The following is a 49,697-nucleotide window of genomic DNA, read 5'->3' as shown; positions in this document are numbered from 1 at the left end:
GCGGTGCTGGTCGGGTTCTGCACCTTGCCCACGTTGTCCACATAGCTGCCGGGGGCCGCCGGAGTCGCAGGGGCGGTGATGTCAACGGTGATGACAATCGGACCGCTCGGCAGGCTCTCATTGCCTGCCAGGTCGGTCACCGTGTAGGTGATGTCGTGCGGACCTTCGGTCAGCGGCGTGTCCGGCGTCAGGGTGCCGGTCTTCGGTTCGTAGGTGGCAGGCACTTCCTTGCCGTCCACGTACAGCTTGGGCGTCGTGTCTGCAGGGATCGTGCCGATGTTGATGCCAGGCGTCGAATCGTCCGTGGCCGGGGCGGTGCTGGTCGGGTTCTGCACCTTGCCCACGTTGTCCACATAGCTGCCGGGGGCCGCCGGAGTCGCAGGGGCGGTGATGTCAACGGTGATGACAATCGGACCGCTCGGCTGGCTCTCCTTGCCCGCGGAGTCGGTCACCGTGTAGGTGACGTCGTGCGGACCTTCGGTCAGCGGCGTGTCCGGCGTCAGGGCGCCGGTCTTCGGGTCGTAGGTGGCAGGCGTCTCCTTGCCATCCACGTACAGCTTGGGCGTCGTGTCTGCAGGGATCGTGCCGATGTTGATGCCAGGGGTCGAATCGTCCGTGGTCGGCGCGGTGCTGTTCGGGCTCTGCACCTTGCCTACGTTGTCCGCAAAGCTGTTCGGGGCAGAAGGTGCCTTGGGCGCGGGAGAAGGCTCAGGCGGCTTGGTAGGCGCTACCGGCATAACTGGGGCCTCGTCCTCCTTGCTGTCCCTGTGATGCTTGTACGCAGCTGCTGCCGCACCCAATGCGGCGACGCCCAGTCCCGCCAACAGCAATCCCCCCATGTTCGATTCCGCGGCAGGTAGCGCGCTGGGAAAGAGCAGGAACGTGTCGTCGATGGCGTCCCAGGGGGCGGTGGCTGGCGTGATCGTCACCGTCGGCGGTGCCGCCGCTGCTTCACCAGCGTCAGGATCCACGGCTTGGTTGATGTCGAAATATGCCGGATTGCTCGGCGAAGTCTCGCCGTAGAACTTTTGCACATCCAGCACGGGCTCGCCGTCGACTTCCACACGCAGATCGGGGCCGACGCGTTTAACGACGAGCTTGGCCGGCGCCTTGCCGGTGGCTTTGTCGATCACTTCATAGCGCGTACCGGCCTGCGCGAGCACTTGCTGCTTGCCGCCCTCGATTGGGGTTTGAGTGGCGCCTTGGCTAGCTGTCTTCTGGATAAGGATGAGGGACATGGGTGAGACTTCTTGTGAACTTGACTTTGTTGATCGCGTATCGGACGCGACGAGGACAATGGAGGCTGTGGATCAGTGATCAGTGGGTGGAAGCGGCTTCGACGGAAAAACGCTCGATCACGACGCGGCGGTTAGGGGCCAGGCACGCAATGAGCGCCTCCTTGGGCTTGACTCCAGTGCAGGCCACGACGGGGTCGGCAGCGCCCTTGCCGATCGCGCTGATCTGATTGGCGTCAAGGCCTTGGCGCAAGAGATAAGTGCGCACTGCTTGTGCGCGGCGCAGCGCGAGAGACTGGTTGTGGGCGCTATTTCCCAGGCGATCGGTGTAGCCCTTGACGACGAGCGGGGTTGGTTGAACGACACGCCCGCGCGCCGCCGCAGCAATCGCGTCGAGTTGCTGCTGGGGCAGGCGCAGGACGTCACTGTCGAAGGCGAACAGTTCTTCGGCGCTCAGGGTGATGCGCTTGGCTCCGATCGGCTCCTTGGGCGCGGTGACCAGCGAGGCGAGAGGGGCGCGATCGGTCGCGCCCATCCAAAGGGCGCCTTCTTCGTTGAGCCAGACCGTTGCCGCAAAGGCTCCCGTACCGCTGCGCACGAGGTACTGCCGCAGCCCGTGCTCGCCGCGCGCCGCCGGTTCGCCTACGGCGTCCGTGACTTCCTTGTCGGTCAGACCGATGGTGAGACGTTCCAACGCGGCGACTTCGGTGACACGAACGCCGGCTGCGGGGGCCTCGATCCACGCGGCTCGCGAGGGGTTGCGCAACGCGTTCTCGGGCCAGAGCGGCAGATGCTTGTCGTAGCGCAAGGCCGAAGGCATCGGCAGGGCTGCGGCGGCCGGCGGGTTGGGCTGGGCGCCCACGGCGCCACAGCCTTGCAAGGCGATGACGAACGAGGCGAGCGCCAGCGCGGATAGAAATGAGCGCAGACGGACAAGATGGCGCATGAAAAACTCCCTTTACAAAGCAAAAACGGAAAACAAAAAAGAGGTGAGCGAGGTTGCGCGTAGCGTCAACGCTCGCCCATGGACTGGGTGATCGTTTTGGAGACTGGCTTGGTGAGATAGGACAGGACAGTGCGTTCCATGGCCTTGATCTCCACGCTGGCGGTCATGCCAGGACGGACTTGAATTTCCTGGTGGCCTTTTTGAGTCTTGAACTCGTGGCCCTTGATGCGCACCTGCACGCGGTAGAAGGGCTGCGGACCCTGGCGGGTGTCTTCGATCAGGGTGTCGGCGCTGATGTAGCTGACCTCGCCGGTCATGGAACCGAAGATGCTGTAGTCGTAGGCGTCGAGCTTGACAAGCGCAAGGTCCCCAACCCTGATGAAGGCGATGTCGGCAGGGCTGATCTTGGCTTCGGCAATCAGGTCGCTGTCGGTAGGCAGGACTTCAAGAACGATGTCACCAGGGCGCACGACACCGCCGAGGGTGGTGACGCGAATGTTCTTCACGATGCCGTCCAGCGGCGAGGTGAGTTCGGTGTGCTCCAGAACCTGGCTGCGATCGCGAAGCTGTTCGGTCTGCGTGTTCAAGTCCTCCTGCGCCTTGGTCATGTCGGCCTGCGCATCCTGGAAGTACTTGTTGCGCTTGTTGACGATTTGCGCCTCGGTTTCGGCGACCTGGCGCTGTAGACGCAGGATGTCGGCGCGGCTGACGTCCCCCGACTTTTCCAGGCTCTGGTACATGCGCAACTCGTCGCGCCCGAGCTTCAAGCTCCTTTGCAGCGAGGCGACGTCCTGATCGATGGCGGTCTTGCGCTTTTGGTACAGCTCGCTCTGGTTGGAGATGTATTCCTTGTATTGGAGCAATTCGGGCGCGAAGGCCAGTGGCTTGCCATAAACCTCGGCACGGAGCCGCGTGAGCGTGATGTTCAGCGCAGCAACCTTGGCGCTGCTGTCGTCGACGGCGGCTTGGGCGCGAGCTTTTTCGAGGGTGGCCAGCAGCTGTCCAGCCTTGACCACATCGCCTTCCTTGACGTGCAGGGCGGTGAGCACGCCGGCATCGGACGCCTGCACGACCTGGGTGCGCGCGCTGGCGATGATCTGGCCGGCAGCGCGTGTGACTTGGTTGATGTGCGAAACGGACGCCCAGACCAACAGAACGCCAAGACCCAGCATGCCCACGCGCAGAGCCCAACGCGTACCGCGTGCGGGGCGTGGCTGACCTTCCATGCCGTAGTAAGACTCTGCACTCATGATGCAACTCCATTGATTTGCTGGCGAACGATCACACGGGGTCCGGAACGCAAGGGGGCAATGGCGGCAGCGTTGATGCTTGCCACGCCATTGGCAGCGGTGGGCGGCTCGATCGTGGACGGCTGGGCGGCGGCCGGCTCCGCAGAGGACGGCCCCTCGGCGGCCGGGCTGGGGCGCTGCGCGAGCCGAGCCAGCACTTCGTCGCGGGGGCCATCAAGCACGATCTTGCTTCCGGACACGACGACAAGTCGGGAAACGAGCGTCAGCACCGAGGGCTTGTGGGTGACGACGATTAGGGTGCGGGCGCTTTCCAGCTCCTCGGCCAGGACGCCCAGGCAGCGCTGCTCCTGTCTTTCGTCCATGGAGGCGGTGGGCTCGTCGAGCAGCAGAATGTTGGGCTGCACCAGGAGCAGGCGGGTAAAGGCCACGAGCTGGCGCTGGCCACCGGACAAGCCTGTGCCACCCTCGCGAATGGGCAACTCCAGCCCTCGCGGATGACTTGAGACAAGCTGAATCAGGCCGGAGCGAACGAGCGCCCGATGGATGACATCGTCACCAGGATCGGGCAGGCCGATCAGCAGGTTTTCGCGCAGCGTGCCCTGGAACAGCCGGTGATCTTGCGCGAGGTAGCCGATCTGCTGGCTCAGCACTTGGCGGTTGATCTGGCCCATGTCCAGGCCATCGATGATCACGCGGCCCTTTTGCGGACGATACAGGCCGGCCAGGACCCGCAACAGGGTGGACTTGCCGGAACCGATGGTGCCAAGCACGGCAACGCGCTCGCCTTGTTGGATGCGAAGTTGCGAGACATGGATGCCCTGTCCGCTTTCCGGGTAGGCGAAGCTGACATCGGCGAGGTCGAACTGGCCGCGCAAATCGCTGGGTGCGAGCGGCGATGTGACGCCGTGATGGTCGGTCTCCAGCGCGTAGAGCTGGTCGAGGCCTTTCATCGCCGCCGTCGCATGCGCATGCTGCACCATGAGGCCGGGCAGGGCGAGCACAGGGCCCAGAACGCGGCCACCGAGGATGGAGCAGGCCATGACGGCGCCGCCGGTGATGTGTCCACCGATGGCCTCGATCGCGCCGATGGCAACGACGGCGCAGTAGCTGATCTGCTGCAGTGCGCTGCCCCAGTAGGCGAGGCCTTCGCTGGCGTGCTGCATTCGGAGGTCGTTGCGCAAAGTCTGCCCGGCGAGGTCGAGCCAGCGCGAAAGGAACTTCCAACCGCCTGCACCGGCCTTGATGGTTTCAGCGCCGTCGACGGCCTCTACGAGCAGACCGGTCCTGTGGTTGGCTGCTTGTGCACTTTGGGTGGCCATCTGCTCCAGTCGACGGCGGGCGATCAAACCCATGGCAATGGCGATCAGGGCTACGAGGAGCGGGACGCCAGCAATGAGAGGGGAACCGATGACGGCGATGATGACCAGGTAGATCACGGCCATGGGCACGTCGACCAGCGCGAACATCGTGCGCGCGGTGAGAAAGGACCTCACTTGCTCGTAGCCACGCAACTGCCCGGCCAGCGTACCGACGGAGCCGGGCATCTGGTCGATTCGCACCGACAACAGACGCTGGAAGATTTCGCGTGACAGGCCGCCATCCAGGCCGATCACGACACTCTCCATGATTCGCGAACGCGCGAACTTCAACGCGGTCTCGATGAAGATGACGAGCAGAACGCCGACTCCGAGCACGACCAGCGTGCTCTCGCCGCGGGTAGGGATGACGCGGTCGTACACCTGCATGGAAAACAGCGACCCCGCCAGCGCCAGCAGGTTCATGAAGATGGTGGCGAGCACCCCTTCGGCGAGCACCCCCCGGTAGCTGCCGATGATCTTGCGAATCATCGCCATCGGCTTGCCAGGACCATCGGCGGCGGTCGTCGCGACCGCTTTGCCCAGGCGCAGGCAGAGGTCACCGGCGCCAAGCCCGGCCAGAACCTGCACCCCGCCCTCCTGGACCAGCAACCACTGCCCCTGAGGCGTCCTCTCGGCAATGACCCCCCATCCCTTTTCCTTGACGAAGACAAGCAGCGGCGCATGCGCGAGATCCGGCTTGCGCAGCATCGTCGGCTGCTCCAGGTCCAGCGCCCGGCAGATGTCGGCCAGACCGGCCAGCTGTTGTGCCGAGTCGGACCCAATCTGCGCGACAGCGGCCTGCAAGCGAAGGGGGTCGGCGGCCTGACCGCGCAAACGCAAGGCGTGCGCAATGGCCCAAATGAAGTGAGAAACGTCGTTCACAGTGCCCCCTCGCGCTGCCAGGCTTGCTGACCAGCGCGCAACTGAATTCGCGCTACCAAGTTGACCGCGGATGTGCGCGCAGTCGCCAGAGCGTCTTCGTTTTGCTGCAGTTCGCGCACGGCACTGAGGACATCGAGCCAGGAACGCCGGCCTGCGATGAACAGTCGCTCGTAGGATGCCAGCACGGCACGCGCGGCGCCAATTGCGGGCAACAACATCTCTTCCTTTTCGCGGGAGCTTCGCAGTTCGCTCCAGTCGGCCTGAAAGGCGCCCAGCTCCTCGCGCCGCTGTTGCTCGATGGCAACCGTGGCACCCTCTGCGCGGGCCCTGGCGGCACGCGCTTGATCCATCGACGACAGGCCGGCGCCCGGCGTGTACTGCAGACCCAGAAACGCGCCGCTATCACCCCTGCTGCCGTCAATGGCAGTCGTATGCTGCAGCTTGACGTAGAGTTGCGGCCAGCGCTCGGCATCCTTGGCCTTTGCCTGGGCCTTGACCACCTGCGCTTCGGAGTTTGCCCTTCGCACTGCAGGATGTCGATCGACCCACTCGGCGAACTGCGCGTCGGACAGATCGGCCAATGCGCTCGCGGCCTGCAGCGTGCTCCCCTCCAGGCTTGCCGCCGCCTGCACAAGCGCAGCGGGCCCGACCGGCTCTCCAGCAAGCTCTTCGAGTCGGGACAGGAACAGGCGCTGCGAAGCCTGTGCAGAAGCAAGATCCGATTGAGCCTGACTTACCCGAGAGGACACCAGGTCCAACTCGGACACGGGCGAGACGCTGGCATCCACGCGACGACGCATCATCGAGCGGAATTCCGTCAGGCGGGCCAGCGCACGCGACGCGATTTCCATCTTTGCGGTCGCCGTCACGCCGCCCCACCAAGCATCCACGGTGCGCTCAGCCGCAAGGTAGCGAACCTCGCTCACGCGCGCCTGCCTGGCCGTTGCACCGGCTTGCGCACCTTCGATCTGCGCCGGGATGCTGCCCGAGATCATCCACAACGGCTGCGTCAGAGCCGTCGTGGTTCCGGCACTCGCCTTGGGGTCGCGGGAATGCAGCGACTGGGATTCCGCCTGGACCGAGAAGGTCGGAAAGCGCTGCCAGCGCGCAGCAGAAAGGTCTTCGTTGGCACCACGCGCCTCAGCGGCAGCAGCAAGAACGGCCGGATTGCGCGCGACGACGATCCCGACCAACGCGTCGAGGTCGATTGGATTGGCGCAAGCCGCCCGCGACACCAGTCCGAGCACACACGCACACAGCATCCGAACGACAGGAAGCGGCCGCCTCGGACCAAAAAAAGAAGAAAGAGCAATAGCCATGAAAAGACAACATAAAAAAGGTGGAAGGTCGGCACTCGGCTCGCTGTGACGAACCGAGGCCGAATAATTGCAAAAGCCACACGGCTTCATTGCACCTCCCAACTGGATGAAAGGGCTTGTAATCTATGTCGACCACCCATTGCCCCTAAGCCCATTCACCCAACCGACTTCAATTCGTTTGCATTGCTGCAGCGTTGAATTGGAATCGGCAGACGTATTGGACACTGCCAACGCGCCACTGAATGCAGGAAGAGGCCGAGTGAGACTAGGAAATTTCTGATAGGTGCTCGGAAAATTCAGAGAAATATTGCCACGTCAAATGATGTGCAAAAGTTACTTGCTGCTTGGACATATCTCTCTGAAATGCACCCACTGCAACACGTTGCGAACTCTGTAATTCACAATAGTTCACGTATTGCCCCTCACCGAACCGGAGGTCATTGAATTCTTGAATTAATTCCGGGCGCCTTTGACCGCGACAAAAACATTTGGAGCGTTGGGAAACCGTGCGAGTGCTGAATCCGCGAAGGATGGCAACGCGCAGGTGATGGGGGAGTCCCGAGGACAGAGCCTTGCCGTGTGGCGGTGATCCCTGCTGCGCCTGCGGGATCGACTCGAAGTAGCGCGAGGCGGACTTGCTGCGCCTGCGCAATGGATGGAGAAATTCCGGTCAGTGCCGCGGCAAGATGGCTTCGGCTCGCAGCCGACTCAAGCTCTGCGCGACGTCCTGCCACGGCGCTTCCTGCGGCGCGAAGCGTGCGCGCATGTATTGGGCAAGCTCGGCAATCTGGCGGTCGTCGAGCGCGTCGCGGAATGCGGGCATGAAGCCGATGTCGCGCGAGGCGGGTTCGCGCACTCCCTCCAGGATGGTGCGCAGCAGGTTGTCGGGCCGCGCACTCGTCAGGTTGCTGTTGAGGGCGAGCGGCGTGTTCGCGCCCAGCAGCGTGGGCCCGTTGCCGTCGTGGTGGCAGGCGGCGCAGGCGCCGTCGAACAAGCGTTGCGCCGCGCCGGGTTGCGGCTGGAGGCGTTGGGCGTTTTCGATGGCGCTACGTGCCTTCGCGTCCGCATCGGCCTGGGTTGCAGTCGGGTTGAACGAGGCGAGATAGGTCGACATGGCGCGGATGTCTTCGTCGGGCACGATGGCAAGTTCTCGGACGACCTCGGCCATCGGCCCGCCGGCGATGCCGTGCTGCGCGCTGTGCCCGTTGCGCAGGTAGCGATACAGCGCATCGGCGGTCCACGGTACGGCCGAGGTTGATCGCGCGGTGAGCGCGGGCGCCTCCCAGCCCTCGACCATGGCGCCGGAAAGGAAGGCCGTGCCGCCCTGCTCCGCACCCAGTGCGTTGCGTGGCGTGTGGCACGCGCCGCAATGGCCTAGACCGTTGACCAGGTAGGCCCCGCGGTTCCACGCGGCGCTCTGGGTCGGCACATTCCGGTATGCGCTTGCGTCGTGGAACATCGCGTTCCAGAAGCCCATGAGCGGACGCACGTTGAACGGAAAACGCAATTGGGAGAGCGGCGTTTCCGCGCGCACTGGCGGCTGCGACATGAAGTAGGCGTACAGCGCGGTGAGATCGTCGTCGCTGGTCCGGGCGAATGCCGTGTAGGGGAAGGCCGGATACAGGTGATGGCCGTCGCGCGAAATGCCTTCCCGCATCGCGCGCTGGAACGCGCTGAATGACCATTGGCCGATGCCGGTTTGCGCATCGGGCGTGAGGTTGGTGCTGTAGAGCGTGCCAAAGGGCGTCTGCATCGCGCGGCCTCCGGCGTTGACGGCGCCGCCGGGCGCGGTATGGCAGACGGCGCAATCCCCGATCGCGGCGAGCAAGCGTCCGCGCTCTATGGTCGCCTCGCTGTAGACCGGCGCGCTGAGCGACACCGGGGCGATGGTGGGGCGCCAGCCGAGCAGGCCGGCGATGGCGCCGAGCGAGCCGACGACCAGGGCCATTGCTCCGGCCCAGACGCCGCGGCGCTTCGGCCAGGGCGCGTCCGTCTTGACCACTCCCTGAACGCCGCCCTCCCCCTCGCTTCCCGGCGAAGCGGGCGGGAGCGGGTTCAACGCAGCGCGCACCAGTTCCGGCGTGAAGGGCGGCGACCTGAAGCGCACGCCTGTCGCATCGAAGATCGCATTGGCGATCGCAGCGGTGCCCGGCACCGACGAGGACTCGCCCGCGCCCAGCGGCGCCTCACCGGGTCGCGGCATCTGCAGCACCTCGATGACCGGCACTTCGCGAAAATTGAGGATCGGGTAACCGCCCCACTCCCGGCTCGTCACCGCGCCCGCAGGCAGCACGTCGGGCAGCAGCGCTGTCTGCGCTGTCTGCGCCAACGCTTTGGGCGCGAATTGAACGCGCTCCTTGAGCGCCCGGCTGGTGGTCTGCACCACGTTGCCGTGGATCTGGTGCTCGACGCCGGCCGGATTGACCGTGAGGCCCGCGTCATGGCCGACGACGACGCGGCGCACGTGCACTTCGCCGGTCTTCTTGTTGACTTCGACATCGGCCACCCACGCAGACCACGCCGCGCCGAAGCCTGGCCACTTGCTGTGCACATAGCGCGCATAAGCGAAGCCCTGGCCGAAGAGGATGTCGCCGCCAGGGCCCACCGCGCCATCGGCGTTCTCCTGCGGCCCGGTGCGCATGCGCCAGCCGGCCTTCTGCGCGGTGGCCCGCACCAGTTCGGCCGCGCGCGGATCGTGCAGATGCCGCAGGCGGAACGCAACCGGGTCGACGCCGGCCGCGGTGGCGAGTTCATCGACATAGGATTCGTGGGCAAACGAATTCGGCAAGGCCGACACGCCCCGCAACCACGACGCGCGCACGATAGGCGCCATGTCGTTGACCTTGACGCGCAGGTTCTCGAAAGAGTAAGGCGGCCGCGCAGTGCGGTCGCCCATCTCGAAAGCCTGCGCCACGGGCTCGACGGTGCGGGTGAGCAGCAGCGCCAGCGCGGGTGCGCCATTCGACGGATACGAAGTCTCGAAGTCGTAGGCAGCGACGCTGCCATCCGCCTGCAGCCCTCCCTTGACCTGCATCAGTTGCGCTGCGCCCTTGGGCTCCCATGCATGCTCCTGTTCGCGGGTGAGCTGCACGCGCACCGGGGCGCCGACGGCCCGCGCGAGCAGGGCTGCGTCGGCGGCCACGTCGTCGGCGCTGTTGCGGCCATAGCAACCGGCCGCCTCCATGCGAATCACGTCGATCGCGGTGTCGTCCACGCCCATCAGGCACGCGAGATCGTTGCGCAGGACATGCGGGTTCTGCGAGCCCGCCCAGACTCGCAGCCGGGTGCCGTCGCTGCCGGGAGAGTCGCCCAGCCATTCGGCCAGCGCGCAGGAAGGTCCGATGGACGCATGCATCTGGTAGGGCCACACGTAGGTGCGTGGCATGGCCTGCGCCGCGGATCGCAGCGCCGCGTCGACATCGCCTTCGTCGACGAGCAGCCGCTGCGTCGACGGGTTGGCGCGCAATGCACCCTCGACGTCGTCGAGCGCAGGCATGTCCGGACAGGGCTTCCATTGCACGCGCAGTTCGCGCAACGCCTGCTCGGCGTGCTCTTCGCGCTCTGCAACGATGCCGACGAAATCGCGGATGACGACCACAGCGCGGATGCCCGCGATGTGCGCAATGGATGATTCGTCGACCGATACCAGCGTGTTGCCGATGAAGTCGCCGTGGTCGGCGCCCGCGTAGGGCGGCCGCACCACGCGGCCATGCAGCATGCCGGGCAGGCGCATGTCGTGCACGAAGACCAGTTCACCGGCGAGCTTGGCGGGAATGTCCACGCGCGGCACGCTCGTGCCGACGATGCGGTAGTCGCGCGGGCATTTCACTTGCGCGTCCGGCGCCAATTGCAGCACCGTGCGCTGGCTCGCCAGCAGCGGTCCGAAGTCGATGCCGTGCGCACCAGGGTCGCCTGCATGGATGCGGCCATCGCTCACCTGCAGCAACGCCGGTTGAACACCGAGATACTCGGCTGCGCGTTCGACGAGCCACGCTCGCGCTTGCGCCGCGGCGCTTCGCAGCGGCGCCGCGTGAATCTGGATCGAAGCGCTGGCGATGGTCGCGCCCTGGTTGGGCACGCGGGCCGTGTCGCCCAGCACCATGTCGACGCGCGCCAGCGGCACGTCGAGTTCCTCGGCGACGATCTGCGACAGAGCCGTTTGCAGACCGGTACCCAGGTCGACATGCCCGTTGAGTGCGGTGACGCTGCCGTCGTCCCACACCGCGAGCAGGATTTCCGGCCCCTCGGCCGGATTGCCCGCGATGACGGCCGGTTGTCCCTTGGCAGGTGCAGGGGCAGGCGGCGTGTCTCGCACGACAAGCAGCACGCCCTCTGCCGCGAAGAATTCAGCGCGCGTCTTTGGAAGGTCTGCGCGGCGCGTCATGCGTCGTTGTCGTCGGCTGCGAGTGCGGCGGCCTGGACCGCTCTCATGATCTCGACATGCGTGCCGCAACGGCAAAGATTGCCCGACAGTTCATCGCGAATCTTCTGCTCGCCCGGATGGGGATCGCGCGCAAGCAGCGCGGCTGCCTGCATCACCATCCCGTTCAGGCAATAGCCGCACTGCGCAGCCTGCGCGTCTTCGAAGGCCTGCTGCACCGGATGCCAGCGGCCGCGCGTGCCCAGTCCTTCCAGCGTCGTGATGCGCCTGCCGGCCACGCCATGCGCGGGAATCACGCACGCGCGCGCCGCCACGCCATCGACCCACACGGTGCAGGCGCCGCACTGGCCGAGGCCGCAGCCGTACTTGGGTCCGTTGAGCTTGAGGTCGTTGCGCAGCAGGTGCAGCAGCGAGGTCTCGCGCGAGACGCCTGGCAGCTCGACATCGCGTCCGTTGACGTTCCATGCGAGCTGGCTCATGCGTCGTCGTGCTTCAGGCGATATCGGACGACTGGATGCGCTTCACGCCTTTGGCCGTCATGTCCTTCCAGGCCTTGGCCAACGAGCCGTTGAGGTCGATGCCGCGCGTTGCGTCCTCGATCACGTAGACCTCGAAGCCGGCCTTGCGCGCATCCATCGCGGTCCAGGCCACGCAGAAGTCCGTGGCCAGGCCGGTGACGAACACGGTCTTGATGCCACGCCCCTTGAGGTAGCCTGCGAGCCCGGTCGCGGTCTTGTGGTCGGCTTCCTCGAAGGCCGAGTAGCTGTCCATGTCCTTATGGAAACCCTTGCGGATGATGAGCTGCGCAGTCGGCAGCGCGAGCTCCTTGCCGACTGCCGCGTCGTCGGTGCCCTGCACGCAGTGGTCCGGCCACAGCACTTGCGTGCCGTACTTGAGCTTGGTCGTCTCGAAGGGCTTCTTGCCCGGATGAGTGCTGGCAAAGGATGCGTGGCCGGCGGTGTGCCAATCCTGAGTCATCACGATGTTGTCGAAAGCAGGCGCAAGCTTGTTGATGACGGGGATGACCTCGTTGCCACCCTTCACCGCCAGCGTGCCGCCGTCGAGAAAGCAGTTCTGCACGTCGACCACGATCAGTGCGGAAGTGCTGGCCGGCTTGACCTTTCCCGCGGCAAATGCCGACAGGCCGAAGCCGCCCAGCAGGCCCAGTGCGGCAGTGGACTTGAGAAGGGCTCTGCGATGCGTTGTTGCGTGAGGCATGGTGGGCTCCAGTGGTTGAACAGAAATTTGTTTCAAACGCTCAGATAGGCGCGCCGAACCTCGTCGTTCGCCGCGAGTTCGTGCATGGTGGCTTGATAACGGATCTGCCCCTTCTCGAGCACATAGGCGCGATCGGAGACCAGTTCCGCGAAATGCATGTTCTGCTCCGACAGCAGGATGCTCACGCCCTGCGCCTTCAGTTCGAGGATCATGTGGGCCATCTGCTCGACGATGACCGGCGCCACGCCTTCGGACGGCTCGTCCAGCAGCACGAGGTAGGGGTTGCCCATCAGCGTGCGCGCCACCGTGAGCATCTGCTGCTCGCCGCCGCTCATGCGGCCGCCGGGGCGATTCGGCATCTCGCCGAGATTGGGAAACAGCTTGAACAACCGCTCCGGCGTCCACACGGGCGCGCCAACGCCGTCGGCCCAGCGGCGCTCGGGTTGCCTGCCGACCTCGAGGTTCTCCATCACCGTGAGGTCGGTGAACACGCGCCGGTCTTCGGGCACGAAGCCCAGGCCCAGGCGCGCCGCCACGTGTGGCTCACGCTTCGAGATGTCATGGCCCAGGAAGCTCACCGCACCGCGCCGCTTGGGCAGCATGCCGATGATGGCCTTGAGCGTGGTCGACTTGCCCGCGCCGTTGCGGCCCATCAGCGCGACGACTTCGCCGCGCCGCACTTCCAGGTCCACGTCGTAGAGGATCTGCGCGGCGCCGTACCAGGCGCAGAGCGCGTGCGTGGTGAGCAAGGTCTCGTGAGTGCTCATACGGCAACCTCCGTGCTTCGCAGTGCGGTGCGAACGCCTTCGGGCGGCCGGGCGGAAATCGTTCGAAAACCTCCGTGCTTCGCACTGCGGTGCGGAGCGCCTTCGGGCGGCCGGGCGGCACTCATTCGAAAACCTCCGTGCTTCGCACTGCGGTGCGGAGCGCCTTCGGGCGGCCGGGCGGCACTCATGCGTGCTCCTGCGCCTTTTCAAAGGTCTTGCCCGTACCGAAGTACACGGCCTGGACCTTCGGATCGTCGCGGATCTCCAGCGGCTTGCCCTGAGCGATGAGCCGCCCGCGCGCCAGCACGATCATGCGGTCGGCGTAGGCGAACACCACGTCCATGCTGTGCTCGGTGAAGAGCACCGCCAGTCCGCGTTGGATGACAAGCTCCTTGGTCAGTGCCATCAGCGAATTGCGCTCCTTCGGCGCCATGCCGGCGGTGGGCTCGTCCATCAGCAACAGCTTCGGATCATTGGCCATCGCGATCGCAAGCTCGACGCGCTTCACGTCGCCGTACGCGAGTTCGCTGCAGGGACGGTCGGCTTGCGCTTTCATGCCGACCTGCTCCAGCAGCGCAAGCGCTTTGTCGCGCTTGTGGTCGGCGGCGCGGCGCCACATCGAATACAGCCTGGCGTCATGCGACAGCAGCGCCATCTGCACGTTCTCGGCCACGGTCAGCGATGCAAAGGTCTCGGCAATCTGGAACGTGCGGCCGACGCCCAGCCGCCAGATCGAACGCGGTTTCTGGCCCACGAGTTCATGGCCGTCGAAGCGGATCGAACCCTGGTCGGCCCTGAGTTGGCCGTTGACCATGTTGAAGGTCGTCGACTTGCCCGCGCCGTTCGGCCCGATCAGCGCCAGCAGTTCGCCGGCCGCGAGTTCGAAGGTGATGCCATCGACCGCCTTCACGCCGCCGAAGGACTTGCCGAGGTTTTTGACTTGCAGCAGCGCCGTCATGTCCGCTTCTCCTGCAAGGGCGACGCATCGCCCGCTTTTGGCCTGGGCCGCAGCCGGTCGGCCAGCTGCTTTGCGAAGCCTGCGATGCCTTGCGGGAACAGCAACACAAGAAGCAAGATGATCGCGCCGAGCATTGCGCGCCAATAGTCGGTATTGCGCGCCACGGTGTCATGCAGCCAGCTGAACGTGACGGCGCCAACCACCGGCCCGGCCAGCGTCTGGATCCCGCCGAGCAGCACCATCACCAGCCCGTCGACGGACCTGTCGACGCTCAGGCTTTCCGGCGAGATGCTGCCCTTGGAAAACGCGAAGAGCGACCCGGCGAGCCCCGCCGCCGCGCCTGCGATCACGAAGGCCGTCCACTGCATGCGCTTGACGTCGATGCCGATCGCGTCCGCGCGCAGCACCGAATCGCGCCCGGCCCGCAACGCATAGCCGAAGGGCGAGAACAGCACCCGACGCAACAGCAACACGCCGGCCGCCACCAGCACCAGCGTCAGCCAGTAGTAGGCCCGCTTGTCCGACAGCCAATCCGACGGCCAGACGCCGGTGAGCCCGTTGCTGCCGCCGGTGAACGAGTCCCACTGGTAGACGATGGCCCAGGTGATCTGCGCGAAGGCCAGCGTGAGCATCGCGAGGTACACGCCGGACAGCCGCACCGCAAACCAGCCGTAGACGAATGCGCCGATCGCGGCAATCAACGGCGCGAAGATCAGCGCCAGCTCCATCGGCATTCCGCTCGCGCGCACCAGCAATGCCGCACCGTACGCGCCGAGCCCGAAGTAGGCCGCGTGGCCGAACGAGTGCATGCCGGCCGGGCCCATGATGAAGTGCAGGCTTGCAGCGAACAGCGCCGCGATCATCAGGTCGATCATCAGCACCGTCGTGTAAGGCGAATCGGCGCTCAGCAGCGGCAAGGCCATGAGCACCAGGCCCAGCGCGGCGACCAGCCACAGGTAGCCCTTGCCGGCGCGGCGCAACGGCTCTTCCGCCATGCCCACGTAGCGGCTCGGCGCCTGCGGCCGGCCGAACAGGCCCCACGGCCGCCACACCAGCACCACCGCCATCACCACGAAGTCGACCACCAGCGTGAGCTTGGAGAACGAGACGCTGTACCCCAGGAGCTCCACGACCCCAAGCCAGATGCAGACCGCCTTGATCTCCGAGATCAGCAACGCCGCCGCATAGGCGCCGGGGATCGAACCCATGCCGCCCACCACGACCACGACAAAGGCGGCGCCGATGGTGTTGAGGTCGATTGCGAGCGTGGCCGGTTCGCGCGGCAATTGCAGCGCGCCGCCCAGTCCCGCCAGCAGCGCGCCCAGGCCGAACACCGCCGTGAACAGCCAGGCCTGGTTCACGCCCAGTGCACTGACCATCTCGCGGTCTTGCGTCGCCGCGCGCACCAGCGTGCCCCAGCGCGTGCGTGTGAGCAGCAGCCACAGCAGGCCGAGCACCACCGGGCCGACAACGATCAGGAACAGGTCGTAGCTCGGAAACTGTCGCCCGAGGATCTCGACCGAACCCTTGAGCCCCGGTGCGCGCGGCCCGAGCAACTCGTCGGGCCCCCAGAGATAGAGCACCGCGTCCTTGATGACCAGCACCAGCGCAAAGGTCGCCAGCAGCTGGAACAATTCCGGCGACTTGTAGATGCGCCGCAGCAGGATCATCTCGATCAACGCACCCAGCACCCCGACCGCCAACGCCGCGATCAAGAGCGCCGGCCAGAAGCCGAGCTGACTCCCGAACCGATCCACCAGCGTGTAAGCCAGATAGATGCCGACCATGAAGAACGAGCCATGCGCAAAGTTGACGATGCGCGTGACACCGAAGATGAGCGACAGCCCCGCCGCCACCAGGAACAGCGATGAAGCCGACGACAGCCCCGTGAGGAACTGCAGCAACAGGGATGACAGGCTCATCAGAACTTCCTTGACTACAGGCTCTTACGCCAACCCCCAGACGCCCGAGACATCGCCGAACCCGCTTTGCCGGGCCGATGATGTCGCGCCCGGGCAGGGGTGTGGGAGGAGCGCGGAGGCCGGGGGCGAGCAACATTTCAGTGCTCCACGGCGCAGGAGCGTCTTCCGCGAAGCATGAATCCAGGAAGAGCACAGCGAAGTCTGTTCGTGGGCACCCGCGGAACCGGCTTTGCCGGGCCGCTGGGTGCGCCCCCTCGAGGGGGAGGCGCCGCAGGCGCATCGGGGGTGTTCCGTTTCCTCCGCGGAACCGGCTTTGCCGGGCCGCCAGGTGCGCCCCCTCGAGGGGGAGGCGCCGCAGGCGCTTCGGGGGTGTTTCATCCTAATCTGCGCGGGACTTCTTGATGTCCGCAGCGCTCGGCTGGAACTTCGCACCGTCGAAGTACGAGTAGTCCACCATCACGCCCTTGCCGTTGTCGTTCTTCGTCTTGCCGACGAAGGCGCCCATGGTCGACTGGTGGTCTTCCGCGCGGTAGGTGATCTTGCCGAACGGCGTGTCGACCTGCAGGCCCTTGAAGGCTTCGACCAGCTTCGGCGTCTCGCTGCTCTTCGCCTTGGCGATGCCGGCCGCGACCGACTTGATCATGCTGTAGCCCACCACCGAGCCGAGGCGCGGATAGTCCTTGTACTTCTCGTGGTAGGCGAGGAAGAAGGCCTTGTGCTCGGGCGTCTGGATGCCGTACCAGGGGTAGCCGGTGACGATCCAGCCGTTGGGCGTTTCGTCCTTCAGCGGATCGAGGTATTCGGGCTCGCCAGTCAGCACGCTGACCACGGCACGGTCCTTGAACAAGCCGCGCGTGTTGCCTTCGCGCACGAACTTCGACAGGTCGGCGGCGAACAGCACGTTGAAGATCGCATCGGGCTTGGCATCGGCCAGCGCCTGGGCGACGGCGCCCGCGTCGACCTTGCCGAGCGGCGGGGCCTGTTCGGTGACGAACTCCACGTCAGGCTGTGCGGCCTTCAGCAGCGCCTTGAATGCGGCCACGGCGGACTGGCCGTATTCGTAGTTGGGGTACACGATGGCCCAGCGCTTCTTCTTGAGCTTGACCGCTTCGGGCACCAGCATGGCGGCCTGCATGTAGGTGCCGGGGCGCAGGCGGAAGGTGTACTCGTTGCCGCCCTGCCAGGTCATCTTGTCGGTAAGCGGCTCGCCGGCGAGGAAGAAGAATTTCTTCTGCTTCGCGAAGTCCGCGACGGCCAGGCCGGTGTTGGAGAGGAAGGTGCCGGTCAGCACGTCGATCTTCTCGCGCGCCACCAGTTCTTCGGCCACGCGCACCGCATCGCCGGGGTTGGCGTTGTCGTCACGCGTGATGAGTTCGATCTTCTTGCCGTTGACGCCGCCCTTGGCGTTGATTTCCTCGACGGCGAGTTCCATGCCCTTCTTGTAGGGCTCGAGGAACGCGGGCTGCGCCTTGTAGCTGTTGACCTCGCCGATCTTGATGACGCCCTGCGCGTGCGCAGGCACCAGGGCAGTGGCCAGCGTCGCGAGGGCCGCGGCGGTGAAGGTGAGGCGCATGGGGTTCATGGAAAGCTCCTTGGAAATGGATGAATCTGCAAATTGGGACCTGACCGGACGCGGCGGTATTCGTGTTTCAGCGCAGGCCATCCTGGCCCTTGATCTCACTCACCTGGAGGCCGCCAATGCGCGGCAGCGGGCGACCGCTGTCCGTGACGGCCACGGCGACGACGATCTCATTGGCACGCGGCGCATCGGACACGCGCGCTTCGACCGCATCGAAGTGGCTGCGCACGAAGGCGGCGTCCTTGTGGCCGAGCGGTACGTCGATGGCCGTGCCGAGCGTGCCGCGCTTCTTGCTCGACGGCACGAGCGCAGCGCCCTTCTCGACCGCCGCGCGCAACGGCGCGCCGAGCTTGGGATGCAGGATCGCGGCCGCATGCTCCAGCTCGCCGGCCTCGCCGACGATCGCGGCCTTGCCGTAGCTTTGCGCGGCGCCGGGCGCGATGCCCAGCGCGGCCACGCACTTCTGGCCGAGCAGCGCACCGAGTTCCTCGCCGATGGCAATCAGCTCGTCGAGGTTCTCGGAGTAACGCCCCGCGTAGGGGTTGTCGATCACCGCGATGGCCACGGCGCGGCGCGTCGGCGGCTCGATGGCCTTGCCCATCTCGATGCGGGTCTCGTCGACCTGTACGACGAGCTTGCGAATGTTGGCTGGCATGTCTGTCCTTATTCCTTCATGGCTTCTCTTGCGGTGTCTGCGGCTTCGGCGAAACGTTAACGCAGCCCGTCCCACTTGCTGATGTCCTTGGCCAGCAGCCCACCTACACGTGCATGGATACGGTAGCCGGTCGTCATCGCCAGGATGAACACGATCTCGTCGGCGGCGGGCGCGCCCGGCACGCGCACTTCGAACGCGTCGAACTGGCCGCGCACATAGCTCGCGTTGATGTTGGTGAGCGGCACGTCGAGCGTGGTGCCGGGGGCGCCGACCTTCTTGGTCGAAGGCACGATCGAGAGTCCGTTGCCCGGCTGTCCGGTCTTTTCTTCGGCCTTGCCTGCGCGGTACGCATTGCGGTCGCCCTTCCAGCCGAGCAGTTCGCGCATCGCATAGCCGCCCGGCACATGCCACAGCGCGCCATGCTCCAGTTCGCCGGCGGCGCCGACGATCGCACCCTTGCCGTAGGTGGCGATCTGGTCGACGCTCACGTCCATGGCTTCCCTGAGCTTGTGTGCCATCTCGACGCCCACGGGGTCGAGCAGGGTCATCATCGGCAGGATGTCGGGCTCGTAGCGGCCCGCGAACGGGTTGGTCAGGACGGCGCCGATGGCGCCACGCACCAGCGGCGTGTCGGCGCGGGGGCCGAATTCGTGGTGGATGTGCTCGACCTGGGTGAAGACGCGGCGGATTTCGATCATGTCGTTTGGATCAAGCAAATACGGAGCCAATTGCCATCGCCGATGCCGCATTCGGCACCGCAGCGGTGGAGCATAAGGGTTCGGCAACACGGTACTGGTGCTGGCAAACCAGCACTGCGGAAAAGATGAGGCCCGCCTGCTGCAACGCATGTGCGCGCGCCGCGCCCGCATCGAGTGCGCGGCGGACCTGTGCGGCTGCCAGCATGTCGACGCCAACCGTGACCGGGATATCGCCCAGGTCGGTGTCGTCCTTGCATTCGCTGGCTGGCCGGCGATGGATTCCCGCGTCCTGCACATCGACCGCGTTCGCTATGACGGTCGCGGCGGCATCGGCCTGCGCGGAGGTCGCCGCCAGCACGGTGACGCTGTCCGCGATGCCCAGCGAAAAGCTGCGCCCGCGCCAGCCGCTGGTGGCCACGCCGCGCACCGGCATGTCGGCCGTGACGTCGAAGCTGCCATCCACGTTGACGACGCGCCCCGCGTCGCGCAGGTCGAAGCGGGAAATGTCGGCAAACAGGCCCACGCGCGCCGACTGGCCCGGCGCCAGATGCAGCGCGATGTCGCCGCCGTTGTTGAGCCATGCGCGTTCGATGCCCGGTCGTTGGTAGAAGCCGATGAGCTCCTGCGCGACCGAGCCGGCCACCGCCGCCATCGGCGTGATGAAGGCTGGCCGAAACGGCGCACAGGCATTCCACATGCGGCGCGCGATCGGGCCCCGCAGCACGCAGTCCGTGCCCACCGGCTGACGAAGCAGCCGCAACTCGCCCACCAGTTCGCCCAGCACCGCGCCAAAGCGCTGCCATGCGGCTTCGTGCGCATCGGCAACCGCAGCCGGATCGCCGTACGCCTCTGCCACGATGTCGATCGGGCCGTGGCTCCAGTGCCAGCGATGGCTGTCGAGCGCGGTGCGCTGGGCGGTCATGGGCGGCATTGAGGGGTCATCCGAGCATCGGCGGTTGGCCGAGCGGCCACGGATTGGCGTCGTCGATGGCCTGCCATTGCCTTGCCAGCGGCGCACCGTCGTCCTGCCACGCACCGCGCGCCAGGGCCTGCTCCAGCGAAAACACATGCCCGGTGTGCCCGCCCAGCGCGGCGTAGTCATCGAGCCGCATGCTGAACTCGATCGGCGCAACGATGGCCGGCGTGGGCACCGTGCCGAAGCTGTTGTCCGGCATGCGCATCACATCGACCATCACCGTGATGCCGCCGCCCGGCCACACATAGGCCGGCGCGCCGCCGCAGGTCACGTTGACCAGCGCCCGCTTGATGGCGCGCGTCAGCAGCACCGGGTTCTCGCTCACCCCCGCGCGCAGGCTGCCGCCGGCGCCGCCGAGGAACAGCACGGTGCACAGCGACGGCTCGCAGTTCTCGCCGATGCGTTGCACGATGCGGCGCACCTCCTCGGGCATCTCCTGTTCGACCGGCTTCAGTGCCTCGTCCAGGACATACCACTGCGCGTGTTCGCCGGTGGTCGACGTCATCAGCAGCCGCAACCCGGGCTTCGCCACGCCCGCTTCCCAGCCCTCGATGATCGACAGCGGGTCGGCGATGTCGGTGCCGCCCCATCCGTCGCCCGGATTCGCGACCTGGAAATAGCGCCCCGGCGTGGACTTTCGCCCGCGCATCTCGATGCCCGATTTCGGCATGTCGAGGCAACGGCCGGCCTGGTGCTCGGTGAGCACGCCTGTGATGTGGTCGTCGACCACCACCACCTCGTCCGCCACGCCCGCGAACTGCCGCGCGAAGATGCCGACCGCCGCCGAGCCGCAACCCACCCGCATGCGTTGCTCTTCCACGCCATTGACGATGGGGGGCCGCCCGGCCTGCACGACCAGGCTGGCACCGCCGTCGATGGTGATGTCGACCGGCTTCTTGTTGCCGAGCAGTTGCATCAGTTCGGCCGTCATGCGGCCTTCCTTCTTGCTGCCGCCGGTGAGATGGTGAACACCGCCCAGCGACAGCATCTGCGAGCCGTATTCGGCGGTGGTGACATGGCCCACCACCTCGCCCTTGTAGCGAACATTGGCCTGCTCGGCGCCGAGGAAGCGGTCGGTGTCGATCTTGATCTTGAAGCTGCAGTAGCTGAATATTCCTTCGGTGACCACGGTGACCATGTCGACGCCGTTGGCCTTCGAGCCCACGATGAAGGGCGCGGGCTTGTAGTCCGGGTAGGTGGTCGACGAGCCGACGCCAGTGACGAACACTTCGTCGGCCAGCAGCAAGTCACCGCTCCAGTCGGGGTCATTCCCGTCGGGAGCCTCGGCAGCGGGACGCGAGAACGGCACCAACGCCGCAGTGTCCTGCACCACCGCCCGGCGCAGCAGCACGACCGGGTCCACCCGCACCAGCGTGCCGGCCCGATTGGCGTATCGGTCACAGGCCCCCGTGCGGCCCTCGGAGATCTGGCAGAGCACCGGGCAGGCGTTGCACTCGACCTTGGCCGCACTCATCCTCTCGTTGCGCAGGGAGGCGCGCTCGGGAATGCCGGCGCCGATCACCGGCATGTCCATGCCGGGAAGCCCGTCAGTCTTTGTGTGTTCGGTCATCGTGGAAAATCGCCTGGTTTCACCTGCATTGCCCGCGACGGGTGGTGCTTGTGATCGTCTTGCTCTTTGTGTAGCATTCACTCCAATTTGATGTTGTGAACGCTACATCAATCCAATGTAGCAAACGCGACGCCAATGCGCAACGGCGTTTTTACCGAACTAACTCCAAGCCAGCCATGAGTGCCTTCAGCGAAGAAACCGTCCTCTCCGTCCATCACTGGACCGACCGCCTGTTCACGTTCACCTGCACGCGCGACCCGGCGCTGCGGTTCTCGAACGGCCACTTCACGATGATCGGCCTGCGCGTCAACAACAAGCCATTGCTGCGCGCCTACAGCATCGTGAGCGCCAACTACGAGGAGCACCTCGAGTTCCTGAGCATCAAGGTCGAGGAAGGCCCGCTCACCTCGAAGCTGCAGCACATCCAGCCCGGCGACAAGATCATCGTCGGCCGCAAGCCCACCGGCACGCTGCTGATCGACTACTGCCTGCCCGCCAAGCGGCTCTACCTGCTGGGCACCGGCACCGGGCTTGCACCGTTCATGAGCGTGATCCGCGACCCGGAGACGTACGAGAAGTTCGAGCAGGTCATCCTGGTGCACGGCGTGCGCGAGGTCGACGAGCTGGCGTATCACGACCTTGTGGTCGACCACTTGCCGCAGCACGAATTCCTGGGCGACCTGATCAAGAAACAGTTGCTCTACTACCCGACCGTGACGCGCGAGGACTTCCGCAACATGGGCCGCATCACCGAACTCATCGAGAGCAACAAGATGACCGACGACCTCGGCCTGCCGCCGATCAATGTCGCCGAAGACCGCGTGATGCTGTGCGGCAGCCCCGGCATGCTGTCCGACCTGAAGCACATGCTGGAAACGCGCGGATTCAAGGAAGGCAACACGTCGACGCCGGGCGACTTCGTGGTCGAGCGCGCCTTCGCCGAAAAATGACCGCCCCCCTGCTTTTCACTCGCTGCGCCGCTTTAACTCCACTCGTCAAGGGTCGGGCGCGGCCGGCTTGGGGCGGCGCGGCGCTCGGCCGCCTGTAGTCATGGCGGTTGCCAAGGCCCTCACTGCAGCGAGCAACGGTGCCCGCCGCGGCACCGGCGTGCGCGAGGCGGCCGCGCAGGCAACGCGCAAGGCCATCCTGAAGGCGGCCACCAAGGTATTCGCGAAGTACGGCTACGACGGCGGCAGCGTCGAGAAGATCTCGAAGGCGGCCAAGTCGTACGACCGCATGATCTATTACTACTTCGGCAGCAAGGAAGGCCTGTTCATCGCCGTGCTCGAAGGCATCTATCGCGAGATGGACGAAGCCGAGTCGGCCATCCAGCTCGATGCCGAGCGCCCGGTCGAAACGCTCACCGCCGTGATCCGATTCGTGCACGGCTACTACCGCAAGAACCCTGAGTTCGTCACGCTGCTCAACACCGAAAACCTGCACAAGGGGCGGCACATCGCCAAGTCGCTGCGGGCGGGCGAATATTCGTCGCATGCGATCGCGGTAATCCGCGAAGTGCTGGCCAGCGGCATCGCCAAGGGCATCTTTCGCGAAGATGTCGCGGCACGCGAGGTGTACCTGCTGATCGCGTCGACGGGCTACTTCTACATGTCGAACCGGCACACACTGACGGCCTTTCTCGGGGAGCCGCTCGAGACGGCCGAGGCCGTCAAACGCTGGGAAGACTTCGCTGTCGAGACGGTGCTGCGAACCGTGAGCGCGACACAGGCAACACCCGCATTCAATTCATAAATCACCCCACGAAGAGGTCAACACCATGGCAGAAGCCGCAGCAGGCGCGAAATCCGGCAAGGTCGTCATCCGCAACATCGGACTTCTTCTCTCGGGCGACATCGACAAGCCCATCCTCGATGCCGACACCATCGTGGTGAACGACGGGCTCATCGTCGCCGTCGGCAAGCAGAAGGACTGCGACATCGAAGGCGCGCAGACCGTCATCGACTGCAAGCAGACCTGCGTCGCGCCAGGTCTCATCGACAGCCACGTGCATCCGGTGTTCGGCGACTGGACGCCGCGCCAGAGCCAGCTCGGCTGGATCGACTCGACCATGAACGGCGGCGTCACCACGATGATCTCGGCGGGCGAGGTGCACCTGCCCGGCCGGCCGAAGGACATCGTCGGCCTGAAGGCGCTGGCCATCACCGCGCAGCGCGCTTTCGACAACTTCCGCCCCGGCGGCGTGAAGGTGCTGGCCGGTGCGCCGGTCATCGAGAAGGGCATGGTCGAGAGCGACTTCAGGGAACTGGCCGAGGCCGGCGTGGGCCTGCTGGGCGAAGTGGGCCTGGGCTCGGTCAAGGCCGGCTATGAGGCCAGGGAGATGGTGGCCTGGGCGCGCAAGTACGGCATCCAGAGCACCATCCACACGGGCGGGCCGTCGATCCCGGGCTCCGGGCTCATCGACAAGGACGTGGTGCTCGAAGCCGACGCCGACATCATCGGCCACATCAACGGCGGCCACACCGCGCTGCCCGAGGCGCACGTGTGCGAGCTGTGCGAGAAGTCGTCGCGCGCCATCGAGATCGTGCACAACGGCAACGAGAAGGTCGCCATCGCGGCGGCGAAGGCTGCGCTCGAACTGAAGTGCCCGCACCGCGTGATCCTCGGCACCGACGGACCTGCGGGCTCCGGCGTGCAGCCGCTGGGCATCCTTCGCATGGTGGCGATGCTGTCGTCCATTGCGAACATCCCGGCGGAGCTGGTGTTCTGCTTTGCGACCGGCAACACGGCGCGCATCCGCAAGCTCAACTGCGGGCTCATCGAAGTGGGCCGCGATGCGGATTTCGTCTTCATGGACCGCGCGCAGCATTCGCCCGCGAAGGGCTTGCTGGAGAGCGTGCAGCTCGGCGATATCCCCGGCGTCGGCATGGTGATGATCGACGGCATCGTGCGTTGCGGGCGCAGCCGCAACACGCCGCCTGCGACGGAAATCCCGGTGGTGGTGTCAGGCGGCCACTGACGCGCCTTCGGCCCGCTGCGCGCGAGCCCTGGCATCGTCCGACACCGCCCGCGCCACGCCGGCGGAGAAGAGCAGGATCGCCGACGAAAAGTAGATCCACATCAATAGCACCACCAGCGACCCTGCCGCGCCATAGGCCGACACCACCGCCGCAGTCGACAGGTAGAACGCCAGCACGTGCTTGCCGAGCGTGAACAGGATCGCGCCGACCGCCCCGCCCAGTATCAAAAAACGCATCGCCGGCTTCGGCCCGCTGCTGAGCCGCATCAGCGCCGCGAACAGGGCCGTGACGAAGATGAACGACAGCGATTCGTTGAGCAGCTTCAGCAGCCATTCCAGCGGCAGCCAGTTGCCCGCCCAACCGGTGATCATGTTCAGCGCGGTGGTCACGGCCAGCGACACCATCAGCAGGAAACCGAACGCCAGGATGTAGCCGAGCCCGCGCAGCCTCAGCGATGCCGCATACCACCAGGGCACCTTGGGCGCCGCCTCGCCGCCATGTCGCCACAGCCTTTCGATGGCCGACTGCAGTTCGGCAAACACGCCGGTGGCGCCCGAGATCAGCAGGCCGAAGGCGATCACCGACGCAATGATTCCCTCCTTCGGCTTCTGCGCGCTCTCGATAGCCTGCTGGATGACCTCGGCGCCGCGCTGGCCGACCACCGAGCTGATCTCGGCGATGAGCTTGGTCTCGACGTAATTGCGGTCCAGCCACCAGCCAAGCACCGCGACCAGCAGCACCAGCAGGGGCGCCAGGCTCAGGATGCCGTAGAACGACATCGCGGCACTCATGCGCAGGCCTTCGGCCTCGTTCCACAGCATCGCCGCGCGCCACAGCGGCAGCAACGGGCGCAGCGGCAGAGCGAGCGTGCTCAGCGTGCGGGTGATGGCGGCATTCGGAAAAGCCATGCGCGGACGCTACCGCGTCCGGTGCGCCTTGAACACCAGATAGCGCGCCGACAGGAAGTTGACGGCAAGCCCCGACAGGCTGCCCAGCGCCACGCCCAGCGCCGCTACCCACGCGCCGGCGAGCCAGTGCAACACCACCACGTACACCGCGTAGTTGACCGCCGCACCACCCAGCATCGCCGTCAGATACGACAGGTATTCGCGCAGCAGCGATTCGTGCCGCACTGAGCCTGCGAAGGCGAAGCTCCGGTTCATCAGCCACGTGACGGTCGCGGCCGACAGGAACGACAGCACGCGCGCCACGTACCACCCAAGCAGCGGCGCGAACAAATACAGCACGACCACGTCGACCACCAACCCCACCACACCTGCGACGAGGAACCAGGCGAAGCTGCGCGCACCCTTCATCGGCGGCGGGCGTCGCGTGCTGCGGCCTGCGCGGCCGACAGCACGCCGGGAATCACCAGGTAACGCAGTCGCTTGGCTTCCTGCCGCCCGATGGTCACGGTGTTCAGCACGATGCCGCACACCAGCGACAGCATGGCGCCCAGCATGATGCCGGTGACCAGCACGGCGGTCGGCAGCCGCGGGACCAGGCCGGTTTCCAGGTAAGTGAGCACCAACGGCTCAACCAACACGAGCGACGTCAGGAACAACACCGTGGCCACGAGCGAGAAGAAATCCAGCGGCCGCTCGCTGATGAACAGCCGCGTGATGGTGCGCATGATGCGCCAGCCGTCGCGGTAGGTGGAGAGCTTGCTTTCCGAACCCTCGGGCCGCGCCAGATAGCGGCACGGCAGCTCCGCGTAGGGCATGCGCAATTCCAGCGCGTGCACGGTCAGTTCGGTCTCGATCTCGAAGCCTTTCGCCAGCGCCGGGAACGACTTGGCATAGCGGCGCGAGAACACCCGGAAGCCCGAGAGCATGTCGGTGAAGCCGCTGCCGAACAGCCAGGCCACCGAACCCGTCAGCAGCGCGTTGCCGAAGCGATGGCCGCGCCGGTAGGTCTGGTCGTCCTGCGGATCGTCGACGCGGGTGCCCACGACCATGTCGAGATTGCCGGCCACGAGCATGTCGACCATTTGCCTCACGTTGCTCATGTCGTAGGTGGCATCGCCGTCGACCATCACATACACGTCGGCCTCGACGTCCGCGAACATGCGCCGCGCCACGTTGCCCTTGCCGCGCAGGGCCACGTGCGTCACGTGCGCGCCGGCCGCGGTGGCGACGGCGGCCGTGTCGTCGCTGGAGTCGTTGTCGAAGACGTGGATCTCGGCTTCAGGCAGCAGCGCCCGGAAGTCGGCGATGACCTGGCCGATGGCCAGCGCCTCGTTGTAGCAAGGGATGACGGCGGCCACACGAAGTGCAGGCAATGCAGGCGTGCGGGCGGATGGCTCGGTCATGGCTCGATGGGAAGGATGCGGTAGGCCCTGACGCCGTCCTTTTCGAGGATCAGGCGGAAGTGGCGGTCGAATTCGGGTTTGGTGTGAATGTAAGGGGCAAGCGCCGTCTGGATGACGATGCTGCCGAAGTCCTGTGCATGCAGTTTGCGGGCCAGTTCATCCGCCGGCAGCATGATGTAGTCGGCGTAGCGCCAGGGGCCGAACACATCGCCGTACACCCGATCCGGCGCAAAGTAGAGAGAGTCGTTCAGCATCACCTGGTACGTCTTGCCTTCGACCGGATGCTCGCGCAAGTAGTGCAGCACCTCGTAGCCGGGCACGCGCCGAAGGAAAAAGGCCTCGCGGCTCTCAGGCGTCGGCGAGATCTCGCGCACGTTTCGCGCCGAGTGATACACGCATGCCGCGGCCAGCGGCAGCAGCGCCAGTGCGCCGATGACCTGCGTCCACGTGCGGGCCGACGCGGCGGCGGCGGCGGGGCCCGCGCGGGCTGCGCGGCGTGCGCGCCAGGCATGGCCGATCCAGAGACCGAGTTGATGCCAGCCGACGGCCGCCATCAGCGCGATCAGCGGCAAGGACGGCGTGAGGTAGCGCGGATAGCGCGAGGTCACGCCCCAGACCAGCAGCGACCAGCCGCAGAACAGCAAGCCGCCGCGCACTGCCGGCGATCGCTTCGCGGCCACGCCGAACGGCGCGAGCAGTACCGCCCACAGCACGCCGTTGGGCGGGTTCGAATGGTTCTCCTGCACGTCGACGAGCTGATGCTGGTAGTCGGCCTCGTTCCAGTTGGTGAAGCCGAAGATGTGCGCGCCCAGCGGGTTGAACGGATCGCCCGTCATCACCGCATTGCGTACATACCAATAGATGCAGGGCAGCAGGAAGCAAGCCACGGCCAGCAGCCAGACCTGTGGCCGCCGCTCGCGCGGCAGCACGATCAAACCGACCAGCGGCAGGAAGGTCAGCGCCTGGTACTTCGAGCCCGCCGCCAGCCCGAGCAAGAAGGCCGACAACGCGAGCCAGCGCACGCCACGGTCCGTCGGCGCCTTGTCAGGCGAGGCCGCATCGCGCCACCACCAGAGCGCGACAAAGGCCGCCAGGACGAACAGGGACACCGCCATGTCGATGTACGCGCTTTCATACTGGCCCATGAACAGCCAGATCGCGGCACCCATGCAAGCCACCAGCCGGTTCACGTACATCAGGCCGAGCCGGTAGATCACCAGCACCGAGAGCCAACCCGCCAGCGCATGCACCAGGTGCGTGAACACGTCGTCGTAGACCTGCAGCACGGCCGCGAAGAGCAGGTCGTAGTTGTAGGGAAACCAGGGATAGCGCAGCCATTCGTAGACGCCCAGCCGCCCGCTTTCCGCGACCTGCCGCGCATAGGGCAGGTGATACATGATTTCGTCGAATGTCACCGGGGGCGCGAGCGGCGCTGACAGGGTGGGAAACGCCGCCAGCGCGAGTCCGGCCAGCGCATAGCGGTCGATCGTGGTGACCGTGGGCGATGCTGCGAAATCCCGCCGCCGCCAGCCGCGAAACTGCAGCGCCGCGGCGATCACGCCGAGCGCGACTAGCGCCAACACCGGCGCCGGCCGCAGCACGCCAGCCAGCCCCAGCCCCTGCATCGCGACCACGAAAATGCCGAGCCCGAGCGAAGTGGCCATCGCCCACTCGAGCCAGCGATCACGCTGCGCCGGCGGGGCCATGCGGGACAACGCTGCCTGCCCGACACCCCAACACGCCGCCACGATGACGGCAAACGCAGCGTAGTGCGTCAATGCGAATATCAACTTCTGGATAACAGCTCCCGGATCGGTGTGATGTGAGTTTCCACGACGCTTCTGCATGACCGATGACGAACGAAACCGGCGCTGTCGAATGCCAGGGATACCGTGGAACCGGCTTTGCCGGGCCACCGATTTCGCCCCCCGAGGGGGAGGCCGCGGGCGCTTCGGGGGTGTTTCATCTAAAGGTTCGGCGCCAGCAGGCGCTCGAGATCGGCCTCGCTGGCCCGGCGCCGCTGCGCATGGTCCACCAACTGGTCATGGCCGATCTTGCCGACGTTGAAATACGTGGCGTCCGGGTGCGCAAGATAGAAGCCGCTCACGCTGGCCGCCGGCAGCATCGCGAGGCTCTCGGTCACGCGCATGCCGATGTCGTTGCAATGCAGCAGGTCGAACATCGGGCCCTTGACGCTGTGGTCCGGGCAAGCCGGATAGCCGGGCGCGGGGCGGATGCCGCGGTACTTCTCGGCAATCATCTCGTCGTTGCTCAGGGTTTCATGGCTTGAATAGCCCCAGAGATCGGTGCGCACGCGATGGTGCATGGCTTCGGCAAAGGCCTCGGCCAGACGGTCGGCCAGGGCCTTGAGCATGATGGCGGAATAGTCGTCGAGGTCGTCGATGAAGTACTTCTCCTTCTTCTCGACGCCCAGGCCCGCGGTCACGGCGAACATGCCGACGTAGTCCGCGATGCCGCTGTCCTTCGGCGCGACGAAGTCGGCCAGGCAGCGGCTCGGGCGCATCACGCCGTCGATGATTTGCTTCTCGGTCTGCTGGCGCATGCCGTACCAGGTCAGCGCGACTTCGGTGCGCGACTCGTCGGTGTACAGGACGATGTCGTCGTCGTTCACCGTATTGGCCGGCCAGAAGCCGACCACGCCGCTGGCGCTGAGCCAGCGGCCTTCGATGAGGCGCTGCAGCATGCGCTTGGCATCCGCATAGACGCGCACGGCCTCGGTGCCCACGACCTCGTCCTTCAGGATCGCGGGGAACGGCCCGGCCAGGTCCCAGGTCTGGAAGAACGGGCCCCAGTCGATGTACTTGGCAAGCTCGGTCAGGTCGAAGTTCTTGAACACGCGGCGGCCGATGAACTTGGGCACTGTCGGCGTGAAAGCGGACCAGTCGACCGGCGTCTTGTTGGCGCGCGCCTTGGCCAGCGGCCACAGCGGCACCTGCTTCTTGTTGGCGTGCTGGTGGCGCACCTTGACGTAGTCGGCGTTGACCTCGTCGATGAACTTGCTGGCCTGGTCGGAAAGCAGCGACTGCGCCACGCTCACGCTGCGCGAGGCATCGGGCACGTACACCACCGGGCCTTCGTAGTGCGGCGCGATCTTCACGGCCGTGTGCACGCGGCTGGTGGTGGCGCCGCCGATCATCAGCGGGATCTTCTTGATGCGGAAGTGGTCGTCCTTCTGCATCTCGCCGGCCACGTACTGCATCTCCTCGAGGCTCGGCGTGATCAGGCCCGACAGGCCCACGATGTCCGCGCCCTCGACCTTGGCCTTCGCCAGGATCTCGTGGCAGGGGACCATCACGCCCATGTTCACCACCTCGAAGTTGTTGCACTGGAGCACGACGGTGACGATGTTCTTGCCGATGTCGTGCACGTCGCCCTTCACGGTGGCGATGACGATCTTGCCCTTGCTGCGCACGTCGCGCCCGGCCGCTTCGTCCTGGCGCTTTTCTTCCTCGATGTAGGGAATGAGGTGGGCCACGGCCTGCTTCATCACGCGGGCCGACTTCACGACCTGCGGCAGGAACATCTTGCCCTGGCCGAACAGGTCGCCCACGATGTTCATGCCGTCCATCAGCGGGCCTTCGATGACGTGCAGCGGGCGCCCGCCCTTCTTCAGGATGTCCTGGTACGCCTCCTCGGTGTCTTCGACGATGAAGTCGGTGATCCCGTGCACCAGCGCGTGGCTCAGGCGCTGGCCGACGGTCTGCGGCGCCTCCGGCGTACCGCGCCATTCGAGCTTCTTGCTCTCGTCCTTGGCGCCGCTCTTCGCGGTTTCGGCGACCTCGACGAGGCGCTCGCCGGCATCGGGCCTTCTGTTCAGGATCACGTCTTCCACGCGCTCGCGCAGCGTCGGCTCCAGGTCGTCGTAGACGCCGACCATGCCGGCGTTGACGATGCCCATGTCCATTCCGGCCTTGATCGCGTGGTACAGGAACACGGTGTGGATGGCTTCGCGCACCGGGTCGTTGCCGCGGAAGGAAAAGCTGACGTTCGACACGCCGCCCGACACCTTGGCGCCCGGCAGGTTCTGCTTGATCCAGCGCGTCGCCTCGATGAAGTCGACCGCGTAGTTGTTGTGCTCCTCGATACCCGTGGCCACCGCGAAGATGTTCGGGTCGAAGATGATGTCTTCCGGCGGAAAGCCGATCTCGTCGACGAGGATGCGGTAGGCCCGCTCGCAGATCTCGGTCTTGCGCTCGTAGGTGTCGGCCTGGCCCTTTTCGTCGAAGGCCATCACCACGGCAGCCGCGCCGTAGCGGCGCAGCAGCTTGGCATGGTGCTTGAACTGCTCCACGCCCTCCTTCATCGAGATCGAGTTGACGATGCCCTTGCCCTGGATGCAGCGCAGCCCCGCCTCGATGACTTCCCACTTGGAGCTGTCCACCATGATCGGCACGCGTGCGATGTCGGGCTCGCTCGCGATCAGGTTCAGGAAGCGCACCATCGCGGCCTTGCTGTCGAGCATGGCCTCGTCCATGTTCACGTCGATCACCTGCGCACCGTTCTCGACCTGCTGGCGCGCCACGGCCAGCGCTTCCTCGAACTGGCCGTTCAGGATCATCCGAGCGAAGGCCTTGGAGCCGGTGACGTTGGTGCGCTCGCCGATGTTGACGAACAGCGAGCCCTCGCCGATGGTGACCGGCTCGAGGCCGGAAAGCAGCATGGGAGAAACGGCGACGGAAGCGGTGGTTGTGGAGGACATGGGCACTCACCTGTGTGAATCGGGTCAGCAGGTGAGCGTCGTTGCGAATAAGACCTGGAAAATCCCAAGCCTGACATGCCCGCACGGGGATGTTGCAACGCTCCTTGGGAGCCGGCGATTTTAAGCCCTCGCCCCGGCTGCGTCACTCTGGGGGCCAGCGCCGCCCGCTCCACAGGCCGCGCCGTTGCGGCGCCCCGGCAGATCAGGCCGCCTGCACCTTCCGGCCCATTGCCGAGGTCGGCAGTCCGAACACGCGATCGAATCCCCAGTTGAACGCGAAGGTGTAGACCAGGAAGAACAGCATCAGGCCGATGTCCATGACGAGCGCCTGCCACATCGACACATCGAGCCACCAAGCCACCAGCGGCACCAGCAGCAGCACCAGCCCGCCTTCGAACCCGATGGCGTGCGCCACGCGCCGGCCAAGGCTGCGGCCGTGCGTCGCCTGGCGCGACTCCCACAGCTCGAAAACGAAGGTGAACGCCAGGTTCCACGCCAGCGCAATGGCCGACATCACGGCGGCCAGCGCGCCGGAATGCGCGAGCCCCTCGCCCGACATCAGCGACAGGCCCACGCTCGAACACGCGATCGCGAGGCCTTCGTAGAGGCCGAGGTAGATGACTTTGCGCTGGATGCCTTGCATGGAGCAATACCGGTGAATTGCGGGAATGACCTGACTTTATTGGAGTTTTGCTGATATAAAAAGTCATCTTCTTTCAGTTTTGTTGATAGATCAGCCCATGGCCTTCACCAGCGACTCCGTCGAACTCTTCCTCGCCGTCCTCGACCATGGCTCGTTCTCGGCGGCGGCTCGCTCGCTCGGGCGGGTGCCGTCGGCGGTCAGCATGGCCGTCGCGCAACTCGAGGCCGAACTCGACCTGCCGCTGTTCGACCGATCCGGCCGCGAGCCCCGGCCGACGGCGGCCGCCCGCTCGCTCGAACCGCAGGCGCGGCTGCTGGCCGCGCAACTCAAGGCGCTGCAGGTGCAGGCGCTAGGGCTGACGCAGGGACTGGAGAACCGCCTGACGCTGGCGATCGCGCCCGAACTGCTGTCGGCCCCCTGGAGCGCGCCACTCGCCGCACTGGCGAGCGAGCATCCGCTGCTAGAGGTCGAAGTGCTGGCCGCGCCGCAGGCCGATGCGCTGGAGATGCTGCACACCGGGCGCGCCCAGCTCGCGCTGGTCTTCGAGCGCCCCAGCATCGACGGGCGCGAGGGCTTTCAGGAGGTGGCAAGCGAGGTGCTGGTGGCAGTGATCGCGCCGAACCATCCCGGGTACGTCGCGGCCGGCAGCCGGATGGGCGAGCAGCACCTGATCAACACGCGGCAGGTGGTGGTCGCGGGCCGCGACCTGGCGTCGCGCGACCCGCGCTTCGTGTTCGCCCGCCACACCTGGCGCAGCGACAACGCGCTGGCCGCGCTAAGCCTGATCACTGCCGGCGTCGGCTGGGGCTGGCTGCCGCGCAGCTTCGTGCAGCCGCACGTGGCCACGGGCGCGCTGGTAGAGATTGAGTTCGACAACCTCTCGAACGGGCTCGACCTCTGGGTCGACGTGGTCTGGTCGCGCGAGCGGCCGCTCGGCCTGGGCGCGCAGCGCTTCATCCAGTTGATCCAGCGCGCCGGCAAGGATGCGCTGACGGGGGACGGCTGATCGCGATCAGAACTGGTTCGCCGGCACGCCCGGCGCAAACGGCTTCATCGGTATCGTCACTTGTCCCGGCGGGGATCCCGGCTGCGGCGGTTGGCCCGGTACGGGTGGCCGGCCGGGGTTCGGGGCGGAGCCTGGATGAGGGACCTGTCCCGGGCGAGGGTCGTAACCAGAACGACGGTCGTAGCCAGAACGAGGGTCGTAGCCGTGGCGGGGGCCGGAGTAGCCCGGGTGCCCATAGCCGGGGCCCGGTGCATAGCCCGGACCGGGCGGGCGCGGTGCCCAGCCTGCGTGCGGCGGCGGCGGGGGGCGCCAGCCGGGCACGGGCGGCGGCGGCGGCCGGCCACCCCACCAGCGAGGTTCGCCGTACCACGGGCGGTCGCGGTAATAGTTGCCCCAGTAGCTGCCTATGCTGAATGCGACGATCGGCACGCCGATGGTCGCTCCGTAGCTGGCCAGCGGCACCGATGCGCCGCCGTAGGGATACACGAGCCGCGTTGCCGCCGCCCAGCCACGCAAGCCGTCGGACAGGACCACATCGCACCAGCCATAGCCACCGGTGCATCCGACAACAGTGACCGGCAGGCCGGGCGCCAGTCGCGTAATCAACGGGTATTGGTTGGAAGGGCCGGCCCGAAGGTTGACCGACCCGCGGGTGTAGGCCTGCTGGGCCGCTGCCACGAGCGGGAGCGCCAGCGCGAGCGTCCCGATGCCGATCCATCGCATGCCGAAGATGTTGCTCATGGAATTGTTCCTTTGCGGGTCAGGGTAGGCCGTCCGTTCAGAAAATGTCAATCGACGGTTGGACACTTGCCTTGACAGTCAACGCCTCGCCAGCGCGCAGCGTGGACGGCGGCGCGCTCTTGCGACGGGCTTTACGCCTGCTTCACATCACGCCGGCGGCAGGAGCGGCGTCCCGGAGGGGTTTCGGCTTCTCACTTCAGTTTTCCACCACGCTATCGCGTGACCCGCTACGCCTGAAACCGGCGCAGTGAGATGCCAGGGATACCGCGGCCGCTGGGTGTGCCCCCTTGGAGGAGGAGGCGCCGCAGGCGCTTCGGCGGTGTTTCATTCCGCGACGCATGAACGCAGTAAGAGCCTCGCGAGGTCTGTTCGTGGGCACCCGCGGAACCGGCTTTGCCGGGCCGCCGGGTGCGCCCCCTCGAGGGGGAGGCGCCGCAGGCGCTTCGGGGGGGTTCATGCCCCTCCGCGTCGCGCGAGCGGCGCGACCGCCTGACGGATGGCTGCAATGTGGTCCGGCGTGGTGCCGCAGCAGCCGCCGACGATATTGACCAGCCCTTCGGCCGCGAACTCACGCAGCAGCCGGGACGTGTCGGCCGGCGTCTCGTCGAAGCCGGTGTCGCTCATCGGATTGGGCAGGCCGGCGTTCGGATAACAGCTGATGAAGGTATCGCCCGCCACCTTCGAAAGCTCCTGGATGTAGGGCCGCATCAGCGCTGCGCCGAGCGCGCAATTGAGTCCCACCGCCAGCGGGCGCGCATGGCGCACGCTGTGCCAGAAGGCGGTGACGGTCTGGCCGCTGAGAATGCGGCCCGAGGCATCGGTGACGGTGCCGCTGATGATCAACGGCAGGCGCTGGCCCGAGTTGTCGAAGTATTCGTCGACCGCGAACAGCGCGGCCTTGGCGTTGAGCGTGTCGAAGATCGTCTCGACCAGGATCACGTCGGCGCCGCCTTCGACCAACGCTTCGGTCTGCTCGTAGTACGCGGCGCGCAGCGATTCGAAGTCGACATTGCGCGCGCCCGGATCGTTCACGTCGGGGCTGATGCTGGCCGTCTTGGGCGTCGGGCCGAGGGCGCCGGCGACGAAGCGCGGCTTGTCCGGCGTGCTGAACTTGTCGCAGGCCGCACGGGCGAGCCTGGCGGACTCCAGGTTCATCTCGCGCGCCAGGTGCGCCATCTTGTAGTCCTCCTGCGCGATCCTGGTCGCGCCGAAGGTGTTGGTCTCGATCAGGTCGGCGCCGGCTGCAAGGTAGGCCTCGTGGATGTCGCGGATCACGTCGGGCCGCGTGAGCGACAGCAACTCGTTGTTGCCCTTCACGTCGCGCTCGAAGTCCTTGAAGCGCTCGCCGCGGTACTGCGCTTCGTTGAGCTTGAAGCGCTGGATCATCGTGCCCATCGCGCCGTCGAGGATGGCGATGCGTTGGGCGAGGATGGCAGGCAGTGCCTGCCCGCGGGTGTAGACGATGGGCTCCATGCCCCGGATTGTAGAAAGCCCCCCAAGACCCTCTTTCACTCACCCCCGGCTCTGAAGGCGCGAAGATTTCGTAGCGAGGGCGCCGAGGTCGGGCCGAGCAGCGCAGCCGTACGTCGGTACGGCGAGCAGCGCAGGCCCGAGATCGGTGGCCGCAGTAGAAAGATTCGCGCCTTCAGCGGACGTAGCGGCCGTCGCTGCGTACTTGCACCAGCTCGACGAACTCCACGCCCGTGGTCCGGCCCGAACTGAAGTCGACGTCGAGCGTCGCCACGCGCGTCCTGAGCCTGCGAAGACTGGCATGAAGACCGGCGCGCGTCGGGTCACGGCCGGCCAGCCGAATGGCCTGGACGAGCACCCTGGCGGAGATGTACCCCTCGTAGCTGTGATACCCCACGGGAACCTTGGCCTTTTCGGCCGACTGGCGGTAGCGGATGGCATCCGCTTCGGCGCCGTCCCAGGGATAGGGTGTGACTTGCGAGATTGCGATGCCGCGCGACTTCTCCCCCAGGAGCTTGGCCGCGACCTCGCCTGCCAGGATCGACATGCCGTAGAACGAAGGCGCGGCCCCGCTGGCCCAGACCGCCTGCACGAGGGCCGCGGCCGGCGCGGCGGTCAGGTACAGGATGACCGCCTGAGCCTGCAGTTGCGCCAGCGACTTGCCCGCCGCGGCGGTATTGCTGGCATCGGGCGCCACAGGCACTGCGCCGACCACGGTGATATTGGATTTCGCCGCTGCGTCCTTGACCTGGGACAACACCTCCTCGCCGCCCGGCGTCCCGATATGACCGACCGCGATCCGTTGAATGCCCACGGTGGCCAGATGCCGCACCAGCGCCCTCGCCTCCCGCTGCTGGCTGGCCCGGGTGTAGTAGGCGACGCCTTCGGACTTGTCGCGCACCGAGTCCACCACCGCAGTCGCGCCGACCAGGGGCGTGCCGCTGGCGCGCAGAGGGCCCAGGCCCGCCAGCGTCGCGGCAGCGCCCACGCCGCAGAAGCACGCAAGGACATTGTGTTTCTGGATCAGCGTCTGATAGTTGGCCTGGGCCTTCGCAGGATCGAAGGCGTCGTCGAGCGGGATCAGTTTCAGCTTGCGGTCCGCGATGCCACCCTGCGCGTTCACCTCGTCGAACACCAGGCGCGCGCCGGCTTGCATGAGCTGGACGCTGGGGCCCAGCGTGCCGCTGAGCACGGCGCTTTGGCCGATGTTGATCGTGTCGGCGACGGCGCCGGGCTCGAAGGCGGCATGCACAGCGGAGGCACATCCCAGTGCAACGCCCGCACCAGTCCCTCGAACAAAAGAACGTCGATCCATATGAGCAGATTCCCCTTGGCTAGTGGTTGCAGCGCGGTGCGCCGGCGCGCTGCATCGGCTCGACCCGCTTGCGCGCGGCGCGATGTTAGCCGCGCGTTTTACACTTTTCTGACAATCGTGGCGGACGGCCGACACCACGATTTCATCGATTGCATCGCGTTGAAAAAAGACCTCGCAAACTGCGAGGCCAGGGCGCTTGGACGACGCTTTTCAGCGAGCTTCGACAAAAGCCAGCACGGCTTCAACCATTCGTCTTACATGCGGCTGCACGCGCATGGCCACACCGGGCAAATAGTCGAACGGCAAGGATTCCTGCATGTAGCTCGACTGCGTCATCTCCAGTTGAACTGCATGCACGCCGCCTGACGGATTGCCGTACTGGCGCGTGATGTAGCCGCCCTTGAAGCGACCGTTGAGCACGCCCGTGTAGCCGGACGCCGAGGTGGCAATGCCTTGCAGCGTGAGGGCCAGCGAAGCGTCGCAGCTGGCGCCGTTGGCCGTGCCGAGGTTGAGGTCGGGCAGTTTGCCGGCGAAGAAGCGCGGCAGCACCGAGCGGATGGAGTGCGCATCCCACAGCGCGACCGTGCCGTGCCCGGCCTTGAGGCGCGCAAGCTCGGTCTGCAGCTGCGTGTGGTACGGCAGCCAGATGGCATCGCGGCGTGCGGCAATCTCGACCTTGCCGGGCAGGTCGCCAGCCGAATAGATCGGTGTCTTGTCGAAAGTGTCGACGGGACACAGTCCCGTGGTGTCCTGGCCGGGGTAGAGGTTCTGGTCGTCCGGCGGCCGGTTCAGGTCGACCACGTAGCGCGAATGCGTGGCGACCAGCACCGACGCGCCGAGCTCGTCCGCAAAGTCGTAGAGCCGCTCCAGGTGCCAGTCCGTGTCGGGCACATGGCGCGCTTCGGCAGTGAAGCGCGACGCCAATGGCGGCGGCACATGGGTGCCCACGTGCGGCATCGAGATCAGCAAGGGGCGCGTGCCCTGGCGGAAACGGAACGGCGGCTCGGTGGTTTGAAAAAGGCTCATGGTGTGTTCAGCAATTGACGGCGCGCGGCGATGAATCCGGCGGTCGCGCTGTCGTGAAGGATATGTCGACCCGAATGCACGCGCGCCTGGCCCGCGATCCAGACGGCATCGATGGCGCTGGTGCGATGGCTGGCGAAGACATGCGACGACAGCATGTCGGACGCCGGCAGGCCGGCCAACGCCGCGTGCGTCGGATCGAGCGCGATGAAGTCGGCTTGCTGGCCCACCGCGAGGCCGGCGACCGGGCGACCCGAAGCCCGTGCACCGCCCTCGACCGCCCGCATCGTCATCGCCGTGGCAACCTGCGGCTGCGATGTATCTGCCGCGACATTTCGCTGGCGCGTGGCGAGGCGCTGGCTGTATTCGAGCATCAGCAATTCCTCGGCGGCATTGACGCAGACGTGGCTGTCGGAACCGACACCCCATGCGCCGTGCCATCGCGGCAAGTCGAAGATGCCGTCGCCGAGGTTGGCTTCCGTGGTGGGGCACAGGCCAGCCACCGCGCCGCTCGCTGCCGCGCGGCGGTATTCGTCGGCGTCCATGTGCGTGGCGTGCACCAGGCACCAGCGGGCGTCGACGTCGGCGTGATCGAGCAGCCATTCGACGGGGCGCTGGCCGCTCCAGGCGATGCAGTCGTCGACCTCCTTCGTTTGCTCGGCGATGTGGATGTGGACGGGCGCGGTCGCATCGATCGCGTTCAGGCCAGCGAGTGCCTCGCGCAACCCTTCGGGCGGCACGGCGCGCAGCGAATGCGGTGCAAGGCCAAGCCGCGCACCTTGCGCATCGCATGCGGGCTTGAGTCGTTCGAGCAACCGCAGCATCGAATCGGTCGAGCGAATGAAGCGCCGCTGTCCGTCGTTCGGCGGCAGTCCGCCGAAGCCGCTGGCCTGGTAGAGCACCGGCAGCAGCGTGAGGCCGATGCCGGCACGCTGCGCTGCGCGCAACAGCGCCAGCGACAGCGTGGCATCGTCGGCATAGGGCCGGCCGTCGACGTCGTGGTGCACGTAGTGGAACTCGCAGACCGAGGTGTAGCCCGCCTCGATCATCTCGACATACAGCCCGAAAGCAATCGCTTCCAGTTGCACCGGGTCGAGGCGCGACGCAAAGCGGTACATCAAGGTGCGCCAGCTCCAGAAGCTGTCGTTGGCCTCGCCGCGGAATTCAGTGAGGCCGGCGATGGCGCGCTGGAAGGCGTGCGAATGCAGGTTGGGCATGCCGGGGACCAGCGGGCCCGTTGCAGACGGCGCGTTGGCGCTGGCCGACGCACCGGCTTCGACGCGCGTCAGCTGGCCCGCATCGTCCCAGGCCAGCAGCACGTCTTTCGCCCAGCCGGAGGGGAGCAGCGCATCGGCGGCAAAGAGCGTCCGCGTCACGCCGCACCAACGCCTTCCGCGATGCGGCCTTGGCGCACCACGGTGCGCACGGGGCGCTGGCCGAACCAGTAGGCCAGTTCGGCTGCCTCCTTCAGGTTCCACAGCACGAAGTTCGCAGGCTGCCCCACCGCGAGCAGGCCGTGCGTTTCCTGCAAGCCAAGCGCCCGGGCGGCGTGCCGCGTGATGCCGTCGATGGCCTCGGGCACGGTAAGGCGGAACAGCGTGCAGGCCATATTGGCCATCAACAGCAGGCTCAGCGCCGGCGAGGTGCCAGGGTTGTGGTCGGTCGATACGGCCATCGGCACGCCCGCGGCGCGCAGCGCGTCGATCGGCGGCACCTGGGTGTCGCGCAATGCGTAGAACGCACCGGGCAACAGCACCGCCACCGTGCCCGACTCACGCATTGCGTCGATGCCGGCTTGCGAAAGGTGCTCGATGTGGTCGCAGGAGAGTGCGCCATGGCGCGCAGCCAGCGCGGAGCCGCCCATGTCGGAGAGCTGTTCGGCATGCAGCTTGACCGGAATGCCCAATGCCTTCGCCGCCTGGAACACGCGTTCGGTTTCTTCGAGCGAGAACGCGATGCGCTCGCAGAAGACGTCGACCGCATCGACCAGGCCTTCCTTCGCCAGCGCGGGCATCATCTCGTTGCAGACCCGGTCGATGTATTCGCCGCTGCGGCCGGCGTATTCCGGCGGCAATGCGTGCGCGCCCAGAAAGGTGGTGCGCACCGTGACGCCATGCGCCTCGCCGAGTCGTCGCGCCACCCGAAGTTGCTTGCGCTCGTGTTCCAGCGAAAGACCGTAGCCCGACTTGATCTCGATGGCGCAGACGCCTTCGGCCAGCAGGCTTCGCAGGCGCCCGGATGCGCTGGCGAACAGTTCGTCCTCGCTCGCCTCGCGCGTGGCACGCACGCTGGAGACGATGCCGCCGCCGGCCTTGGCAACCTCTTCATAGGTGGCGCCGGCAAGGCGCATGGCGAACTCGTTGGCACGTTGGCCGCCGTAGACCAGGTGCGTGTGGCAGTCGACCAGGCCGGGCGTGACGAGCGCACCGCCGCCATCCCGCGAGGGCCGGTCGGCAGCCGCGGCCGGCAGCGCGTCGCGCGCGCCGATCCAGCGGATCAGGCCTTGCGCGACGACGATCGCCGTGTCGGCGCCGGTCAGGTCCCGCAGGCCGGTCCAGAGCCCATCGGCCGAAGGGAGCGAATCGAAGGATTTCATTTCATTGGTGTGGAGGAGTTCGGAATAAGCGACCAGCGCACCGCGACCAGTCTGGCATCGGGCGTGAGCGGTTCGAGCGCCCAACAGGTGGGGCTGTCGGCCCACCAGAGGCCTTCGCCTCTCGCGAGCGTTTCATTACCGGTGCGCCAACCGCCGGCCAGGCTCAACAGCAGGCCGTCGGGCACAACGCCCAGCGTTTGCGCATGCTCGATGACCATCACGTCGGCCTTGCAGGTCGCGCGCCGGCTCATCACATTGAAGTCGCTCGACGTGCCGCCGAGCAAGGTGCAATCAAGGGGCACATCGCCGCTGAACGCGAAGGGCGTGTTCGGGCGATCCAGCCGATGCGCCACGCCATCGCCTTGCAGCAACACGCCATCGCCGTCGAGCAGCATGATGGTTCGGTCCACGCCGTCGAACGCCGAGAGCGGCCCGCTGGCGGCAATGGTCGCGATGCTCACGCGCCAGTCGAAGTTGTCGAGCCCCGCACCCGGTGGCCAGCACGCGATCTCGCGCGTGGTACCACCGCCGTTCTTCCACGGCGTGGCCTGCAGCGCGTCGCGCTTGAAACGGTGGACGCTCATGGCGCCGCTGATCACCCTTGGGCCTTGTCGACCATCGGCAGCTTCAGGCCCTGCTTCTTCGCCGTGGCGATGGCCTGCTCGTAGCCCGCGTCCGCATGGCGCATCACGCCCGAGCCGCAGTCGTTGACCAGCACGCGCGCCAGCCGCTCGGCCGCCGCATCGGTACCGTCGGCCACGATCACCATCCCCGAGTGCTGCGAATAGCCCATGCCCACCCCGCCGCCATGGTGCAGGCTGACCCAGGTCGCGCCGCCCGCGGTGTTCAGCAGCGCGTTCAGCAACGGCCAGTCGCTCACCGCATCGGTGCCGTCCTTCATCGACTCGGTCTCGCGGTTGGGGCTGGCCACCGAGCCGGTGTCCAGGTGGTCGCGCCCGATCACGATCGGCGCCTTCAACTCGCCATTCTTCACCATCTCGTTGAACGCCAGCCCGGCGCGGTGGCGCTCGCCCAGGCCCAGCCAGCAGATGCGTGCCGGCAAGCCCTGGAAGGCGATGCGCTCGCGCGCCATGTCCAGCCAGCGGTGCGTGTGCTTGTTCTCCGGGAACAGCTCCTTGATCTTGGCGTCGGTCTTGTAGATGTCTTCCGGATCGCCCGACAGCGCCACCCAGCGGAACGGGCCCTTGCCCTCGCAGAACAGCGGCCGGATGTACGCCGGCACGAAGCCGGGGAAGTCGAAGGCGTTCTTCACGCCCATGTCGAAGGCGACCTGGCGGATGTTGTTGCCGTAGTCCACCGTGGGGATGCCCATGGCCTGGAAGTCGAGCATCGCCTGCACGTGCACGGCGCAGCTCCTCGCGGCCTCGTCGGTGAGCCTGGCGTGCTGCGCCGGGTCGCGCTGCGCGGCCTTCCACTGCGCCACGCTCCAGCCCGCGGGCAGGTAGCCGTTGATGAGGTCGTGCGCGGAGGTCTGGTCGGTGACCAGGTCGGGCTTGATGCCGCCTGCCTTCGCGCGCTTCACGAGCTCGGGCAGGATCTCGGCCGCATTGCCCAGCAGGCCGATCGAGACTGCTTCCCTGGCCGCGGTGTGCTGCTGGATGAGCTCGATCGCGTGGTCGATGTCGCGCGCCTGCTTGTCGACGTAGCGCGTGCGCAGGCGAAAGTCGATGCTGGACTGCTGGCATTCGATGTTCAGCGACACCGCGCCCGCGAGCGTGGCGGCCAGGGGCTGTGCGCCGCCCATGCCGCCGAGGCCGGCCGTCAAGATCCACTTGCCCGCCAGGTCGCCGCCGAAGTGCTGGCGGCCGGCCTCGACGAAGGTCTCGAAGGTGCCCTGCACGATGCCCTGGCTGCCGATGTAGATCCAGCTGCCGGCGGTCATCTGGCCGTACATGAACAGGCCCTTGCGGTCGAGTTCGTTGAAGTGCTCCCAGTTGGCCCACTTGGGCACGAGGTTCGAATTGGCGATGAGCACGCGCGGGGCGTTGGGGTGCGTCTTGAACACGCCCACCGGCTTGCCGGACTGCACCAGCAGCGATTCGTCTTCGTTCAAGTCCTTGAGCGAGGCCAGGATCTGGTCGTAGCAGGCCCAGTCGCGCGCGGCGCGGCCGATGCCGCCGTAAACGACCAGGGCTTGCGGGTTCTCGGCCACGTCCGGGTCCAGGTTGTTCTGGATCATGCGGTAGGCCGCTTCGGTGAGCCAGTTCTTGCAGGTCAGCTGGGTGCCGCGCGGGGCGCGGATCACGCGGGTCGGGTCGATGCGGGGGTCGATGAGCGTGGCGGCCAGGACTTTGTCGGGGGCGTTCATGACGGGTTACTCCTTGATGTGGCTGGGCAGGATGTTCAACAGCGCGGCGGGCATGTCGGCACCCAGGGCCCACTGGCGCATGGCTTCGATGTCGGGCGCGAGGTAGCGGTCGCGCTCGAGGTAGGCCACCTTCGTCCGGATCGTCGCAAACTCGGCCTCCACCAGCGGCGAGCTCTTCAGTCCGCGCTTGAGTTCGATGCCCTGTGCAGCCGCCATCGCCTCGATGCCGACGACGACCGCGGTGTTGTTGACCATGTCGCCCAGGCGGCGCGCGGCGTAGGTTGCCATCGACACATGGTCCTCCTGGTTGGCCGAGGTCGGCAAGCTGTCGACGCTGCCGGGATGCGCGAGCGACTTGTTCTCCGACGCGAGCGCGGCCGCCGTGACCTGCGCGATCATGAAGCCGGAATTGAGGCCGCCGTCGTGCACGAGGAAGGGCGGCAGGCCCGACAGGCCCGTGTCGAGCAGCAGTGCGAGCCGGCGCTCGGAAATCGCGCCGACTTCGGAAATGGCGAGCGCGATGATGTCGGCCGCGAAAGCCACAGGTTCCGCGTGGAAGTTGCCGCCCGAGATCACCTCGCCGGTGTCGGTGAAGACCAGCGGGTTGTCCGATGCCGCATTGGCCTCGATCACCAGCACGCGCGCGGCGTGCGCCAGGTTGTCGAGGCAGGCGCCCATGACCTGCGGGACGCAGCGGATCGAATACGGGTCCTGCACGCGACCGCAATCGGGGTGCGAGGGCACGATCTCGCTGCCGTCGAGCAGCGTGCGCACGGCGCCGGCCACGGCGATCTGCCCGGGCTGGCCGCGTGCGGCATGGATGCGCGCATCGAAGGGCTTGATCGAACCCTGGATCGCTTCGAGCGACAGCGCGCCCGACATCAATGCCGATGCAAACACGTTCTCCGATCCGAACAGGCCGGCCAGCGCCAGCGCCGTGGACACCTGCGTGCCGTTGAGCAGCGCCAGGCCTTCCTTCGGTCCGAGCACGAAGGGCTTCAGGCCGACCAGGCGCATGGCCTCGGCACCGCTCACGGTCTTGCCGTCAGCCGTGATCGCCTCGCCCTCGCCGATCAGCACGCAGGCCATGTGCGCCAGCGGCGCGAGGTCGCCCGATGCGCCCACCGAGCCCTTGCACGGGATGCTCGGCGTGACGCCCGCGTTGAACAGCACCAGCAGCGCCTCGGCCAGTGCGGGCCGTACGCCCGAATGGCCGCGCGCCAGGCTCACGGCCTTGGTCGCGAGCACCAGCCGGACGACCGCTGCATCGAGCGGCGTGCCGGTGCCCACGCTGTGCGAGAGCACCAGGTTGCGCTGCAGCTCGGCCAGGTGATCGTTGCCGATGCGCGTGCTCGCGAGCTTGCCGAAGCCGGTGTTGATGCCGTAGACCACCTCGTCGTTGTCGACGATGTGCTGCACGGCATCGCGCGCCGCCAGCATGCCGGGCTGGACCGAAGGATGCAGCGCGAGCCGGAGACCGCCTGCGTGGATGCGGCGCAGCAATGCGAGGTCGACCTGACCGGGCACCAGCAGGATGTCTTGGGTGTTGTCTTTCGAAGAGGAAGCGGTTGTGTTCATAAGCCTGTCTATACAAGTAGTTGCGATCGAAATCCGGGGACGGAAAACGGCCTCAGTGGGTCGGATTGCCGTCTGCGCGGAACCGGCTGCCGAGCCGGTAGCGCGAAGCGGGATGGAGGCAGCGCACCAGCGTCACCGGCACGGTGCGCGTCCAAGTACGGCGCGTGAGCAGCAGGCACGGTTCGGCGACCGGCATCGAGAGGCGCCGGGCCTGCTCGGCGGTTGGCAGCACCGCGTCGACCAGGTGCTCGATCTGGTCGAAAGGCACGCTGCGCACGAGGTACTCGCTCGGTGGCGTGGTGGCGAGGTCCTGTTCCATGAAGTCGGGCACTACGCGCGGGTTGACGTAGCGGTCTTCCAGCTGCACCGGCATGCCGTCCTCGAGATGCAGGCACAGCGCGTGGAACACCGACTCGCCCGCCCGCACGTCCAGCCAGGCCGCCACATCGGTCGAGGCGGCGATGCGTTCGGCCGCGAGCAGCTGGTAGCCGTAGTCGTGGCCGCGCGCGCGGATCTCGCTGGCGATGTTGGCGATCTGCAGCAGCGTCGATTGCGGCTTGTCTTCGGCCACGAAGCTGCCGACGCCGGCCACGCGCGTGATGCGCCCCTGCTCGACCAGTTCGCGCAGCGCGCGGTTGATGGTCATGCGCGAGATGCCAAACTGCGCCACCAGTTCATGCTCCGAAGGCAGGCGATGCCCGGCCGGCCAGCTGCCGTCCTGGATCTTGCGGGAGATGTGGTCCTTCACCTGCGCGTAGAGCGCCATTGCGGGCATGGCCGGGTCTCTTTTCATTTCAGTTTTCCACACGCTGTCGCGGGACCCACGACGCGCGAAACCGGCGCCGGCAAATGCCAGGGATACCGCGGAACCGGCGCTGCCGGGCCGCTGGTATCGCCCCCTCGATGGGGAGGCGCCGCAGGCGCTTCGCGGGTGTCCAGGTCAGCGCTTCGGGGGTGTTTCATTTCATTTCCGCTGCCATCGATTCGGCGCGGATCTCCTCGGTCAGTCGCGCCTTGATGTCCATGAACTCCGGCGAGGTCTTGATCGTGTAGTGGCGCGGATGCGGAAAGTCCACCGCGATCTCGGTCTTGATGCGCCCCGGCCGCGCGCTGAACACCGCCACGCGGTTGGCCATGAAGATGGCCTCGTCGATGTCGTGCGTGACGAACAGCACCGTCTTCTGCGCCGATTCCCAGATGCCCAGCAGCAGTTCCTGCATCAGCACGCGGGTCTGGTTGTCCAGCGCGCCGAACGGCTCGTCCAGCAGCAGCATCTTGGGGTCGTTGGCCAGCGCACGCGCGATCGCGGTGCGCTGCTGCATGCCGCCCGAGAGCTGCTTGGGAAAGTGGTTCTCGAAGCCGCGCAGGCCGACCTTGGCGATGAAGAAATCGCTGCGCTCCTTCTGGTCGACTTCGCTCATGCCGCGCTCGCGCAGTCCGAAGCGGATGTTCTGCGCGATGGTGAGCCAGGGGAACAGCGTGTAGCTTTGGAACACCACGCCGCGATCCGCGCCCGGGCCGTCGATGTCTTGACCATCCAGCAGCACCTGGCCGGTGGTCGGAAAGTCCAGGCCTGCCACGATGCGCAGCAACGTCGACTTGCCGCAGCCCGAGGGGCCGAGGATCGTGACGAAGTCGTTTTCCCTGACCTCGAAGTCGATCGGCAACAGCGCCTGCGTGCGTTGGCCCCTGGCACCATCGAAGACGCGCGAGACGCCCCGGATGGACAGCTGGTTCTGCATCAGATGGTGCTCCAGGCAAAGAGGCGGCGGTTGAGCGCCTTGAAGGCGAAGTCCGAGACCAGGCCGATGATCCCGATCACGATGATCCCGAAGATGATCTGGCCGGTGTTCAGCAGCGCCTGGCTGTCGGTGATCATGTGGCCGATGCCGGACGACGAGCCGATCAGCTCGGCGACGATCACGTAGGTCCAGGCCCAGCCCAGCACCAGCCGCAACGTCTCGGCAATGCCCGGCGCCGCGCCTGGGATGAGCACCCGCTTGACGATGCCGCTGCTGTTGGCGCCGAGCGTGTAGGCGGCCTCGACGAGGTCCTTGCGCGCACCGCCGACGATCACGGCCACCATCAGGATGATCTGGAACACCGAGCCGATGAAGATCACCAGCAGCTTCTGCGTTTCGCCGATGCCGGCCCACAGGATCAGCAGCGGGATGAAGGCCGACGCCGGCAGGTAGCGGCAGAACGAGACGAAGGGCTCGAAGAAGGCCTCGACCGGCTTCCATGCGCCCATCGCGATGCCCAGCGGCACCGCGATGATCGCGGCCAGCGCGAAGCCGCCGAACACCCGCCACACCGTCATGCCGATGTCGTAGATGAAGTTGAACTCGGTGAAGAGCGAATAGCCTTCCTTGACCATCGTCACCGGGCTCGCGAGGAAGGTCGGCGACACGAAGCCGCCGAGCGTGAAGAAGGCCCAGACGGCAACGAACAGCACGAAGAAGCCGACGCCCAGCATCCAGCGCGCGCGGCTGCTCACCGGCTCCAGCGGAGCCACGGGCCGGCGCCGGCGCGCGGCTGGCGCCGGGGATGGCGCGCCCGGCGCCACGGCGGGCATCGGCATCGCGGAGCGTGTGTTCGCCATGGCCGTCCTACTTGATGAACGACGCGTCGAAGGTCGCAGCCAGGTTGTCCGGCGCCTTGCGGATCACGCCGGCCTCGAGCAGGATCTTCTCGGCGTCCTTCATGAAGGCCGTGAGTTCGCCCGCAAAGAACTTCTGGTTGGCAGCCTTGTCCTGCCAGCGGAGATAGGCCGACGATTTGGCGAACTGCTCGCCGCTCTGCTTGACGGCTCCTCCCATGATCTCGTTCGACTTGGCCGGGTCGGCCTTGATCATTTCGAGCGCCTCGAAGTACGAGTTGGTCAGCGCCTGCGCCGCCTTCGGGTTGGCCTTGAGCCAGCTCGGCGCGCAGCCGACCGTGTCCATCACCATCGGGTAGTCGAGCGTGGTCGCGAGGATCTTGCCGGCATCCGGGTTGCTGCGGATGGTCGAGAGGTAGGGCTCGTAGGTCATCGCGGCATCGTTCTGGCCGGCGACGAAGGCGGTGGCGGCAGGCTGGGGTTCCAGCGACACCAGCTTCACGTCCTTCAGCGACATGTTGTTCTTGCTCAGCATCCAGGCCAGGCCGAAGTACGGCGCGGTGCCGGGGGCGCTGACGCCGATGGCCTTGCCCTTGAGGTCGGCGAAGGTCTTGACGTCGTTGCGCACGGCCAGGCCGTCGGCGCCGTAGGACTTGTCCATCTGGAAGATCTGCACGATCGGCACGCCGTTGGCGTTCCAGGCCACGTGCGTCTCGACCGTGGTCGCTGCGCACTGGATGGCTTCCGACGCCAGGGCCAGGTGGCGATCCTTCTGCGGAATCATCTTGAGCTCGACGTCCAGGCCGTTCTTCTTGAAGATGCCCGCCTTGTCGGCCAGCGTCAGCGGAGCAAAGCCCGTCCAGCCGGACATGCCGAGCGCGATCTTGGTCTGCGCGGCGGCGGGCGCGGCGGCGGCGGCGATACAGGCGCCAGCCGCGATGAGCGAGGCGATCTTCTTCGATGATGCGAGGGTCATGGCCACAAGGCCTCCTGTTGAATAGGCTGTCGATGAGAAAACGATTCGCTGCAGAGCCAAATTGGCGGAAATGGCGCAGCGCCGCGGCTCGCAGTGTCCTTCACCCGGCTTTACCTGTATATACAGGCTAACCCCAACTTTACCGTACAGCGGTTCGATTGGGAAGTTTCCTATTGGCGCACGGGGTATTTCCAGTACGCCGAATGCTGTCTATACAGGCAGCCGCAAGCGAATGCAAGAGCAGGTGCATCCGGTGTGCAAAGCCGGCGGAGCCCGGTGCCGGTGCCGGTGCCGGTGCCGGTGCCGGTGCCGGTGCCCGGTGCCCGGTGACCGCCAAGCCCCATGTTCGCCTTCCTGACCGACGCCACGAGGGCTGACGATCCATGGCGCGGCTTGCCCGGCCAAGTCAGCCCACCCATAATTAACGTTTACGTAAACGTTAACCATTCCATGCATCCCACCTCCTTCGTCCCGCAGGATCCCGACTATGCACAGCGTGTGCGCGGCAGCTTCGAGCGCCAGGGCGCAATGGTCACCATCGGCGCACGCCTGGGCGAGATCGAGCCGGGGCGCGTGGCCATCGAGCTCGATTGGGCGCAGCCGCTGACACAGCAGCACGGCTTCCTGCATGCCGGCATGGTGGCCACCGCGCTCGATTCGGCCTGCGGCTACGCCGGCTTCACACTGATGCCCCCGGATGCCGCGGTGCTGACCATCGAATACAAGATCAACCTTCTCGCGCCAGCAAAGGGCCAGACCTTCCGCATGGTTGGCAGCGTGGTCAAGCCCGGGCGAACCGTCACCGTCTGCGAGGGCCACGCCTGGGCGTTGGAAGAGGGCCGCGAGAAGCTCATCGCCACCATGGGTTGCACGCTGATGGCGGTGTTCGGCCGCGAGAACATCCGGCATTGAGCCCGGCGACGCGGCGACTGCCGGGCATGCGGCGACAATGAGGCCTGGCGCGCCGCCGGGAGGGCTGGCGTGCAGACTCCCTCTCCACCCCAACACCCGACACGTGTCCGCACTGCCTTTGTCCACCTCATCCACAGACCCCCTGGAGATCCTCCTCGAGGTCTTCGGCTACACCGCCTTTCGCGGTCCGCAGGAGGCCATCGTCGATCACGTGGTTGGCGGCGGCGACGCGCTGGTGCTGATGCCCACGGGCGGCGGCAAGTCGCTCTGCTACCAGATCCCCGCCATCGCGCGGCAGCGTGCAGGGCAGGGCGTGGCCATCGTCGTGTCGCCGCTGATCGCGCTGATGCACGACCAGGTCGGCGCCCTGCATGAAGCAGGCGTCAACGCGGCCTTCCTCAACTCCACACTGGACTGGGCCGAAACGCAGGACGTCGAGCGCCGCCTCGCTCGCGCCGAGATCACGCTGCTCTACGCTGCGCCCGAGCGCGTGACGACGCCGCGCTTTCTCGAATTGCTCGACGGGCTCGCCGCACGCCAGAAGCTCAGCCTGTTCGCCATCGACGAGGCGCATTGCGTAAGCCAGTGGGGCCACGACTTCAGGCCCGAATATCGCGCCCTCACCGTGCTGCACGAACGCTACGCCGGGGTGCCGCGCATCGCACTCACCGCCACCGCCGATGCGCTGACGCGTGCCGACATCGTCGAGCGACTCCAGCTGGAACAGGCGCAGCAATTCGTCTCCAGCTTCGACCGCCCGAACATCCGCTACACCATCGTCGAAAA

41 protein-coding genes and 1 riboswitch (1 of these 42 cut by a window edge) are annotated in these 49,697 nt (G+C 66.5%); of the genes, 6 read left to right on the top strand and 35 right to left on the bottom strand.

From position 1 onward, the window contains the following. From WKW80_RS08750 to WKW80_RS08675, 16 genes are all read right to left on the bottom strand, one after another. Positions 1 to 1,238: Ig-like domain-containing protein (locus tag WKW80_RS08750; RefSeq protein ID WP_340363167.1), on the bottom strand; the 1,238-nt coding region annotated here is incomplete at its 3' end. A 79-nt stretch (positions 1,239 to 1,317) separates the two neighbouring features. Continuing rightward, positions 1,318 to 2,181 carry an OmpA family protein gene (locus tag WKW80_RS08745; RefSeq protein ID WP_340363166.1) on the bottom strand — a complete coding sequence of 288 codons (864 nt, stop codon included), beginning with the start codon at positions 2,179 to 2,181 and terminating at the stop codon, positions 1,318 to 1,320. Positions 2,182 to 2,246: 65 nt separating this feature from the next. Then, a complete protein-coding gene (locus tag WKW80_RS08740) occupies positions 2,247 to 3,431 on the bottom strand; it encodes a beta-barrel domain-containing protein (protein WP_340363165.1) in 1,185 nt (394 codons plus the stop codon). Next, entirely contained in the window at positions 3,428 to 5,593 is a 2,166-nt protein-coding gene (locus WKW80_RS08735; RefSeq protein WP_340363164.1) for an ATP-binding cassette domain-containing protein, read from the bottom strand. The genes WKW80_RS08740 and WKW80_RS08735 overlap by 4 nt, the downstream gene beginning before the upstream one ends. 74 nt (positions 5,594 to 5,667) lie before the next feature. Continuing rightward, positions 5,668 to 7,080 carry a TolC family protein gene (locus WKW80_RS08730; RefSeq protein ID WP_340363163.1) on the bottom strand — a complete coding sequence of 471 codons (1,413 nt, stop codon included), beginning with the start codon at positions 7,078 to 7,080 and terminating at the stop codon, positions 5,668 to 5,670. A gap of 580 nt (positions 7,081 to 7,660) precedes the next feature. Then, entirely contained in the window at positions 7,661 to 11,374 is a 3,714-nt protein-coding gene (locus tag WKW80_RS08725; RefSeq protein ID WP_340363162.1) for a molybdopterin cofactor-binding domain-containing protein, read from the bottom strand. Then, positions 11,371 to 11,850, bottom strand: coding sequence for a (2Fe-2S)-binding protein (locus WKW80_RS08720; protein WP_340363161.1), 480 nt, complete (start codon positions 11,848 to 11,850; stop codon positions 11,371 to 11,373). The genes WKW80_RS08725 and WKW80_RS08720 overlap by 4 nt, the downstream gene beginning before the upstream one ends. 13 nt (positions 11,851 to 11,863) lie before the next feature. Beyond that, positions 11,864 to 12,589 (bottom strand): bifunctional nicotinamidase/pyrazinamidase, encoded by a 726-nt coding sequence (pncA, locus tag WKW80_RS08715; protein ID WP_340363160.1) that lies wholly within the window; start codon positions 12,587 to 12,589, stop codon positions 11,864 to 11,866. A 32-nt stretch (positions 12,590 to 12,621) separates the two neighbouring features. Beyond that, complete coding sequence (locus WKW80_RS08710; RefSeq protein ID WP_340363159.1) at positions 12,622 to 13,356, bottom strand: ABC transporter ATP-binding protein; 735 nt, start codon at positions 13,354 to 13,356, stop codon at positions 12,622 to 12,624. 184 nt (positions 13,357 to 13,540) lie between these two features. Next, entirely contained in the window at positions 13,541 to 14,314 is a 774-nt protein-coding gene (locus tag WKW80_RS08705; RefSeq protein ID WP_340363158.1) for an ABC transporter ATP-binding protein, read from the bottom strand. Continuing rightward, positions 14,311 to 16,236, bottom strand: coding sequence for an ABC transporter permease (locus WKW80_RS08700; RefSeq protein ID WP_340363157.1), 1,926 nt, complete (start codon positions 16,234 to 16,236; stop codon positions 14,311 to 14,313). The genes WKW80_RS08705 and WKW80_RS08700 overlap by 4 nt, the downstream gene beginning before the upstream one ends. Before the next feature lie 379 nt (positions 16,237 to 16,615). Then, positions 16,616 to 17,818 carry an ABC transporter substrate-binding protein gene (locus tag WKW80_RS08695; protein ID WP_340363156.1) on the bottom strand — a complete coding sequence of 401 codons (1,203 nt, stop codon included), beginning with the start codon at positions 17,816 to 17,818 and terminating at the stop codon, positions 16,616 to 16,618. A 67-nt stretch (positions 17,819 to 17,885) separates the two neighbouring features. Next, the gene (locus WKW80_RS08690) at positions 17,886 to 18,470 is read right to left on the bottom strand and encodes an amino acid synthesis family protein (protein ID WP_340363155.1); all 585 of its coding nucleotides are present in this window, start codon (positions 18,468 to 18,470) and stop codon (positions 17,886 to 17,888) included. Between the two features lie 56 nt (positions 18,471 to 18,526). Beyond that, positions 18,527 to 19,168 (bottom strand): amino acid synthesis family protein, encoded by a 642-nt coding sequence (locus tag WKW80_RS08685; RefSeq protein ID WP_340363154.1) that lies wholly within the window; start codon positions 19,166 to 19,168, stop codon positions 18,527 to 18,529. A gap of 10 nt (positions 19,169 to 19,178) precedes the next feature. Then, positions 19,179 to 20,090, bottom strand: coding sequence for a UPF0280 family protein (locus WKW80_RS08680; protein ID WP_340363181.1), 912 nt, complete (start codon positions 20,088 to 20,090; stop codon positions 19,179 to 19,181). Between the two features lie 16 nt (positions 20,091 to 20,106). After that, a complete protein-coding gene (locus tag WKW80_RS08675; RefSeq protein WP_340363153.1) occupies positions 20,107 to 21,714 on the bottom strand; it encodes a 6-hydroxynicotinate reductase in 1,608 nt (535 codons plus the stop codon). A 176-nt stretch (positions 21,715 to 21,890) separates the two neighbouring features. On the opposite strand from WKW80_RS08675, the gene WKW80_RS08670 reads away from it, so the two are divergent. The 3 genes from WKW80_RS08670 (at position 21,891) to WKW80_RS08660 (ending at position 24,691) form a co-directional block, all read left to right on the top strand. Then, positions 21,891 to 22,664, top strand: a complete 774-nt coding sequence (locus WKW80_RS08670; protein WP_340363152.1) for a ferredoxin--NADP reductase — start codon at positions 21,891 to 21,893, stop codon at positions 22,662 to 22,664. Between the two features lie 100 nt (positions 22,665 to 22,764). Continuing rightward, entirely contained in the window at positions 22,765 to 23,466 is a 702-nt protein-coding gene (locus WKW80_RS08665; protein ID WP_340363151.1) for a TetR/AcrR family transcriptional regulator, read from the top strand. Between the two features lie 25 nt (positions 23,467 to 23,491). Next, a complete protein-coding gene (locus WKW80_RS08660; RefSeq protein ID WP_340363150.1) occupies positions 23,492 to 24,691 on the top strand; it encodes an amidohydrolase family protein in 1,200 nt (399 codons plus the stop codon). Here WKW80_RS08660 and WKW80_RS08655 read toward each other — a convergent pair. The 6 genes from WKW80_RS08655 to WKW80_RS08630 form a co-directional block, all read right to left on the bottom strand. Next, a complete protein-coding gene (locus WKW80_RS08655) occupies positions 24,677 to 25,600 on the bottom strand; it encodes a YihY/virulence factor BrkB family protein (protein WP_340363149.1) in 924 nt (307 codons plus the stop codon). The two genes, WKW80_RS08660 and WKW80_RS08655, sit on opposite strands and share 15 nt — an antisense overlap. Before the next feature lie 9 nt (positions 25,601 to 25,609). Then, positions 25,610 to 26,008: a GtrA family protein gene (locus WKW80_RS08650; RefSeq protein WP_340363148.1), complete on the bottom strand. Its 399-nt coding sequence runs from the start codon at positions 26,006 to 26,008 to the stop codon at positions 25,610 to 25,612. Then, positions 26,005 to 27,003, bottom strand: coding sequence for a glycosyltransferase family 2 protein (locus WKW80_RS08645; RefSeq protein ID WP_340363147.1), 999 nt, complete (start codon positions 27,001 to 27,003; stop codon positions 26,005 to 26,007). Before WKW80_RS08645 ends, WKW80_RS08650 begins: the two co-directional genes overlap by 4 nt. Beyond that, the gene (locus WKW80_RS08640) at positions 27,000 to 28,781 is read right to left on the bottom strand and encodes an ArnT family glycosyltransferase (protein ID WP_340363146.1); all 1,782 of its coding nucleotides are present in this window, start codon (positions 28,779 to 28,781) and stop codon (positions 27,000 to 27,002) included. Before WKW80_RS08640 ends, WKW80_RS08645 begins: the two co-directional genes overlap by 4 nt. Before the next feature lie 188 nt (positions 28,782 to 28,969). Continuing rightward, positions 28,970 to 31,684 (bottom strand): methionine synthase, encoded by a 2,715-nt coding sequence (metH, locus tag WKW80_RS08635; protein WP_340363180.1) that lies wholly within the window; start codon positions 31,682 to 31,684, stop codon positions 28,970 to 28,972. Positions 31,685 to 31,749: 65 nt separating this feature from the next. Beyond that, a riboswitch (S-adenosyl-L-homocysteine riboswitch) is annotated at positions 31,750 to 31,835 on the bottom strand. 90 nt (positions 31,836 to 31,925) lie between these two features. After that, entirely contained in the window at positions 31,926 to 32,366 is a 441-nt protein-coding gene (locus WKW80_RS08630) for a PACE efflux transporter (RefSeq protein WP_340363145.1), read from the bottom strand. A 97-nt stretch (positions 32,367 to 32,463) separates the two neighbouring features. Here WKW80_RS08630 and WKW80_RS08625 point away from each other — a divergent pair, with 97 nt between their 5' ends. Continuing rightward, positions 32,464 to 33,372 (top strand): LysR family transcriptional regulator, encoded by a 909-nt coding sequence (locus tag WKW80_RS08625; RefSeq protein WP_340363144.1) that lies wholly within the window; start codon positions 32,464 to 32,466, stop codon positions 33,370 to 33,372. Between the two features lie 6 nt (positions 33,373 to 33,378). On the opposite strand, the gene WKW80_RS08620 is transcribed toward WKW80_RS08625, so the two are convergent. From WKW80_RS08620 to WKW80_RS08560, 13 genes are all read right to left on the bottom strand, one after another. Continuing rightward, a complete protein-coding gene (locus tag WKW80_RS08620) occupies positions 33,379 to 34,113 on the bottom strand; it encodes an SH3 domain-containing protein (protein ID WP_340363143.1) in 735 nt (244 codons plus the stop codon). A gap of 453 nt (positions 34,114 to 34,566) precedes the next feature. After that, a complete protein-coding gene (locus WKW80_RS08615) occupies positions 34,567 to 35,586 on the bottom strand; it encodes a homocysteine S-methyltransferase family protein (protein ID WP_340363142.1) in 1,020 nt (339 codons plus the stop codon). Positions 35,587 to 35,758: 172 nt separating this feature from the next. Continuing rightward, on the bottom strand, positions 35,759 to 36,898 hold the full coding sequence (locus tag WKW80_RS08610) for an ABC transporter substrate-binding protein (RefSeq protein ID WP_340363141.1): 1,140 nt from the start codon (positions 36,896 to 36,898) through the stop codon (positions 35,759 to 35,761). Between the two features lie 210 nt (positions 36,899 to 37,108). Then, positions 37,109 to 37,924, bottom strand: coding sequence for an N-formylglutamate deformylase (hutG, locus tag WKW80_RS08605; protein WP_340363140.1), 816 nt, complete (start codon positions 37,922 to 37,924; stop codon positions 37,109 to 37,111). Further along, positions 37,921 to 39,297 (bottom strand): formimidoylglutamate deiminase, encoded by a 1,377-nt coding sequence (locus WKW80_RS08600; protein WP_340363139.1) that lies wholly within the window; start codon positions 39,295 to 39,297, stop codon positions 37,921 to 37,923. The genes hutG and WKW80_RS08600 overlap by 4 nt, the downstream gene beginning before the upstream one ends. Next, on the bottom strand, positions 39,294 to 40,517 hold the full coding sequence (gene hutI / locus WKW80_RS08595) for an imidazolonepropionase (protein ID WP_340363138.1): 1,224 nt from the start codon (positions 40,515 to 40,517) through the stop codon (positions 39,294 to 39,296). The genes WKW80_RS08600 and hutI overlap by 4 nt, the downstream gene beginning before the upstream one ends. Continuing rightward, positions 40,514 to 41,101, bottom strand: coding sequence for a HutD/Ves family protein (locus WKW80_RS08590; protein WP_340363137.1), 588 nt, complete (start codon positions 41,099 to 41,101; stop codon positions 40,514 to 40,516). The genes hutI and WKW80_RS08590 overlap by 4 nt, the downstream gene beginning before the upstream one ends. Positions 41,102 to 41,112: 11 nt before the next feature. Further along, positions 41,113 to 42,846, bottom strand: coding sequence for a urocanate hydratase (hutU, locus tag WKW80_RS08585; protein ID WP_340363136.1), 1,734 nt, complete (start codon positions 42,844 to 42,846; stop codon positions 41,113 to 41,115). A 6-nt stretch (positions 42,847 to 42,852) separates the two neighbouring features. Next, a complete protein-coding gene (hutH, locus tag WKW80_RS08580) occupies positions 42,853 to 44,424 on the bottom strand; it encodes a histidine ammonia-lyase (protein WP_340363135.1) in 1,572 nt (523 codons plus the stop codon). A gap of 52 nt (positions 44,425 to 44,476) precedes the next feature. Next, a complete protein-coding gene (gene hutC, locus WKW80_RS08575) occupies positions 44,477 to 45,217 on the bottom strand; it encodes a histidine utilization repressor (protein WP_340363134.1) in 741 nt (246 codons plus the stop codon). A 166-nt stretch (positions 45,218 to 45,383) separates the two neighbouring features. Continuing rightward, on the bottom strand, positions 45,384 to 46,166 hold the full coding sequence (locus WKW80_RS08570) for an ABC transporter ATP-binding protein (RefSeq protein WP_340363133.1): 783 nt from the start codon (positions 46,164 to 46,166) through the stop codon (positions 45,384 to 45,386). Next, positions 46,166 to 46,999 (bottom strand): ABC transporter permease, encoded by an 834-nt coding sequence (locus WKW80_RS08565; protein WP_340363179.1) that lies wholly within the window; start codon positions 46,997 to 46,999, stop codon positions 46,166 to 46,168. The genes WKW80_RS08570 and WKW80_RS08565 overlap by 1 nt, the downstream gene beginning before the upstream one ends. Before the next feature lie 34 nt (positions 47,000 to 47,033). Continuing rightward, on the bottom strand, positions 47,034 to 47,999 hold the full coding sequence (locus WKW80_RS08560) for an ABC transporter substrate-binding protein (protein WP_340363132.1): 966 nt from the start codon (positions 47,997 to 47,999) through the stop codon (positions 47,034 to 47,036). Positions 48,000 to 48,449: 450 nt separating this feature from the next. Here WKW80_RS08560 and WKW80_RS08555 point away from each other — a divergent pair, with 450 nt between their 5' ends. Both WKW80_RS08555 and WKW80_RS08550 read left to right on the top strand, forming a co-directional pair. After that, positions 48,450 to 48,911 carry a PaaI family thioesterase gene (locus WKW80_RS08555; protein ID WP_340363131.1) on the top strand — a complete coding sequence of 154 codons (462 nt, stop codon included), beginning with the start codon at positions 48,450 to 48,452 and terminating at the stop codon, positions 48,909 to 48,911. 37 nt (positions 48,912 to 48,948) lie between these two features. Further along, on the top strand, positions 48,949 to 49,697 hold the start of the coding sequence (locus WKW80_RS08550; RefSeq protein WP_422822874.1) for a RecQ family ATP-dependent DNA helicase. 1,285 nt of this gene lie beyond the right edge of the window; only the first 749 of its 2,034 coding nucleotides appear in the window; it begins with the start codon at positions 48,949 to 48,951; its stop codon lies off the right edge, out of view.

Source organism: Variovorax humicola, assembly GCF_037889915.1.
In the GTDB taxonomy this organism is placed as follows: Bacteria; Pseudomonadota; Gammaproteobacteria; order Burkholderiales; family Burkholderiaceae_C; genus Variovorax; species Variovorax humicola.
This window is presented reverse-complemented; position numbering and strand designations above follow the sequence as displayed.

Coding starts and splice junctions, on each gene's coding strand:
- WKW80_RS08745 (WP_340363166.1), bottom strand. CDS start 2,181: ATGCGCCATCTTGTCCGTCTGCGCTCATTTCTATCCGCGCTGGCGCTC.
- WKW80_RS08740 (WP_340363165.1), bottom strand. CDS start 3,431: ATGAGTGCAGAGTCTTACTACGGCATGGAAGGTCAGCCACGCCCCGCA.
- WKW80_RS08730 (WP_340363163.1), bottom strand. CDS start 7,080: ATGAAGCCGTGTGGCTTTTGCAATTATTCGGCCTCGGTTCGTCACAGC.
- WKW80_RS08725 (WP_340363162.1), bottom strand. CDS start 11,374: ATGACGCGCCGCGCAGACCTTCCAAAGACGCGCGCTGAATTCTTCGCG.
- WKW80_RS08720 (WP_340363161.1), bottom strand. CDS start 11,850: ATGAGCCAGCTCGCATGGAACGTCAACGGACGCGATGTCGAGCTGCCA.
- pncA (WP_340363160.1), bottom strand. CDS start 12,589: ATGCCTCACGCAACAACGCATCGCAGAGCCCTTCTCAAGTCCACTGCC.
- WKW80_RS08710 (WP_340363159.1), bottom strand. CDS start 13,356: ATGAGCACTCACGAGACCTTGCTCACCACGCACGCGCTCTGCGCCTGG.
- WKW80_RS08705 (WP_340363158.1), bottom strand. CDS start 14,314: ATGACGGCGCTGCTGCAAGTCAAAAACCTCGGCAAGTCCTTCGGCGGC.
- WKW80_RS08700 (WP_340363157.1), bottom strand. CDS start 16,236: ATGAGCCTGTCATCCCTGTTGCTGCAGTTCCTCACGGGGCTGTCGTCG.
- WKW80_RS08695 (WP_340363156.1), bottom strand. CDS start 17,818: ATGAACCCCATGCGCCTCACCTTCACCGCCGCGGCCCTCGCGACGCTG.
- WKW80_RS08690 (WP_340363155.1), bottom strand. CDS start 18,470: ATGCCAGCCAACATTCGCAAGCTCGTCGTACAGGTCGACGAGACCCGC.
- WKW80_RS08685 (WP_340363154.1), bottom strand. CDS start 19,168: ATGATCGAAATCCGCCGCGTCTTCACCCAGGTCGAGCACATCCACCAC.
- WKW80_RS08680 (WP_340363181.1), bottom strand. CDS start 20,090: ATGACCGCCCAGCGCACCGCGCTCGACAGCCATCGCTGGCACTGGAGC.
- WKW80_RS08675 (WP_340363153.1), bottom strand. CDS start 21,714: ATGACCGAACACACAAAGACTGACGGGCTTCCCGGCATGGACATGCCG.
- WKW80_RS08670 (WP_340363152.1), top strand. CDS start 21,891: ATGAGTGCCTTCAGCGAAGAAACCGTCCTCTCCGTCCATCACTGGACC.
- WKW80_RS08665 (WP_340363151.1), top strand. CDS start 22,765: ATGGCGGTTGCCAAGGCCCTCACTGCAGCGAGCAACGGTGCCCGCCGC.
- WKW80_RS08660 (WP_340363150.1), top strand. CDS start 23,492: ATGGCAGAAGCCGCAGCAGGCGCGAAATCCGGCAAGGTCGTCATCCGC.
- WKW80_RS08655 (WP_340363149.1), bottom strand. CDS start 25,600: ATGGCTTTTCCGAATGCCGCCATCACCCGCACGCTGAGCACGCTCGCT.
- WKW80_RS08650 (WP_340363148.1), bottom strand. CDS start 26,008: ATGAAGGGTGCGCGCAGCTTCGCCTGGTTCCTCGTCGCAGGTGTGGTG.
- WKW80_RS08645 (WP_340363147.1), bottom strand. CDS start 27,003: ATGACCGAGCCATCCGCCCGCACGCCTGCATTGCCTGCACTTCGTGTG.
- metH (WP_340363180.1), bottom strand. CDS start 31,684: ATGCTGCTTTCCGGCCTCGAGCCGGTCACCATCGGCGAGGGCTCGCTG.
- WKW80_RS08630 (WP_340363145.1), bottom strand. CDS start 32,366: ATGCAAGGCATCCAGCGCAAAGTCATCTACCTCGGCCTCTACGAAGGC.
- WKW80_RS08625 (WP_340363144.1), top strand. CDS start 32,464: ATGGCCTTCACCAGCGACTCCGTCGAACTCTTCCTCGCCGTCCTCGAC.
- WKW80_RS08620 (WP_340363143.1), bottom strand. CDS start 34,113: ATGAGCAACATCTTCGGCATGCGATGGATCGGCATCGGGACGCTCGCG.
- WKW80_RS08615 (WP_340363142.1), bottom strand. CDS start 35,586: ATGGAGCCCATCGTCTACACCCGCGGGCAGGCACTGCCTGCCATCCTC.
- WKW80_RS08610 (WP_340363141.1), bottom strand. CDS start 36,898: ATGGATCGACGTTCTTTTGTTCGAGGGACTGGTGCGGGCGTTGCACTG.
- hutG (WP_340363140.1), bottom strand. CDS start 37,924: ATGAGCCTTTTTCAAACCACCGAGCCGCCGTTCCGTTTCCGCCAGGGC.
- hutI (WP_340363138.1), bottom strand. CDS start 40,517: ATGAAATCCTTCGATTCGCTCCCTTCGGCCGATGGGCTCTGGACCGGC.
- WKW80_RS08590 (WP_340363137.1), bottom strand. CDS start 41,101: ATGAGCGTCCACCGTTTCAAGCGCGACGCGCTGCAGGCCACGCCGTGG.
- hutU (WP_340363136.1), bottom strand. CDS start 42,846: ATGAACGCCCCCGACAAAGTCCTGGCCGCCACGCTCATCGACCCCCGC.
- hutH (WP_340363135.1), bottom strand. CDS start 44,424: ATGAACACAACCGCTTCCTCTTCGAAAGACAACACCCAAGACATCCTG.
- hutC (WP_340363134.1), bottom strand. CDS start 45,217: ATGAAAAGAGACCCGGCCATGCCCGCAATGGCGCTCTACGCGCAGGTG.
- WKW80_RS08570 (WP_340363133.1), bottom strand. CDS start 46,166: ATGCAGAACCAGCTGTCCATCCGGGGCGTCTCGCGCGTCTTCGATGGT.
- WKW80_RS08565 (WP_340363179.1), bottom strand. CDS start 46,999: ATGCCCGCCGTGGCGCCGGGCGCGCCATCCCCGGCGCCAGCCGCGCGC.
- WKW80_RS08560 (WP_340363132.1), bottom strand. CDS start 47,999: ATGACCCTCGCATCATCGAAGAAGATCGCCTCGCTCATCGCGGCTGGC.
- WKW80_RS08555 (WP_340363131.1), top strand. CDS start 48,450: ATGCATCCCACCTCCTTCGTCCCGCAGGATCCCGACTATGCACAGCGT.